The organism is Pandoraea morbifera, assembly GCF_902459575.1.
In the GTDB taxonomy this organism is placed as follows: domain Bacteria; phylum Pseudomonadota; class Gammaproteobacteria; order Burkholderiales; family Burkholderiaceae; genus Pandoraea; species Pandoraea morbifera.
In genome coordinates this window covers 1-55,993 of record NZ_CABPSD010000012.1, presented here as the reverse complement: position 1 = coordinate 55,993, position 55,993 = coordinate 1, and the positions used below count along the sequence as shown (strand labels likewise).

The 55,993-nt window shown below is 64.3% G+C and carries 57 protein-coding genes, 1 tRNA gene, 1 pseudogene and 1 riboswitch (1 of these 60 cut by a window edge); of the genes and pseudogenes, 50 read left to right on the top strand and 9 right to left on the bottom strand.

Annotation, left to right across the window (positions count from 1 at the left end; all coding sequences use genetic code 11):
• The 6 genes and pseudogenes from pilM to PMO31116_RS18400 all read left to right on the top strand — a co-directional run.
• On the top strand, positions 1–227 hold the 3' portion of the coding sequence (gene pilM, locus PMO31116_RS18425) for a type IV pilus biogenesis protein PilM (protein WP_150567985.1). Its footprint begins 823 nt before the window's first position; the window shows 227 of its 1,050 coding nt (coding positions 824–1,050); the start codon falls outside the window, past its left edge; the stop codon is at positions 225–227.
• On the top strand, positions 218–883 hold the full coding sequence (locus tag PMO31116_RS18420; RefSeq protein WP_150567984.1) for a hypothetical protein: 666 nt from the start codon (positions 218–220) through the stop codon (positions 881–883). Before pilM ends, PMO31116_RS18420 begins: the two co-directional genes overlap by 10 nt.
• A 28-nt stretch (positions 884–911) precedes the next feature.
• The gene (pilQ, locus tag PMO31116_RS18415) at positions 912–3,524 is read left to right on the top strand and encodes a type IV pilus secretin PilQ (RefSeq protein WP_174971462.1); all 2,613 of its coding nucleotides are present in this window, start codon (positions 912–914) and stop codon (positions 3,522–3,524) included.
• Positions 3,430–3,948 (top strand): annotated as a pseudogene (locus PMO31116_RS18410) (shikimate kinase); the annotation flags it as partial. The gene pilQ and the pseudogene PMO31116_RS18410, both read left to right, overlap by 95 nt.
• A 305-nt stretch (positions 3,949–4,253) precedes the next feature.
• Entirely contained in the window at positions 4,254–5,330 is a 1,077-nt protein-coding gene (aroB, locus tag PMO31116_RS18405) for a 3-dehydroquinate synthase (RefSeq protein WP_150567982.1), read from the top strand.
• A gap of 16 nt (positions 5,331–5,346) precedes the next feature.
• Positions 5,347–6,483: a deoxyguanosinetriphosphate triphosphohydrolase gene (locus PMO31116_RS18400; RefSeq protein ID WP_150567981.1), complete on the top strand. Its 1,137-nt coding sequence runs from the start codon at positions 5,347–5,349 to the stop codon at positions 6,481–6,483.
• 329 nt (positions 6,484–6,812) lie between these two features.
• Here PMO31116_RS18400 and PMO31116_RS18395 read toward each other — a convergent pair whose 3' ends face one another.
• The 3 genes from PMO31116_RS18395 to PMO31116_RS18385 form a co-directional block, all read right to left on the bottom strand.
• On the bottom strand, positions 6,813–7,190 hold the full coding sequence (locus PMO31116_RS18395) for an ElaB/YgaM/YqjD family protein (protein ID WP_023593857.1): 378 nt from the start codon (positions 7,188–7,190) through the stop codon (positions 6,813–6,815).
• 302 nt (positions 7,191–7,492) lie between these two features.
• The gene (locus PMO31116_RS18390) at positions 7,493–8,242 is read right to left on the bottom strand and encodes an OmpW/AlkL family protein (RefSeq protein ID WP_150567980.1); all 750 of its coding nucleotides are present in this window, start codon (positions 8,240–8,242) and stop codon (positions 7,493–7,495) included.
• A 267-nt stretch (positions 8,243–8,509) separates the two neighbouring features.
• Positions 8,510–9,358 carry an OmpW/AlkL family protein gene (locus PMO31116_RS18385; RefSeq protein ID WP_150567979.1) on the bottom strand — a complete coding sequence of 283 codons (849 nt, stop codon included), beginning with the start codon at positions 9,356–9,358 and terminating at the stop codon, positions 8,510–8,512.
• A gap of 198 nt (positions 9,359–9,556) precedes the next feature.
• Here PMO31116_RS18385 and PMO31116_RS18380 point away from each other — a divergent pair, with 198 nt between their 5' ends.
• From PMO31116_RS18380 to PMO31116_RS18355, 6 genes are all read left to right on the top strand, one after another.
• Positions 9,557–10,258, top strand: coding sequence for an REP-associated tyrosine transposase (locus PMO31116_RS18380; RefSeq protein ID WP_150567978.1), 702 nt, complete (start codon positions 9,557–9,559; stop codon positions 10,256–10,258).
• 379 nt (positions 10,259–10,637) lie between these two features.
• Complete coding sequence (locus PMO31116_RS18375) at positions 10,638–15,371, top strand: glutamate synthase-related protein (RefSeq protein WP_425494811.1); 4,734 nt, start codon at positions 10,638–10,640, stop codon at positions 15,369–15,371.
• A gap of 95 nt (positions 15,372–15,466) precedes the next feature.
• Positions 15,467–16,933, top strand: coding sequence for a glutamate synthase subunit beta (locus PMO31116_RS18370; protein ID WP_063598649.1), 1,467 nt, complete (start codon positions 15,467–15,469; stop codon positions 16,931–16,933).
• A gap of 423 nt (positions 16,934–17,356) precedes the next feature.
• On the top strand, positions 17,357–18,676 hold the full coding sequence (locus PMO31116_RS18365; protein ID WP_150567977.1) for an MFS transporter: 1,320 nt from the start codon (positions 17,357–17,359) through the stop codon (positions 18,674–18,676).
• A gap of 68 nt (positions 18,677–18,744) precedes the next feature.
• Positions 18,745–19,578 carry an NAD-dependent epimerase/dehydratase family protein gene (locus PMO31116_RS18360; RefSeq protein ID WP_150567976.1) on the top strand — a complete coding sequence of 278 codons (834 nt, stop codon included), beginning with the start codon at positions 18,745–18,747 and terminating at the stop codon, positions 19,576–19,578.
• Positions 19,575–20,495: an SMP-30/gluconolactonase/LRE family protein gene (locus tag PMO31116_RS18355; RefSeq protein WP_150567975.1), complete on the top strand. Its 921-nt coding sequence runs from the start codon at positions 19,575–19,577 to the stop codon at positions 20,493–20,495. The genes PMO31116_RS18360 and PMO31116_RS18355 overlap by 4 nt, the downstream gene beginning before the upstream one ends.
• A gap of 31 nt (positions 20,496–20,526) precedes the next feature.
• Here PMO31116_RS18355 and PMO31116_RS18350 read toward each other — a convergent pair whose 3' ends face one another.
• The 3 genes from PMO31116_RS18350 to PMO31116_RS18340 all read right to left on the bottom strand — a co-directional run bounded on the left by PMO31116_RS18350 (position 20,527) and on the right by PMO31116_RS18340 (position 24,650).
• Entirely contained in the window at positions 20,527–21,786 is a 1,260-nt protein-coding gene (locus PMO31116_RS18350; protein ID WP_150567974.1) for an MFS transporter, read from the bottom strand.
• A 208-nt stretch (positions 21,787–21,994) separates the two neighbouring features.
• Positions 21,995–22,786, bottom strand: a complete 792-nt coding sequence (locus PMO31116_RS18345) for an SDR family NAD(P)-dependent oxidoreductase (protein WP_150567973.1) — start codon at positions 22,784–22,786, stop codon at positions 21,995–21,997.
• Positions 22,787–22,880: 94 nt separating this feature from the next.
• The gene (locus PMO31116_RS18340; protein WP_246185370.1) at positions 22,881–24,650 is read right to left on the bottom strand and encodes an ABC transporter ATP-binding protein/permease; all 1,770 of its coding nucleotides are present in this window, start codon (positions 24,648–24,650) and stop codon (positions 22,881–22,883) included.
• Between the two features lie 252 nt (positions 24,651–24,902).
• Positions 24,903–25,045, top strand: a riboswitch (TPP riboswitch).
• A gap of 134 nt (positions 25,046–25,179) precedes the next feature.
• On the opposite strand from PMO31116_RS18340, the gene PMO31116_RS18335 reads away from it, so the two are divergent.
• From PMO31116_RS18335 to PMO31116_RS18320, 4 genes are read left to right on the top strand one after another with little or no spacing between them, the layout of a single operon-like run.
• Positions 25,180–26,304, top strand: a complete 1,125-nt coding sequence (locus tag PMO31116_RS18335) for an FAD-dependent oxidoreductase (protein WP_150567971.1) — start codon at positions 25,180–25,182, stop codon at positions 26,302–26,304.
• A gap of 16 nt (positions 26,305–26,320) precedes the next feature.
• Positions 26,321–26,518 (top strand): sulfur carrier protein ThiS, encoded by a 198-nt coding sequence (thiS, locus tag PMO31116_RS18330; protein WP_069342332.1) that lies wholly within the window; start codon positions 26,321–26,323, stop codon positions 26,516–26,518.
• Position 26,519: 1 nt separating this feature from the next.
• The gene (locus PMO31116_RS18325) at positions 26,520–27,365 is read left to right on the top strand and encodes a thiazole synthase (RefSeq protein WP_425494810.1); all 846 of its coding nucleotides are present in this window, start codon (positions 26,520–26,522) and stop codon (positions 27,363–27,365) included.
• 56 nt (positions 27,366–27,421) lie between these two features.
• Positions 27,422–28,633: a thiamine phosphate synthase gene (locus PMO31116_RS18320; RefSeq protein WP_246185369.1), complete on the top strand. Its 1,212-nt coding sequence runs from the start codon at positions 27,422–27,424 to the stop codon at positions 28,631–28,633.
• Between the two features lie 74 nt (positions 28,634–28,707).
• On the opposite strand, the gene PMO31116_RS18315 is transcribed toward PMO31116_RS18320, so the two are convergent.
• Positions 28,708–29,292 carry a GNAT family N-acetyltransferase gene (locus tag PMO31116_RS18315; RefSeq protein WP_246185368.1) on the bottom strand — a complete coding sequence of 195 codons (585 nt, stop codon included), beginning with the start codon at positions 29,290–29,292 and terminating at the stop codon, positions 28,708–28,710.
• 261 nt (positions 29,293–29,553) lie between these two features.
• On the opposite strand from PMO31116_RS18315, the gene PMO31116_RS18310 reads away from it, so the two are divergent.
• From PMO31116_RS18310 to tatC, 27 genes are all read left to right on the top strand, one after another.
• On the top strand, positions 29,554–30,372 hold the full coding sequence (locus tag PMO31116_RS18310) for an ABC transporter ATP-binding protein (protein ID WP_150567970.1): 819 nt from the start codon (positions 29,554–29,556) through the stop codon (positions 30,370–30,372).
• Entirely contained in the window at positions 30,369–31,136 is a 768-nt protein-coding gene (gene mlaE / locus PMO31116_RS18305; protein WP_023593876.1) for a lipid asymmetry maintenance ABC transporter permease subunit MlaE, read from the top strand. The genes PMO31116_RS18310 and mlaE overlap by 4 nt, the downstream gene beginning before the upstream one ends.
• 4 nt (positions 31,137–31,140) lie before the next feature.
• On the top strand, positions 31,141–31,680 hold the full coding sequence (mlaD, locus tag PMO31116_RS18300; protein WP_150567969.1) for an outer membrane lipid asymmetry maintenance protein MlaD: 540 nt from the start codon (positions 31,141–31,143) through the stop codon (positions 31,678–31,680).
• A gap of 5 nt (positions 31,681–31,685) precedes the next feature.
• Positions 31,686–32,588, top strand: coding sequence for an MlaA family lipoprotein (locus PMO31116_RS18295; protein ID WP_150567968.1), 903 nt, complete (start codon positions 31,686–31,688; stop codon positions 32,586–32,588).
• A gap of 190 nt (positions 32,589–32,778) precedes the next feature.
• Positions 32,779–33,399: an MlaC/ttg2D family ABC transporter substrate-binding protein gene (locus PMO31116_RS18290; protein ID WP_150567967.1), complete on the top strand. Its 621-nt coding sequence runs from the start codon at positions 32,779–32,781 to the stop codon at positions 33,397–33,399.
• Between the two features lie 4 nt (positions 33,400–33,403).
• The gene (locus PMO31116_RS18285) at positions 33,404–33,661 is read left to right on the top strand and encodes an STAS domain-containing protein (protein WP_150567966.1); all 258 of its coding nucleotides are present in this window, start codon (positions 33,404–33,406) and stop codon (positions 33,659–33,661) included.
• Positions 33,662–34,019: 358 nt separating this feature from the next.
• Positions 34,020–34,946, top strand: coding sequence for an ABC transporter ATP-binding protein (locus tag PMO31116_RS18280; protein ID WP_150568022.1), 927 nt, complete (start codon positions 34,020–34,022; stop codon positions 34,944–34,946).
• Positions 34,943–35,698 (top strand): ABC transporter permease, encoded by a 756-nt coding sequence (locus PMO31116_RS18275; RefSeq protein WP_150567965.1) that lies wholly within the window; start codon positions 34,943–34,945, stop codon positions 35,696–35,698. Before PMO31116_RS18280 ends, PMO31116_RS18275 begins: the two co-directional genes overlap by 4 nt.
• Positions 35,699–35,716: 18 nt before the next feature.
• Positions 35,717–35,956 (top strand): BolA family protein, encoded by a 240-nt coding sequence (locus tag PMO31116_RS18270; protein WP_023593882.1) that lies wholly within the window; start codon positions 35,717–35,719, stop codon positions 35,954–35,956.
• Entirely contained in the window at positions 35,953–37,293 is a 1,341-nt protein-coding gene (murA, locus tag PMO31116_RS18265) for a UDP-N-acetylglucosamine 1-carboxyvinyltransferase (protein WP_246185367.1), read from the top strand. The genes PMO31116_RS18270 and murA overlap by 4 nt, the downstream gene beginning before the upstream one ends.
• Positions 37,290–37,970 carry an ATP phosphoribosyltransferase gene (gene hisG, locus PMO31116_RS18260; protein ID WP_150567964.1) on the top strand — a complete coding sequence of 227 codons (681 nt, stop codon included), beginning with the start codon at positions 37,290–37,292 and terminating at the stop codon, positions 37,968–37,970. Before murA ends, hisG begins: the two co-directional genes overlap by 4 nt.
• The gene (gene hisD, locus PMO31116_RS18255) at positions 37,967–39,289 is read left to right on the top strand and encodes a histidinol dehydrogenase (protein WP_150567963.1); all 1,323 of its coding nucleotides are present in this window, start codon (positions 37,967–37,969) and stop codon (positions 39,287–39,289) included. Before hisG ends, hisD begins: the two co-directional genes overlap by 4 nt.
• 1 nt (position 39,290) lies before the next feature.
• Entirely contained in the window at positions 39,291–39,851 is a 561-nt protein-coding gene (locus PMO31116_RS18250; protein WP_150567962.1) for a hypothetical protein, read from the top strand.
• A gap of 28 nt (positions 39,852–39,879) precedes the next feature.
• Positions 39,880–40,944, top strand: a complete 1,065-nt coding sequence (hisC, locus tag PMO31116_RS18245) for a histidinol-phosphate transaminase (protein ID WP_150567961.1) — start codon at positions 39,880–39,882, stop codon at positions 40,942–40,944.
• 28 nt (positions 40,945–40,972) lie between these two features.
• Positions 40,973–41,560 carry an imidazoleglycerol-phosphate dehydratase HisB gene (gene hisB, locus PMO31116_RS18240; RefSeq protein ID WP_023593887.1) on the top strand — a complete coding sequence of 196 codons (588 nt, stop codon included), beginning with the start codon at positions 40,973–40,975 and terminating at the stop codon, positions 41,558–41,560.
• Positions 41,561–41,670: 110 nt separating this feature from the next.
• On the top strand, positions 41,671–42,297 hold the full coding sequence (locus PMO31116_RS18235; RefSeq protein ID WP_023593888.1) for a MarC family protein: 627 nt from the start codon (positions 41,671–41,673) through the stop codon (positions 42,295–42,297).
• Positions 42,294–42,932, top strand: a complete 639-nt coding sequence (hisH, locus tag PMO31116_RS18230; RefSeq protein ID WP_023593889.1) for an imidazole glycerol phosphate synthase subunit HisH — start codon at positions 42,294–42,296, stop codon at positions 42,930–42,932. The genes PMO31116_RS18235 and hisH overlap by 4 nt, the downstream gene beginning before the upstream one ends.
• Positions 42,920–43,078 (top strand): hypothetical protein, encoded by a 159-nt coding sequence (locus PMO31116_RS23770; protein WP_174971460.1) that lies wholly within the window; start codon positions 42,920–42,922, stop codon positions 43,076–43,078. Before hisH ends, PMO31116_RS23770 begins: the two co-directional genes overlap by 13 nt.
• A gap of 47 nt (positions 43,079–43,125) precedes the next feature.
• Entirely contained in the window at positions 43,126–43,875 is a 750-nt protein-coding gene (gene hisA, locus PMO31116_RS18225) for a 1-(5-phosphoribosyl)-5-[(5-phosphoribosylamino)methylideneamino]imidazole-4-carboxamide isomerase (RefSeq protein WP_023593891.1), read from the top strand.
• 38 nt (positions 43,876–43,913) lie between these two features.
• Positions 43,914–44,687 (top strand): imidazole glycerol phosphate synthase subunit HisF, encoded by a 774-nt coding sequence (gene hisF / locus PMO31116_RS18220; protein WP_023593892.1) that lies wholly within the window; start codon positions 43,914–43,916, stop codon positions 44,685–44,687.
• A 17-nt stretch (positions 44,688–44,704) separates the two neighbouring features.
• Entirely contained in the window at positions 44,705–45,103 is a 399-nt protein-coding gene (gene hisI, locus PMO31116_RS18215) for a phosphoribosyl-AMP cyclohydrolase (protein WP_150567960.1), read from the top strand.
• Positions 45,104–45,108: 5 nt separating this feature from the next.
• Positions 45,109–45,465: a phosphoribosyl-ATP diphosphatase gene (locus tag PMO31116_RS18210; protein ID WP_023593894.1), complete on the top strand. Its 357-nt coding sequence runs from the start codon at positions 45,109–45,111 to the stop codon at positions 45,463–45,465.
• Positions 45,466–45,544: 79 nt separating this feature from the next.
• On the top strand, positions 45,545–45,976 hold the full coding sequence (locus PMO31116_RS18205) for a DUF4870 family protein (RefSeq protein ID WP_246185366.1): 432 nt from the start codon (positions 45,545–45,547) through the stop codon (positions 45,974–45,976).
• Positions 45,977–46,029: 53 nt separating this feature from the next.
• The gene (locus PMO31116_RS18200) at positions 46,030–46,404 is read left to right on the top strand and encodes a histidine triad nucleotide-binding protein (protein WP_150567959.1); all 375 of its coding nucleotides are present in this window, start codon (positions 46,030–46,032) and stop codon (positions 46,402–46,404) included.
• Between the two features lie 307 nt (positions 46,405–46,711).
• Positions 46,712–46,957 carry a Sec-independent protein translocase subunit TatA gene (tatA, locus tag PMO31116_RS18195; protein WP_023593897.1) on the top strand — a complete coding sequence of 82 codons (246 nt, stop codon included), beginning with the start codon at positions 46,712–46,714 and terminating at the stop codon, positions 46,955–46,957.
• 12 nt (positions 46,958–46,969) lie between these two features.
• Complete coding sequence (tatB, locus tag PMO31116_RS18190; RefSeq protein WP_150567958.1) at positions 46,970–47,512, top strand: Sec-independent protein translocase protein TatB; 543 nt, start codon at positions 46,970–46,972, stop codon at positions 47,510–47,512.
• A gap of 65 nt (positions 47,513–47,577) precedes the next feature.
• Positions 47,578–48,363, top strand: a complete 786-nt coding sequence (tatC, locus tag PMO31116_RS18185; protein ID WP_150567957.1) for a twin-arginine translocase subunit TatC — start codon at positions 47,578–47,580, stop codon at positions 48,361–48,363.
• A 262-nt stretch (positions 48,364–48,625) separates the two neighbouring features.
• Here the strand turns inward: tatC and PMO31116_RS18180 are convergent, their stop codons facing one another.
• Positions 48,626–49,843 carry a Do family serine endopeptidase gene (locus PMO31116_RS18180; protein WP_150567956.1) on the bottom strand — a complete coding sequence of 406 codons (1,218 nt, stop codon included), beginning with the start codon at positions 49,841–49,843 and terminating at the stop codon, positions 48,626–48,628.
• Between the two features lie 18 nt (positions 49,844–49,861).
• Between PMO31116_RS18180 and PMO31116_RS18175 the strand changes: the two genes are divergently transcribed.
• Complete coding sequence (locus PMO31116_RS18175; protein ID WP_150567955.1) at positions 49,862–50,611, top strand: Nif3-like dinuclear metal center hexameric protein; 750 nt, start codon at positions 49,862–49,864, stop codon at positions 50,609–50,611.
• 43 nt (positions 50,612–50,654) lie between these two features.
• Here the strand turns inward: PMO31116_RS18175 and mscL are convergent, their stop codons facing one another.
• Positions 50,655–51,101, bottom strand: a complete 447-nt coding sequence (gene mscL, locus PMO31116_RS18170) for a large conductance mechanosensitive channel protein MscL (protein ID WP_150567954.1) — start codon at positions 51,099–51,101, stop codon at positions 50,655–50,657.
• Between the two features lie 414 nt (positions 51,102–51,515).
• Here mscL and petA point away from each other — a divergent pair, with 414 nt between their 5' ends.
• From petA to PMO31116_RS18140, 6 genes are all read left to right on the top strand, one after another.
• On the top strand, positions 51,516–52,130 hold the full coding sequence (gene petA / locus PMO31116_RS18165; protein WP_150567953.1) for a ubiquinol-cytochrome c reductase iron-sulfur subunit: 615 nt from the start codon (positions 51,516–51,518) through the stop codon (positions 52,128–52,130).
• A gap of 2 nt (positions 52,131–52,132) precedes the next feature.
• Positions 52,133–53,518: a cytochrome b gene (locus tag PMO31116_RS18160; RefSeq protein WP_023593904.1), complete on the top strand. Its 1,386-nt coding sequence runs from the start codon at positions 52,133–52,135 to the stop codon at positions 53,516–53,518.
• A 31-nt stretch (positions 53,519–53,549) separates the two neighbouring features.
• Positions 53,550–54,269: a cytochrome c1 gene (locus PMO31116_RS18155; RefSeq protein WP_023593905.1), complete on the top strand. Its 720-nt coding sequence runs from the start codon at positions 53,550–53,552 to the stop codon at positions 54,267–54,269.
• Between the two features lie 83 nt (positions 54,270–54,352).
• A complete protein-coding gene (locus PMO31116_RS18150) occupies positions 54,353–54,964 on the top strand; it encodes a glutathione S-transferase N-terminal domain-containing protein (protein WP_150567952.1) in 612 nt (203 codons plus the stop codon).
• 74 nt (positions 54,965–55,038) lie between these two features.
• On the top strand, positions 55,039–55,497 hold the full coding sequence (locus PMO31116_RS18145; protein WP_023593907.1) for a ClpXP protease specificity-enhancing factor: 459 nt from the start codon (positions 55,039–55,041) through the stop codon (positions 55,495–55,497).
• Between the two features lie 119 nt (positions 55,498–55,616).
• Positions 55,617–55,692, top strand: a tRNA-Thr gene (locus tag PMO31116_RS18140).
• Positions 55,693–55,993 lie beyond the last annotated feature (301 nt).

Here is a 55,993-nt window from a genome sequence, read left to right as displayed (position 1 = left end):
TGTATGTAACGACAAGCGGCGCCAGCCCGGCGGCGCTCGTGGCGATCTGCGATGCGCTTGCTGCGGCGTGCGGTGTGCCGGTGCGTCCTTTCGATCCGCTTCGACGATTCGGCGGCGCGGCGACGAGCGACGTCAGACGGCCGACGTTCGCTCAGCGCACCGCGCTCGCCGTGCCTTGTGGGCTGGCATTGCGAGCCATGACCATGCAGGGGGTGCCATGCGATTGAAGACGACACTGGTGCCGCTCGATTTCCTTCCTACCCTGGCGCAACGACGTCGCCGGGAATTTCGACGGCAATGGCGGTGCTGGGCCGGTGTGGCCGCGTGCGGCGCACTCACCGCCATGGCGCCGATCATGCACGACCGCTATCGGACGGCCGAGGCGCGGGCGCAGCTGATGGCGGTGCGATCGGCGTCTGAGGCGCTGCGCGGCGAGTCCGCGGCGTTCGACATGACCTCGCGAACACTGGCCGCGATAGAAGCGCATCGCCGCGCCGCGGTGGCTTTGATCGAGCGGCGCGAACCGGTGGCACGTCGATTGCTCGACGTGATGCTCGCCTGCGCCGACGGCGTGCGTCTGACGGTGGTGAAGACCGGAGATGGCCAACTGCGCGTCGAGGGATATGCGACCACGCAATCGCGCGTGCGCGAGACGCAGAAGCGACTGCGAACCCTGACATGGGTCCGCAAGGTCGTGGAGTTGGAATCGAGCGTTGTGCCTCACAGCGTGACGCGTCAGTGGTCGGGGGCGGCGAATGACGTGGTGATGCCGAATATTCGCCGGTTCGCGTTGCGGCTGGAACTGAAGCCGATGCCGACGACGGCCTCGTCGGCGATCGACATGGACGTGATCTCGCGCGAGGAGGTTCCGAATGCACGGTGATTCGAATCCGCCGGATGACGTGCGGGACATGCTCCATGAGGTAAAGGATCGATGGCGTGCGCACTGGCACGCCTGGATGTCGGTGCCGCCGGCCGAGTGGCCGCGCGCGGTGCGCTGGGGACTCGCCGGGGCGGCATGGGCCATCGGATTGGCGCTCGCGTGGTCGATCTGGTGGCTGGTCGGACTGCCCGCCCGTGCGACCTTGCAGAAGGAGCTGGCCGTCGCGCAACAAGTGCTCGATCGCGCCAACCATGCGGCACGCCGTTTGCCGACATTGATGCAGACGTTGCGCGACGCACAGGCGCAAGCCATGGCATGGAGACGTCTGCTGCCGGCGGCGGACGTCGGGCCGACATCCGGTGCGGTGGCGTCAACCGGCGACGATGATTCGTCTGGGCCGAGCGATGATCCACAGTCGGGATGGCGCACCGATCTCGAGAGGCTTCTCGCCCGTTCCGGGTTGACGCTGAGCTCGGCCAGGCCGGGCCCCTCCGCTTCGAAGGGCGAGATCGAACTGGAGCGAGCCGAAATGCGCGTTCAGGGCGAGGTGGCGCAACTGCTTCGCTGGCTGGCAGAGATTGATCAGACACCGCGCCACCTTGCCGTCGAGCGGTTCTCGTTGGAGGGGGCGGGCATGGGGGCGTTGAGCGAGGCGCCGTCGACGTTGACGATCACGGTGGCCGCCTACCGCTGGCGCCGGCCTGCCGATCTTGTTCCCCGATCCGGAGGGCAGCCGTTGCCCGCACTTCCCGAGCCGTCGCCGCCATGGCAGATGCCGCAGGACACGGTTGACGTCTTTCGCGCCCCGCTCACGCGTCGCCCCGCACAGGACGCGGTCACGATGGCGGCTTCCGGGCCGGCAGCCCCAGCCGCAACCCCCGTGGGCGCCATGCGCGCTGGATCGCGGCGTGTGGTCTTGCGGCAAACGTCTGCGGCGGGACTCGCGGCGACATGGAGCGACGTATTGCCACCGCGAGGCAACGGCGTGCGCGTGGAGGGGGGAGGGGTCACGCACGGCGAAGACGCCGGGGATGTCGACGTGACCCTCCACGGCGTGCCGGCGGCCGACGCATTGCGGGCGTTCGCGCGTCTGACCGGGCGCAGCATCGTGATCGGAGAGCACGTTGCGGGGCGTATCGACATGGAGGTGAAGGGCGTGACTGCGGCGACGGCTTTCGACGTGATGGTCCGCAGCGCAGGCCTGGGCGTGCAATCGGTGAACGGCGTGGACTGGGTCGCGCCACGTGCCGATCTGCTGGCCGACGAACAAACGCGACTGGAAGCGGCGTTCAAGCGCGAAGCGCTGCTCCCGCTGGCGAGCCGCCGCTTCGTCCTGAACTATCCGCGAGCGCTGGCACTTCGGGAAATCATCCTGGGAGAGAAGGACAGCAAGGGGCAACGTCTGCTGTCGCCACGAGGCAATCTGATTGCCGACCCACGGACCAACCAGTTGTTCGTGACCGACCTGCCGGAGAAACTCGAAGCGCTGGCGTCGTTCATCGCGCGGATCGATGTGCCTGTCAGGCAAGTGCTGATCGAAGCGCGAATCGTCGAGGCCGACGATCGGTTCAGCGAATCGCTCGGCGTCCGATTGGCCGCACGCGACGGAGGCGCTGTCGGTCAGGCTCGCGGCACGGGGGCGGGATCGGGCGGCGGATCGGGAACTTCGCGCGATGCCGCCGGCGGCCAGGGGGCGCGCGGCGAGTCTGGCGCAGACGACCGCTTAAGGGGCAGCGGCGTCGACATCGGACTGTCGGCGGCGGCGCTGGCGGGGGTCGTGCCGCCGAGCCTGGCGATCACGCTGTTCGGTCGGTCGGCGACGCGCTTTCTGCAACTGGAACTCTCGGCGCTGGAAACGTCGGGGCGTGGACGCGTCGTGTCGCGCCCGCGAATCGTGACGGCTGACAAGATTCAGGCGGTCATCGAGCAAGGCACGGAATTGCCCTATCAAACCCGCAGCGGTCGGCGCAGCGCCGCGTCGATTCAGTTCCGCAAGGCGACGCTGCGGCTGGAGGTCACGCCCCTGATTACGCCGGACGGTCAGGTGATTCTGGATGTCGACGTGCGCAAGGATAGTGTGGGTCAGCAGGTGGCCGAGGGATTCGCCGTGGACACCCGGCACGTCAAGACCCAGGTGCAGGTCGAAAACGGCGGTACCGTCGCGATCGGCGGCATCTATCAGGAGGAGCGCCGGGACCGTCGTGCCAGCGTGCCCTGGTTGGGCGATGTGCCGCTGCTCGGGGCGTTGTTCCGCAATCGATCCAACGAAGACCGGCGCACGGAATTGCTGGTGTTTCTCACGCCAAGCGTGGTGCCGGGCAGCGTGCCGGACGAGGCCGGGGCCATGCCTACGCCGTCACAGGTGCCACCCCGAGAGACGTCGGGCGCCGCGCCGGGGCCGACGACAACCCCGTCGTCCCCGTCGCAGGACGACCTGCCGACGGGACACCGTCGCCTTACCGGTGCGCTCTTCGAGGCGACGCGTTCCGCACGCCCGACGCATATCCCGGTATTATCGGGGGTTGGAACCCAAATATCAGCGATTTATGCTGGAAAACGTAATACTTGTCGGACTGATGGGGGCGGGCAAGACCACGGTTGGACGCGCGGTGGCACGACGTCTGGGACGGCAGTTCTATGACTCCGACCACGAGATCGAGGCGCGCACGGGCGTGCGCATTCCGGTCATCTTCGAGCACGAAGGCGAAGACGGTTTTCGTCAGCGCGAAGCCCAGACCATCGACGAACTCACCCAACGCAGCGGTATCGTGCTCGCCACTGGCGGGGGGGCGGTGCTGCGCGCGGAAAATCGCGAGCGCATCAAGACGCGCGGTACGGTCGTTTATTTGCGGGCGAATCCGCACGATCTCTGGCTGCGGACCCGCCGCGACAAAAACCGGCCGCTGTTGCAGACGGCCGATCCGCGCGCGCGCCTCGAGCGACTGTTCCAGGAGCGCGATGCGCTCTATCGCGAGTGCGCCACGTTCGTCATCGAAACCGGTCGGCCGAGCGTCAATGCGCTCGTCAATATGGTGTTGATGCAACTGGAGATGGCAGGGATCGTGCCGAATCTTCCGGAGCACTCGCAAACGGCGCACGAGGTGAACGAAGCGCAGGATGCGCAGCGCGCCGGGCAGGTCGCGGCGGCGGGCTCGGCAGATACGTCACATGTGGCGGACTTGGCGACAGAAGCCACGAACCCGGCGGGCGAAGTGCGCGATCCGATGCATCCCACCGGTCACGACGACATCGGGAATACGCCCGTGCCACCGTCCCGTGATACCTTCCCCCGCTAGGAAACGCCAATAGGCCAACAGTCGCGGCTCGACGTCGATGCCGCGCGGCAACGCTGAACATGACAACAAGCGGCATGATTACCCTCAAACTGGATCTGGGCGAGCGCGGTTACCCCATTCACATCGGTACCGACCTGCTCTCGCAGGACGCGCTGTTCGCGCCGCACGTGCGTGGCACGCACGCCGTGATCGTCACGAATACGACCGTGGCGCCGCTCTATGCCGAGCGCGTCGCGCAGACGTTGCAACGTCTGGGCAAGCGCGTGGTCACGGCGGTGCTCCCCGATGGCGAAAAGCACAAGAACTGGCAAACCCTCAACCTGATCTTTGACGAACTCCTCGGGGCCCAGGCGGATCGCAAGGCCACGCTGATCGCGCTGGGCGGTGGTGTCGTGGGCGACATGACCGGGTTTGCCGCCGCCTGCTATATGCGCGGGGTGCCATTCGTGCAGGTGCCGACCACGTTGCTGTCGCAGGTCGACTCCTCGGTTGGCGGCAAGACCGGCATCAACCATCCGCTCGGCAAGAACATGATCGGCGCCTTCTGGCAGCCCAGCGCCGTGCTGGCCGACATCGGCACGCTCTCCACGCTGCCCGATCGCGAACTCGCGGCCGGTATGGCGGAAGTGATCAAACACGGGGCGATTGCCGACGAAAAGTACTTCGACTGGATCGAAGCGAATATCGGCGCACTGAATGCTCGCGACACCGATGCACTCATTCACGCGGTGCAACGCTCCTGCGAGATCAAGGCCCAGGTGGTGGCGAGCGATGAGCGCGAGCAAGGACTGCGCGCCACGCTGAACTTCGGTCATACGTTCGGTCATGCCATCGAGGCAGGCCTTGGCTATGGGGAGTGGTTGCACGGTGAGGCCGTGGGTTGCGGCATGGTCATGGGGGCCGACCTGTCCGCCCGGCTGGGTTTCATCGACGACGCGCTCGTGGCCCGCATCAAGGCGCTGGTGGCCGCAGCCAAGTTGCCGGTCACCGGCCCGGACCTTGGTGAAGACCGCTATATCGAACTGATGCGCGTCGACAAGAAGGCTGAAGGCGGCGATATTCGATTCGTGTTGCTCAATCGGTTGGGGCAGGCGTTCATGACGACGGCGCCCGAGGCTGACCTGCGCGCGACGTTGCGCGCCAACGTCTGAGGAAGGAGGGCGGGCGATGATCGATTACGAAGCGTCGCTTGCCTCATACGCGGCGCGCTCGAGTGCGTCGCGCGGACGACGTTTCGCGGAACCGGCGCCGGCCACGCGCACCGAATTCCAGCGCGATCGGGATCGCATCATCCACTCGACGGCTTTCCGGCGCCTCGAATACAAGACGCAGGTATTCGTGAATCACGAAGGCGATCTGTTTCGCACGCGTCTCACCCATAGTCTCGAAGTCGCCCAGATCGGCCGGTCGATCGCAAGAAATCTGCGTGTCAATGAAGATCTGGTCGAGGCGATCGCGCTGGCCCACGATCTGGGTCATACCCCGTTCGGTCACGCCGGGCAGGATGCGCTCAATGCCTGCATGCACGAATTCGGCGGTTTCGAGCACAATCTGCAGAGTTTGATCGTCGTCGATGAACTCGAGGAGCATTACGGCGGCTTCAACGGGCTGAATCTTAGCTTCGAGACACGCGAGGGCATTCTGAAGCACTGTTCGCGAGCGAATGCCCGAAACCTCGGCGAGCTTGGCGAGCGCTTCCTCAAGGGCCGCCAGCCAGGCATCGAGGCGCAGATCGCTAATCTCGCGGACGAGATCGCCTACAACAACCACGATATCGACGATGGCGTACGCTCGGGCCTCATTTCGCTCGAGCAACTCGATGACGTCCCGCTCTGGGCCCGGTATTGCTCGGAGTCGCGACAAGCGTGGCCGGAAATTTCCGGCCGTCGCCTGGTACATGAGACAACGCGCCGGATCATCAACGCGTTGATTGTCGATTTGATCTCCACCACGCGCCAGCGCGTCGCGGACGCCTCGCCGTTTTCCATGGACGACGTGCGCGGCGCTGGGCCGTTGGTGGCATTCAGCGACACCATGCGCGAGCATGCCGGGCAGCTCAAACGGTTCCTGTTCGACAATCTTTACCGGCACTATCTCGTCATGCGCATGGCGGCGAAGGCGCAGCGCATCGTGCAGGAACTGTTCGATGCTTTCCTCAACGATCCGCGCCTGTTGCCGCCGGCGTACCGCACGGAAGACCCCAATGAGCAACCGCGCTGGATCGCGCACTACATCGCGGGAATGACGGACCGGTACGCGATCAAAGAGTACCGCCGGCTTTTCGCCATCGAGCCGACGCTTTGAGGATTCCCGGGGCGCATCCAGCCGGCATGTGATCGGCAGTGATTGGGGACGGTCGAAGGCGACGGCATTCGCGCTGTCGGCGCAGGTGCCTTTCGATGGAAGATGACAGGCAAGCCGACCGAGATTCGACGGCGCGTAGATGGCAGAGATTTGCCGCCAACCTGAACATTGACGTCCAGCGGATGGCGCGGCGCACCGTTCCAAAAAAGCAGCCGGCATTTGCCGGCTGCTTTCATTTTTGCACCCCCTCAGGCGCGGCCGCACCGGGCGCCGCGCGACCGAAGCGTTAGCCCAGGTCGGCCGGGAGAATGCACACATCCTGCGTCATGTCAGCTTCGTCCCGCGATGAAGCCGAGCACCAGCGCCACTGCGGCCACGGCACCCAGCGTCTGCCAGGGTCGCTCGTGGACATAACCGTCCGCTTCCTCCCAGACTTCGTTCGCACGAAGACGCAGGTTGGCGCGGGCATCGCCGAATTCGCTGCGTGCCTGACGCAGCTTGTCGCCAATTTCAGCGCGCAGCGCTTCGACGTCGGATGCCGATTTGGCGTTGGACAATGCGTGATCGAGATCGTCGAGCAGATCGCGCACTCGCGAGGAGACATCGCCGGTGGCCAGACGCGCCGCGCGAGCCGTCCGGCGTCCGGCAAATCGTGCGTCTTCCAGTCCGCTATTCAGTGCCGCTTCAGCTTTCGAGGCAATTCCCATTTTCACACTCCCAGTAGGTGGTATTGAAATGCGGTGCTCGGACGGCTCGGGGGAGAGATGTCGAGACCGGTGGAACCCTGAGGCGAGCGGCCATTATGGCGCGACCATTCGCCGACGTACATCATCACAGACCTGTCAGGAATGTCGAAGGTTGCGGCGTTTTGGCTGAAAATCGTGTGAGAAAGCGCCGACATCGGGCCAGAATGCGAAAACGCCGCACGGGGCGGCGTTTTCTGGGTCGCTCGGCGCGACTTTTGTCGTCTCGGAGCGGCTCGGATGCGAAAGGCGTATACCGGCGCGGCTTAGAAGCGGTAGCCCAGCGACAGGAAAGTCACCACCGGGTTCAGCTTGACCTTGGCTTCGCTGGTGGTCACGATCGGGCCACGCGTCGTGGTCAGCTTGGCCGTGGTGCTCACCGGGATGTACGACACGGAGAAAGCGAGGGTCCAGTGCTTGTCCATGTTGTAGTTGATACCGGCGTTGAACACGGGGGCCCACGAGTTCGTCAGCTTGGCCGTGGTGTTGCCACCGGGGCCGCCGGTCAGCGCGTTGCTTGCGAGCGACTGGAAGCCAGGTGTCAGCTCAATGTTCGAGTACCAGAAGTAGCTCGCACCGATACCGACGAACGGACGCCATTTGTCGTTGGCCTGGCCGAAATAGTATTTCAGCAACAGTGCCGGGCTCCACTGCTTGGCCGAGGCCAGCGAACCGCCACCCGGCAGGGCGAGGGCGCCTTGACCGTAAAGGCGGAACTTCGGCGGCAGACCCATCACGGCTTCGACGGCCACGTTGTCAGTGAAGAAGTGGGCGAACGTAAGGCCGACCGTATCGGCATCGTCGACCTGGGCGCCCGTGCTGCCCAGACGGCTGTTCACGAGAGCGGGCAGGCCCGGCACGTTCGACCCTGTGACATGCAGCGGATCACTGGAAACCTGGGGCGAGAGGTGGAACCAGCCAAGGTTGACAACGTTATCGCCGGCTTGCTGTGCGAACGCGGCCCCCGATGCCGTCAGCATGGCCACGGCAGCAATCGTCAAATGCTTCAACTTCATCGATTCGTCTCCTGCTCAAGATTCTTTATTGTCGAGAATTTCGTTAAATGAAATTCAGGGCCATTATGCCGACGGTGCATAGCCGCGGATAGCAAGAGTCTGGAGGCGGCGCTCTAAAGGTGTTGTATCCACGCATCGGCTCATGGAATGCCCCTAGGAAAAAGCGCTGGACGAAAGAAAAGCGTGCCCTTATATGTCAGGCACGCTTTTAGGAATTCACTGCGGAGTCCGATATGCTGGGCGCAACCCGCGTCCCGCACGCTGAGTTTAGAACTTGTAGCCGAGCGATACGAAGGTCACAATCGGATTCAGTTTGATCTCGGCGTCCGAAGAGGAAAGCACCGTGCCGTCCTGCGCCTTGATCTTGATGTTTGCCGTGGTCTTGAGCGGCACGTAGGAGACGGAGGCGCTCGCGACCCAGTGCTTGTCGAAGGCGTAGGAAAAGCCGGCATTGAAAACCGGTTGCCACGACGCCGACGACTTCGCTTCGACGCTCGTCGGTCCGTTGTGACCGGAAGTGAATGCGAGCACACTGCCGAAATTCTGATTCAGCGCCGCTTCAAAACTGGGATTGAGATTGACGTTCGTGAAGAACGTATAACTCACACCGATTCCGAGAAAGGGGCGCCACGCCGAATTGGCTTGTCCGAAGTAATACTGCAATACCAGCGCCGGACTCCATTGACGCACGCTTTGCACGATCGGGTTGTTTTGTGGCGCGCCCAGGTCGATACTCGTCAGCGCGCCGGCCAGCCCCGGCGGCGCGATGACGCCCTGGCCAGTGAGCTTGAACTTGGCGGGAATGCCGGCCACTGTCTGCAGGGCGATGTTGTCGGTGAAGAAGTGGGTGACCACGAGCCCGAGCGTATCGGCGTTGCTGACCTTGGCGCCGCTGCCGGGCGAGGTGAAGCTCGACGGCACGAGGCCCGGTGTGATGCCCTCCTGCGTGACGCTGGTCGTCATGGGTTTGCTGGAGTCTTGCGGGGCGATGTGAAACCATCCGAGGTTGACGACGTTGTCGCCGGCCTGCTGTGCACTGGCGTCGGGGGACGCCAGGGAAATGCCGAGTCCGAGCGCGCACAGGCACGCCGCGGACCGATAGGTCCGAATTGTCATTTGTCTATCCTCCCAAGATTATTTATTTATTTTTCGATGCATTATGCGCTTGGGATTTCGTCGCGCAATCGTCGGATCTAGAGTTTTTGTACGAATCAACGGGGTTTGGCGAGATATCAGTATTTAAAGAGTTTTTTCGAGTCGAAATTATCTTTTGAATCGTGATATCGAGCTTTAAAGCATTACATTTGAATCCGCATGGCCCGATTACCGCGACTATTTATTCCGCGCCAGCCGCAGCACGTGATTCTGCGCGGCAATAACCGGCAGTCGATCTTCGTCGACGACGAGGACCGGCGCGTCTTCCATGATCGATTGCGCGATGCCGCGCGCGCGCACGGTTTGGCGATCCATGCGTGGTGCATGATGCCGAACCACCTGCATCTGGTGGTCACGCCAGCCGACGAGCGCAGCCTGCCCGCGACATTGCAGGCCGTCGGCCGCTACTACGTGCTGTATTTCAACCGACGACACCAGCGCACCGGCACGTTGTGGGAAGGCCGGTATCGCGCCACCGTGATCGAAGCCGAGCATTACCTGCTGCTCGCGAGCCGGTACGTCGAGCTCAACCCGGTGCGTGCCGGACTCGTCGACTCGCCTGGCAGCTATGCGTGGTCCAGCTACAACCATCACGTCGGCGTAACCGTCGACAGCCTGGTCACCGACCACGCGCTTTACTGGGCGCTGGGCAATACGCCGTTCGAGCGTCAGCGCGCCTACGCAGAAGGGTTCTCGATCCCGTTGCCGGCGCACGAAGTCGACGCACTGCGTACAGCCACGCAAAAGGGCTGGCTGCTCGGCGGCCCCGAGTATCAGGCGCGCATGGCGCTCGCCGCCAACCGCCGTGTGAGTCCTCTCACGCGCGGCCGTCCTCGCAAGGTCGTGCCCGACGCCCGCTGAAGCCCTTTCCCGGCAGGTCGCCCCTGGCCTGCCGGGCTCCCCCAAGTTTTTGAAATCACGGAATTTTTTGGCGAGTCTCGTTCAGATGAACTTTATCTGACCCTATTAAAATAAAGCCTTCTTTTGGTGCGGTTTTTTAATGGAATCTGACCCTATTAAAATATTTTGTCATTGTGAATTTCATGGCGTATATTCCAACTTCGGCCGATTGGTGCGATGCGCAAAAGCGTGCGCGCTGAGTCGGTTTCCTGTGGTAACGCCCGAGAACGACCTTCGACGCGCGCGAATCCGCAGCCTGGCCCGCCCGGCCAACCCCACTTAACCCGGTCGACCGCGACGAGCATGCGCGCGGCGACCTCGCCAAGAGACGGTGTAACTCGTGGAAAAGAAACAGCAACCGATTGCGACGGCAGCAGCGCTGCCGGGTGAGGCGTACTTGGCGCCGGACGCACAGGGCATGTACGACCCGGCCAACGAACATGACGCCTGCGGCGTCGGCTTCGTGGCCCACATCAAGGGCGTGAAGAGCCATGCGATCGTCGAGCAGGGCCTGAAGATTCTCGAGAACCTCGACCACCGGGGCGCCGTGGGCGCCGACCCGCTGATGGGCGACGGTGCCGGGATTCTGCTGCAGATCCCCGATCAGTTCTTCCGCGAAGAGATGGCGAAGCAGGGTGTGACGCTGCCGCCCGCCGGCGAATACGGCGTCGGCATGATCTTCCTGCCGAAGGAACACGCTTCGCGCCTGGCCTGCGAACAGGAGCTCGAGCGCACCGTGAAGGCCGAAGGCCAGGTCGTACTCGGCTGGCGCGACGTGGCGATCGATCGCGACATGCCGATGTCGCCGAACGTGAAGGCCACCGAGCCGGTGATCCGCCAGATCTTCATCGGCCGCGGGCAGGACATCATGGTGACGGACGCGCTCGAGCGCAAGCTGTACGTCATCCGCAAGACCGCGAGCCATCGCATCCAGGCCCTCAAGCTCAAGCACGGCAAGGAATACTTCGTGCCGTCGATGTCGGCGCGTACGATCGTCTACAAGGGGCTGCTGCTCTGCGACCAGGTCGGCCGCTATTACCGCGACCTGGCCGATCCGCGCACCGTCTCGGCGCTCGCCCTCGTTCACCAGCGTTTCTCGACGAACACGTTCCCGGCCTGGGAGCTGGCCCACCCGTATCGCATGGTGGCGCACAACGGTGAAATCAACACCGTGAAGGGCAACGTCAACTGGATCAACGCCCGCACCGGCGCGATCTCGTCGGCCGTGCTCGGCGACGATCTGCAGAAGCTGTGGCCGTTGATCTACCCGGGCCAGTCGGACACCGCATCGTTCGACAACTGCCTCGAAATGCTCACGATGGCCGGCTATCCGCTCGCCCATGCCGTGATGATGATGATTCCGGAAGCGTGGGAGCAGCACACGCTGATGGACGAGAACCGCCGCGCGTTCTACGAGTACCACGCCGCGATGATGGAGCCGTGGGACGGTCCCGCCGCCATCGCGTTCACCGACGGTCGTCAGATCGGCGCCACGCTCGACCGCAACGGTCTGCGTCCCGCCCGCTATCTGATCACCGACGACGACATGGTCATCATGGCCTCGGAGTCGGGCGTGCTGCCGATTCCCGAATCGAAGATCGTGAAGAAGTGGCGCCTGCAGCCGGGCAAGATGTTCCTGATCGACATGCAGCAGGGCCGCATCATCGACGACAAGGAACTCAAGGACAACCTCGCCAACGCCAAGCCTTACAAGAGCTGGATCGACGCCGTGCGCATCAAGCTCGACGAGATCGATTCGAAGGTCGAGGAAGCCGGCGTGCACCACGACACGGCCACGCCGCTGCTCGATCTGCAGCAGGCGTTCGGCTACACCCAGGAAGAAGTGAAGCTGCTGATGACGCCGATGGCGATCAACGGTGAGGAAGCCGTGGGCTCGATGGGCAACGACAGCCCGCTCGCGGTCATGAGCAACAAGAACAAGACGCTCTATCACTACTTCCGCCAGCTGTTCGCGCAGGTGACGAACCCGCCGATCGACCCGATCCGCGAGAACATGGTGATGTCGCTGGTGTCGTTCATCGGCCCGAAGCCGAACCTGCTCGACACGAACAACATCAACCCGCCGATGCGTCTCGAAGTGTCGCAGCCGGTGCTGGACTTCAAGGAAATCTCGAAGATCCGTCACATCGACAAGTACACCGGCGGCAAATTCCGCTCGTACGAGTTGAACATCTGCTATCCGGTCGCCTGGGGCAAGGAAGGGATCGAAGCGCGCCTTGCGTCGCTGTGCGCCGAAGCGGTCGACGCCGTGAAGTCGGGCTACAACATCCTGATTGTGTCCGATCGCCTCACGAACCGCGAGCAGGTCGCGATTCCGGCGTTGCTCGCCACGTCGGCCGTGCACCAGCACCTGGTGGCACAGGGCCTGCGCACGAGCACGGGCCTCGTGGTGGAGACCGGCTCGGCCCGTGAAGTGCACCATTTCGCGCTGCTGGCCGGCTACGGCGCCGAAGCCGTTCACCCGTACCTCGCGATGGAAACGCTCGCACAGATCGCCCGCAAGCAAGGCGGCGACCTGACGCCGGAGAAGGCGATCAAGCACTTCGTCAAGGCGATCGGCAAGGGCCTGCACAAGGTCATGTCGAAGATGGGCATCTCGACGTACATGTCGTACACGGGCGCGCAGATCTTCGAAGCGATCGGCCTCTCGCGGGAACTGGTCAGCAAGTACTTCCAGGGCACGGCCTCGAACGTCGGTGGCATCGGCATCTTCGAAGTGGCGGAAGAAGCGGTGCGTCTGCATCGCGACGCCTTCGGCGACGATCCGGTGCTCGCGAACATGCTCGACGCCGGCGGCGAATACGCCTTCCGCATTCGTGGCGAAGACCACATGTGGACGCCGGACGCGATCGCCAAGCTCCAGCATTCGACGCGCGCCAACTCGTACCAGACGTACAAGGAATACGCGAACCTCATCAACGACCAGAGCAAGCGTCACATGACGCTGCGTGGTCTGTTCGAATTCCGCGTCGATCCGCAGCGCGCGATTCCGCTCGATCAGGTGGAGTCGGCCAAGGAAATCGTGAAGCGCTTCGCCACGGGTGCGATGTCGCTCGGCTCGATCTCGACCGAGGCGCACGCCACGCTGGCCGTCGCGATGAACCGCATCGGCGGCAAGTCGAACACGGGCGAGGGCGGCGAAGATCCGCGCCGCTATCGCAACGAACTCAAGGGTATTCCCATCAAGAAGGGCGAATCGCTCGCCTCGATCGTGGGCCGTGACGTCATCGAGACCGACATCGAACTGCAGGACGGCGACTCGCTGCGCTCGAAGATCAAACAGGTGGCCTCGGGCCGCTTCGGCGTGACCGCCGATTATCTGGTCTCGGCCGATCAGATCCAGATCAAGATGGCGCAGGGCGCCAAGCCGGGCGAGGGCGGTCAGCTGCCGGGTCACAAGGTGACGGAGTACATCGGCAAGTTGCGTTACTCGGTGCCTGGCGTTGGCCTGATTTCGCCGCCGCCGCACCACGACATTTATTCGATCGAAGATCTGGCGCAGCTCATTCACGACCTGAAGAACGTGAACGCGTCGTCGTCGATTTCGGTGAAGCTGGTGTCGGAAGTGGGCGTGGGCACGGTGGCCGCCGGTGTGGCGAAGGCCAAGGCCGATCACGTGGTGATCGCCGGTCATGACGGCGGCACGGGCGCCTCGCCGCTCTCGTCGGTCAAGTACGCCGGTACGCCGTGGGAGCTGGGCCTGGCCGAGACGCAGCAGACGCTGGTGCTCAACCGCCTGCGCGGCCGTATCCGCGTGCAGGCCGACGGCCAGATGAAGACCGGTCGCGACGTGGTCATCGGCGCGCTGCTCGGCGCCGATGAGTTCGGCTTCGCGACGGCGCCGCTCGTCGTCGAAGGCTGCATCATGATGCGCAAGTGCCATCTGAACACCTGCCCGGTGGGCGTGGCCACGCAGGATCCGGTGCTGCGCAAGAAGTTCCAGGGCAAGCCGGAGCATGTCGTCAACTATTTCTTCTTCGTCGCCGAGGAAGTGCGCGAGATCATGGCGCAACTCGGTATCGCGAAGTTCGACGACCTGATCGGTCGCGCCGACCTGCTCAACACCAAGGCAGGCGTGGAGCACTGGAAGGCGAAGGGTCTCGATTTCTCGCGCATCTTCCACCTGCCGGAGATCGAAGCCGAAGTGCCGCGTTTGCATGTCGAGACGCAGGACCACGGTCTGGCCGGCGCGCTCGATCACGCACTCATCGAGAAGGCAATGCCTGCGCTCGAAAAGGGCGAGCACGTGTCGTTCATCCAGCCGGTGCGCAACCGCAATCGGACGGTCGGCGCGATGCTTTCGGGTGAAGTGGCCAAGCGCTACGGCCACGACGGTCTGCCTGACGACACGATCCACGTGCAGCTCAAGGGCACGGCGGGCCAGAGCTTCGGGGCGTTCCTCGCCCGCGGCATCACGCTCGATCTGGTGGGCGACGGCAACGACTATGTCGGCAAGGGGCTGTCGGGCGGTCGCATCATCGTGCGTCCGACCAACGACTTCCGTGGCAACGCCGAAGACAACATTATCGTGGGCAACACCGTGATGATCGGCGCGATCGAGGGCGAGGCCTTCTTCAACGGGGTGGCCGGCGAGCGCTTCTGTGTGCGCAATTCGGGCGCCACCGCGGTGGTGGAAGGCACGGGCGATCACGGCTGCGAGTACATGACCGGCGGTACGGTGGTCGTGCTGGGCGAGACCGGCCGCAACTTCGCGGCGGGTATGTCGGGTGGTGTGGCTTACGTGTACGACGCTGACGGCACGTTCGCCGCCAAGTGCAACACGGCAATGGTCGCGCTCGATCCGGTGTTGCCGCACGGCGAGCAGGAGCGCACGGTGACCCAGGGGCTGTGGCATCGCGGCCAGACGGACGAGGCGCAACTGCGCGAGCTCATCGAGCGTCACTTCCAGTACACGGGTTCGACGCGCGCCAAGGCGTTGCTCGAGGATTGGGACGGCGCACGTCGCAAGTTCGTGAAGGTGTTCCCGAACGAGTACAAGCGCGCCTTGGGCGACATGGCCAAGGCAGCCGAAAAACAAGCACTGGCGGCCTGAGACCGCTCGCGCGGCGGCGCCACGGAGTGAGGGCTCCGGGGCGCGCCGCGCGCGGGTGAGGCACGGTAACCACAAAACTTTCCGACTGAAGAAACATGGGCAAGGTCACAGGTTTTCTCGAATTCGAGCGCCAGAGCGAGTCGTACGAAGCACCGCTGGCACGCGTGAAGCACTACAAGGAGTTCGTGCTCGCGCTCTCCGACGAACAGGCAAAGGTGCAGGGCGCACGCTGCATGGACTGCGGCATTCCGTTCTGCAACAACGGATGCCCGGTCAACAACATCATTCCCGACTTCAACGATCTGGTGTATCGCCAGGACTGGAAGGCGGCCATCGGCGTGCTGCACTCGACGAACAACTTCCCGGAGTTCACGGGTCGCATTTGTCCGGCGCCGTGTGAGGCGGCCTGCACGCTGAACATCAACAACGACCCCGTGGGCATCAAGTCGATCGAGCACGCGATCATCGACAAGGCTTGGAGCGAAGGCTGGGTCGAGCCGCAACCCGCGAAGCACAAGACCGGCAAGACGGTCGCCGTCGTCGGCTCCGGCCCGGCGGGCCTGGCCGCGGCGCAGCAACTCGCGCGCGCCGGTCACGACGTGACCGTGTTCGAGAAGAACGATCGCGTGGGCGGCCTGCTGCGCTACGGCATTCCCGACTTCAAGCTGGAAAAGTGGCTGATCGATCGTCGCATGCGCCAGATGGAAGCCGAAGGTGTGACGTTCCGCACCGGCGTCTACGTGGGCAAGGACGCCCCCGACGCGCATATCAACAACTTCTCCAGGGAAACGATTTCGCCGGAGCAGTTGCAGGCGCAGTTCGACGCCGTGGTAATCGCCGGCGGCGCCGAGCAACCGCGCGACCTGCCGGTGCCGGGGCGCGAACTCGACGGCATTCACTTCGCGATGGAATTCCTGCCGCAGCAAAACAAGGTCAACGCGGGCGACAAGCTGGCGAACCAGCTGCTGGCGACCGGCAAGAACGTGATCGTGATCGGCGGCGGCGATACCGGCTCGGATTGCGTGGGCACGTCGAATCGTCATGGCGCGAAGCACGTGACGCAATTCGAACTGCTGCCGCAGCCGCCCGAGCAGGAGAACAAGCCGATGGTGTGGCCCTACTGGCCGACCAAGCTGCGCACGTCGTCGAGCCACGAAGAAGGCTGCGAGCGCGACTGGTCCGTTGCGACGAAGCGCTTCGAGGGCAAGAACGGGAAGGTCGAGAAGCTGATCGCCGTGCGCCTTGAGTGGAAGGACGGCAAGATGCAGGAAGTCGCGGGCTCGGAATTCGAGCTTAAGGCCGACCTGGTGCTGCTTGCCATGGGTTTTGTCTCGCCCTTGCAGACGGTGCTCGACGCGTTTGGCGTGGACAAGGACGCACGCGGCAACGTGCGTGCCGCTACCGAGGGCGAGCGCGCGTATACGACGAACCTGCCGAAGGTGTTCGCGGCGGGCGACGTGCGGCGCGGCCAGTCGCTCGTGGTCTGGGCGATTCGCGAGGGCCGTCAGTGCGCCCGGGCCGTCGATGAGTTCCTGATGGGGCATTCTGTGCTGCCGCGCTGAGAGCGAACGGATTCGCCTGCCAAAACCACGAATACGGGGAAGTTGAGAGGAGGGGCGCGGAGGTAGGCATCTGCGTCACCGTGAAGAAACCGTCCGGGCGGAAACGTCCGGGCGGTTTTTTCTTGTCCGATGGCGTTCCTCGGGGGGGCGGGGTACTGTCGGGATGCCGAAAAATAACAAAAATATGACGTCATACAACAATGCATTTTCGATCGATGTTCACATCTGGGGTGACCCTCCCAATATGTGCGAATGCTATTGTCATTAAGGCTGTAATGGTCGAGGTCAGCCAACATTCGAAACCCTAGGGATTATCCGTAAACGATGCAATTCTTGATTGTCATCGTACATCGTCTCACGTAGGATGCCTCTCCATGCGAGCCATGCACTCGCAACAGAAGACTCATGGAGAGAGACAACATCATGGCCCTCAGGATCAAAGGCCTGCGCTGGTGGATGATCGGCTTGCTCACGCTCGGCACGGTCATGAACTACCTCGCGCGCAGCTCGCTTGCCGTTGCCGCCCCCACGGTAATGAAGGACCTCCACATTACCACCCAGCAATATGGGTGGATCACCGGCGCCTTCCTCGTTCTGTATCCGATCGGCGCACCCGTCACCGGTTATCTGATGGACCGCATCGGGCTTCGTCTTGGCTTCCTGCTGTGCGGGGTCATGTGGTCGGTCGTGTGCATGCTGCATGGGCTGGCCGACGGCTGGGTCGGCCTGTTCGTGCTGCGCGGGTTGCTCGGGCTCGCTGAAGCGTCGTTCATTCCGGCGGGCATGCGTGCGGCGGCGTTCTGGTTTCCGACGAAAGAGCGCGCGCTCGCGGCCGGAATCTTCAACATCGGCACGTCGGTCGGGGCGATCCTCGCGCCGCCGCTGATCGCGTGGTCGATCATGCGTTACAACTGGGAGACGGCGTTCGTGATCGCGGGTGGGCTCGGGCTTGTGTGGGGTGTCCTGTGGTACGCCTTCTATCGTCACCCGACCGATCATCCCGCGCTCACGCAAGCCGAGTCCGACTACATCAACGAAGGCCGCGCCGTCGACGCGGCGGCCGATGCACGCAAGCCCGACCTGCTCACCATCGTGCGCCAGCGCAACTTCTGGGGGATCGCGCTGCCGCGCTTTTTCGCCGATCCGGTGTGGGGCACGATCGTATTCTGGATGCCGTTGTACCTCAACCAGGCGCGCGGCTTCGATCTGAAGACGATCGCGGCCACGGCGTGGCTGCCATTCGTGGCGGCGGATTTCGGCTGCCTGATGGGCGGCACGATATCGGTGTGGCTGAACAAGCACTTCCGGATGACCATCTTCAACGGCAAGCGCGTGGTGTTCACGATCGGTGCGATCATCATGACGGCGATGTGCGGCGTGGGTTTCGTCAAGGACCCGATGATGGCGATCTTCCTGCTGTGCCTGGGCGGATTCGCGCACCAGACGCTCTCGATCAGCGTGATCTCGATGTCGGCGGATCTGTTCCCGCGCAACGAGGTCGCCACGGTCACCGGTCTCGCGGGGTTGTCCGCGGGCATCGGCAACCTGCTGTTCACGCTGGTGATCGGCACGTTCGTGACCGCCGTGGGCTACGCCCCGTTCTTTGTGGCCCTGGGGCTTGGCGACCTGATTGGCGCCGTGATCCTGTGGACTCTCGTCAAGCCGCACATCACCGGCACCGCAACGCCGGTAACGCGGGCGCGCACCGGCAGTGTCGATGCCGCGCGCGCGGCAAACGCCTGAGCCGCGAGTTCGCGAATTCTCGAATTCGTGCATGCTCGCGGTCGAATTACCGATGAACAAGGAATGATATGAGCCAGACTTCCGGCAACCCCTCCAAGCCGTTTCGTCGCCTGCTGCTGACCGGCGCCGCGGGCAATCTGGGCAAACAACTGCGCGGCAAGCTCGCCGAGTGGGCGGACATCGTGCGCGTGAGCGACATCGTGCCGATCACGGCGGACGCGCCTCACGAAGAGGCGATGCAGGTCGATCTCGCCGATCGTGCGGCAGTGCATGCGTTGCTCGCGGACGTCGATGCCCTGGTGCATCTGGGCGGCATTTCGGTCGAGGCGCCGTTCGACGATATTCTGCAAGCCAACATTCTCGGCCTCTACAACGTCTACAGCGCGGCGCAGAAGCGGGGCGTGAAGCGCATCATCTACGCAAGCTCGAACCACGCGGTGGGCTTCCATCCCGTGACGCAAGTGCTCGACACCGACGTCCCGCATCGACCCGACGGCATGTACGGTCTGTCCAAGTGCTTCGGCGAAGACCTGTCGCGCTACTACTACGATCGCTTCGGCCTAGAGACGGTCTGCCTGCGCATCGGTTCGTCATTCGAACAACCGAAGAACCCGCGCATGATGGTGACGTATCTTAGCTATCGCGATTTCGCCGAGCTCGTGCGATGCTCGCTGTTCACGAATCGCGTGGGGCACGCCATCGTCTACGGTGTATCGGACAACCCGACACTCTGGGTCGACAACACGAAGGCGGCTTTTCTTGGCTATCGTCCTCAGGACAGCTCGGCCGAGTTCGCCGGACTGTTCCCGGCGAAGGCGCCCGACACGCAGATGGACGACTGGGCGCAGCGCTTTCAGGGTGGCCCGTTCGTGCTGATGGGGCCGATGGAGCCCAAGGCATGAGCGTATCGATCGAGCGGCTCGAGCCGTCGCGTGCAACGCCCCATGCCGTCGGCGAGAGCCCGCTGTGGCGGGCCGACGAACAGGCCCTGTACTGGGTCGACATCCCGGCGCGACAGTTGCATCGCGTTACCCCGGCCGACGGCAATCACCGCCAATGGACGTTCCCCGAGCAGATCGCCTGCTTCACGTTCGACGCCGCCGGCACGCTGCTGGCGGGTTGCGAGAGCGGACTGTTCGCCGTGCGACTGGGGGGGCAGGACACCGTGACCGAATCGCAATGGCAACGACTCGCGGCGCCGGCGTTTCCGGCGCCGGGCATGCGCTTCAACGATGGCCGATGCGACCGGCAGGGGCGCTTCTGGGCGGGCACGATGGTGCAGGACATGTCGCTCGTGAGCGACGTTGGCGCGCTCTTCCGCTATGACGCCGAGGGACGGCTGTCCGCGCCGCTGGTCGACCGTCTGGTCACGCAGAACGGCCTCGGCTTCTCGCCCGACAGTCGCACGATGTACCTGAGCGACTCGCATCCGGCGCGTCGGCGCGTATGGGCGTTCGACTTCGATGCCGAGCGCGGCGCCATCGGCGCGCAGCGTCTGTTTGTCGACATGAACGACTACCCGGGGCGGCCGGACGGCGCCGCGGTCGACGCCGACGGCGCCTACTGGACCTGCGCCAACGACGGAAGTCGCCTGCTGCGCTTCACGCCGGCGGGTGTGCTGGATCGGGAAATCGTGTTGCCCGTGTCGAAGCCGTCGATGTGCGCGTTCGGTGGACGCGATTTCGACACGCTGTTTGTCACGTCGATTCGGCCGGGCGTGGGAGCCAACGAGCACGACGGGCATGTGTTCGCCGTGCGTTGCGGGGTGCAGGGGTTGCCGGAAGCGCCCTATGCCGGCGCGCTTCCGGTGGCGGGCTGAAGCCGGGCGCTTCAGCCGCGGCGTGCCGCGATCAGTGCGTGAAGTCAGGCGTGGCGAGCGACTTGCCGCGTGTCTCGGGCAGCAGCAGGGCGCACAGCACCACGAGCAGATAGCCGCCGCCGGCCACCATGCCGATCGCCTTCACGAGCGAACCCGTCTGCGCGAGGGTGCCCACGGCAATGGGGAAGAACGACCCGATGCCGCGCCCCAGGTTGTAACAGAAGCCCTGCCCCGAACCCCGAATGTGGTTCGGGTAGAGCTCGGTCAGATACGCGCCGATACCCGCGAAGATGCCTTGCACGACGATGCCCAGCGGAAAGCCGAGCAGCAGCATGGCGCTGTCGGTGATCGGCAGCATGGTGTAGGCCATGCCCAGCAGGAAGGACGCGACGGCGAAGAAGATGAAGGTGCCGCGCCGGCCGAGCTTGTCCGAGAGAATCGCGCCGACAATGTAGCCCACGAACGAGCCGACGATCAGCACGATCAGATAGGCGCTGGTGTTGAATACCGACAGGCCGCGCACCGTCTTCAGGTAAGTCGGCAGCCACGTGGTGATCGCGTAGTAGCCGCCGAGCATGCCGGAGCACAGCAGGCTGCCGAGGATCGTCGTCTTCAGATGCTCGGGCGAGAATATCTGCATGAAGTTGCTTTGCAGTTGCCCGTCGGCAACCTTGCGGCGCGTTTGGGTGAAGATCTCGGGATCCGACACGTTACGACGCACGTAGGTGATCCACAGCGCCGGCACGATACCAATCCAGAAACACGCGCGCCATGCCGTGCCTTCGTCGAGCACCGCGAAGAAGAACCAGTACAGCAGCGCGGCGGCGGCCCAGCCCACGGACCAACTGCTCTGGACCGTGCCGACCGCTTTTGCGCGATGCTGCGGCGATCGGATCATCTCGCCCATCATCATCGTCACCACCGTCCATTCGCCGCCGAAGCCGATGCCCTGCAAGGTGCGCGTGACGAGCAACTGCCAGAACGAGTTCGTGAAGCCCGAGAGGAAGGTGAACAGGCAGAACGTGGCAATCGTCCACTGCAGCACGCGCACCCGACCGAATCGGTCGGCGAGAATGCCCGCCAGCCACCCGCCGACCGCCGAAGAGATCAGCGAGCTGGTGGCGATCATCCCTGCCTCGCTCTTCGACATGCCCCAGGCGGCAATGAGCGTGGGAATCAGAAACGAATAAATCATGAAGTCGAACGCGTCGACGGCGTAGCCGCCAAAGCCCGCATAAAGGGCCTTGCGTTCCTTCGTGTTGAGTTCGTTGAACCAGGAAAAAAATGCCATGGAAACTCCTCGGTGGATCCTGTGCCTGTCGTTATGTGTGCCGCTTGTGTGTCGCTTGTGTGCAGCGTGAGTGCGGATAATCGGTGGCGCTCGTCGGCGCCTCGCCCTTGCATGCGTTTGCGCGTCGGCCCCGGCTTCCCCGAAAACGCGTCCCTGCTAGTGCGATGCCCGCCTTGACGCAGCGCATCGACGTGCCGGCCCGTCAGCGTCAGAGGGTGAGGCCGCCGTCGACGTGGATGACCTGCCCGGTGATCTGCCGCGCGTGCGGGCCGAGCAGGAAGACGGCCAGTGCGGCGACGTCGTCGGGCTCGCACAGGCGTGCGGTCGGTGTGGCGTCGGCCGCGCGCTGCCATGCGGTGGGGTCGATGGCCGAGTGACCGCCGTCTTTGCGCGTGTAGCCGGGGGCCACGCAGTTGACCGTTACGCCAGCGCGTGCGTACTCGGCGGCGGCGCTTTTGGCGAGCGCTTCGATGGCGGCCTTGGCGGCCGCCGTGGCTGGAAAGCCCGCCTGGTTCGGCGCGAACCGATGCGCGACGAACGAACTGACGGCGACCACGCTGGCCTGCGACGAACGTTGCAGATCGGGCAGGGCGCTGCGCAGCAGCGCGGCGAAGGCGCCGGGCATGGCGGCGAGCGTACGGGCAAAAGCGTCGTCGTCGATGTCGGCGAGGCTTTGCCGCGTGGCGAATCCGGCGTTGCTCACGACCTGATCGACCGGACCGAAGGCGTCATGCGCGGCGTCGATCAGGCGCGCGCCTGCCGACGGGTCCGTCAGGTCGCCGAACCAAACGGCGCACTGGGCGCCGAATCCCTCGCAGGCGTGACGAACGTCCGCCAGCCGCGCCTGACTCGCGTCGGAGGCGCCTCGGGTATGCAGGAGCAGGCGGGTATCCGGTGAGGCAAGCCGGCGCGCGATGGCGGCGCCGATGCCCGATGCCGCGCCGGTCACGACAATGGTGCGCGCGGCGCGCGGGCCGGACGGGAAAGCGGGGGTAGTCACGATGTGCCCGAAGCAAGCCAGAGGTGCTCGTGATTATGCCAAACCCCCTGCTCGCCGGAACAGGCGCGTCAATAATATTTATGAAGTGAACGAATCAGGCCGCGCCGACCACCCGTGACCTTTCGACGTCCGCCGTCGCGGGTAGCGTGAGGGTGTGCTGATGGAAGCGTCCAAGCGTATCGCGATGCGCCACGCTCACGAGGGTCGTGGCCGGCAGGCTGGCGTGCAGCGCTTCGTACACCGCTTCTTCCGTCTGGACGTCGAGCGCGCTGGTGGCCTCGTCGAGGAACAGGTAGTCGGGCTTTTGCAGCAGCGCGCGCGCCGCGGCGAGCCGTTGCTGCTCGCCGCCGGACAGCCGCCGCGCCCAGTGCGCGACGCTCAGGAGTTCGTCGCCGTACTGATCGAGCTTCACGGCGTCGAGCGCGGCGCGACATTCGGCGTCGGTGAAGGCGTCGGGCGCCGAAGGAAAGGCGAGGGCGGCCTTGAGGGTGTCGATCGGCAGGTAGCTTTGCTGCGAGAGAAAGAGTACGCGGGCGCTCGCGGGCACCTCGATGCGCCCGCTGCCGAACGGCCACAGGCCGGCGAGCGCGCGCAGCATGGTGCTCTTGCCGCAACCCGAGCGCCCGCGAACGAGCCAGCGCGAGCCGGGCGCGAAGGTGAACGACCCGGCGTCCACGAGCGGGGCGCCGTTGGGCAGCGTGAGCGTGAGGTCGGTTGCCGCGAAGGCGGGCGCCTGGTCGGCCGTCTGCACGTCGATGCCCCCCGCGCGTGGCGCGGCGTCGATCACGCGCATGAATTCGCGCAGACGGTTGATCGTCGCCTTCCAGTCCGCCAGCGTCGAGAAGCTGTTCACGAACCATGAGAAGCCGTCGCTGACCTGCCCGAACGCGTCGATGATGCGCATGAGCACGCCGAGCGTGAAGGCGCCCGCGAAGTAGCGCGGTGCGGCCGCCATGATCGGGAACACGATGGCGATCTGCGCATAGATCGAGTTCGCGAAAATCAGTCGCTTGGTCACGACCATGATTTGCCACCAGTTGTCGCGCACGGCGCCGAACGCCGCTTTCAGGCGTGACAGCTCGGCACCCTCGCCGCGGTAGAGCGCCACCTGCTCGGCCGATTCGCGCAAACGCACCAGCAGGAAACGAAAGTCGGCTTCGACCTGCTGCTGGCGATAGCTCAGGCCCACCAGCGGGCGGCCGACCTTGAAGATGAAGAACGAGCCCACGAGCGCATACAGTGCCGCGACCCACACCATGTAGCCGGGAATCGTCACGTTCATGCCGCCCAGCGCGAATGACACCGCGCCCGAGATCGTCCAGAGGATCGTCACGAACGAAAACAGCGAGACGAGCGTGGTGAGCAGGTCGAGCGACAGCGCGAGCGAGGAACTCACCAGCGTGCGAATGTCTTCCGATACGCGCTGATCGGGGTTGTCGGTCAGGTGATCGCGCTCGATCCGGTAGTACGCCTGATGCGCGAACCACTTCGTGAGCGTGGCATCGGTGACCCACTGCCGCCAGCGGATCTCGAGCATCTGGCGGAAGTAGGTGCGGAAGGTCGCGATGATGATGAAGCTGAAGGCGAGGATCGCGAATTCGACGAGCGACGACTTGAAGACGGGCCAGTTGCGCTTGTCCAGCGCGTCGTAAAAGCTCGCGTTCCATGCGTTCAGCCGCACGTTGATGAACACCACGGCCAGATTGAGCACGACCACCAGCGCCAGGAGCCGGCGGCCTTCCCAGCGCTTTTCCGACACCCAGTAGGGGCGGATGAGTTGCCAGGCGCTCGGGTGTTTCGGCGGGATGGGGGCGGGCGTGGCCGGATCGTCCGGCGGCGGGACGTCGGGCGACGCAGAGGACATCGGCGTGTGGACCATGATCGTCGGGCGGCATTGCCGCGAGGAGGCAACCTGTTATGGGGAAAACGGTTCGTTTGACCGTTGTTCAGGATGCTGCGTTGCACGATTTGCGGCCCGAAACGCGCGTCACATCGAAATTCAGTTTACGCGTTGTTACAAGGCCTGGGGGATTCGTCAAAAAACGAGACGCGACGAGCGTGCAATCGCCCGGGAGGCCAGCTTGCACGGGCGTCGGCATCTATGTTGTAATGGCTGCGGGCGAAACAGGGGTGCTCCGTGTCGGACGCGGGGGTTAACGGTCAGCGTTAACCATGCGTCACAAAGGAACGCGGGGCTGAGAGAGACCCTTTGCACCCGACCCGGGTAATACCGGCGTGGGAAGTTTCCGACTCCTCCAGTGGGGTAAGGTGTCCAGACACCGTTTCGTCCTTTTGCTTTCATGAGGAAAGGACCCCATGCGTTACCTTCCACACACATCTTCGCGGCTTCCCGAGTGCCTGCGCGCCGTTACGGCCTGCGCGGCATTGCGCGTATGAGCGCCCCGATTTCGCATCCCGACATCGCCGTTCTGGGCGGCGGCCTGTCCGGCCGCCTGCTCGCCTGGCAGTTGATTCGGGCGGGCGCGCGCGTCGCGCTGTACGAACGCGGCGACGCCGAGGGTTCGAGCGCGGCGGGTTGGGTGGCCGCCGCCATGCTCGCCCCGCTGGCCGAAGCTGCCGTGGCCGAGCCGAGCATCGTCGAGATGGGGGCGGTTGGCCTGGAGCGCTGGCCGGGGCTCATCGACGGCCTGCCCGAGCCGGTGTTCTTCCAGCGTAACGGCACACTGGTCGTGTGGCATCAGCCCGATCGTGCCGAATCCGTGATGTTCGACCGCCGCATGCGCGCGAACGCACCGCCGGCCTTGCTGCGTGGCGGGGTGGAGCGGTTGGCCGGGCCGCAGTTGGGTGAGGTCGAGCCGGCGCTGGCCGGTCGCTTTCACGAGGGATGGCTGTTGCCCAACGAAGGGCAGCTCGACAACCGTCAATTGCTGCGTGCGCTGGCGGCCGGCCTGGCGAAGGCCGGCGCGGAACTGCACTGGCATACCGAGATCGCCGAAGGCGCGTATCCGCAGGCAGGGCTCGTCATCGATTGCCGTGGGCTCGGTGCGCGCACGGCGTTGACGCAACTGCGCGGCGTTCGCGGTGAAGTGGCGCGCATTCACGCGCCGGGCATCGGGCTGCGGCGGCCGGTACGCCTGCTGCACCCGCGCTACCCGATCTATATCGCGCCGAAGGAAAACGATCTGTACGTGATTGGCGCGACCGAGCTGGAATCGGAGGATATGTCGCCGATGACCGTGCGCTCGGCGCTCGAACTGCTGTCGGCGGCGCATTCGCTGAATCCGGCATTCGGCGAGGCGCGCATCGTGGAACTGAATGTGAACTGCCGCCCGGCGCTGCCGGACCACCTGCCTCGCGTGCAGTGGGATGGCGCCCGGGTGATGCGCGTGAACGGTCTTTATCGTCACGGCTACCTGATCGCTCCGGCGGTGACGGGAGAAGCGTGCGCGTTGGCGCAGGCATTGATGCAGACAACGGGCGCGCCGTCGGGGCAGGCGTTCGACTGGGAGACGTGGCGAGCCAGCCGGCCGTGGCCGGACCTGTTCCGCCAGGCATGAGAGGGAGCCGTACGAGATGGATATCCATATCAATCAACAGACACTGAGCGTGGCCGAGACCGCGACGCTGGCCGAGGCGCTGGCCGCCTATGGCGCGAAGCCGCCGTTTGCGGCGGCCATCAACGGCCAATTCGTGCCCAAGACCCAGTACGCCGCGCGCGCGCTCGCGCAGGGTGACAAGATCGACGTTGTGCAACCGGTCGCCGGAGGCTGACATGAACGCATTCACCGAATCCGCCAGCGTGGCCGCCGGCAGCGCGCGCGACGCGCTCACGCTCTACGACACCCGTTTCGGCAGCCGTTTCCTGCTGGGCACGGCCCGTTATCCGTCGCTGCAGGCGCTCAACGACTCGATCGACGCCGCGCGGCCGGGCATGGTCACGGTGGCATTGCGTCGCCAGTTGTCGGGCACGGGCGCGCAGGCGTCGGAAGGGCATTTCTGGGAGACGCTGCGCCGCCTCGCGGTGCCGGTGCTGCCCAACACCGCCGGCTGCCATTCGGTACAGGAAGCGGTGACGACGGCGCAAATGGCGCGCGAGGTCTTCGAGACCGACTGGATCAAGCTCGAACTCATCGGCGACGACTACACGCTCCAGCCCGATCCGTTCGGTCTGGTGACGGCCGCCGAGCAACTGATTCGCGACGGCTTCAAGGTGCTGCCCTACTGCACTGAGGATCTGGTGCTCTGCCGCCGTTTGCTCGACGTGGGCTGTCAGGCGCTCATGCCTTGGGGCGCGCCGATCGGCACGGGCAAGGGCGTGATCAATCCGTACGGCCTGCGCCTGCTGCGCGACCGCTTGCCGGACACGCCGCTCATCGTCGACGCCGGCCTCGGCCTGCCGTCGCACGCATGCCAGGTGATGGAGTGGGGCTTCGACGGCGTATTGCTCAACACGGCCGTGGCGCTGGCTGCGCAGCCCGTGGAGATGGCCGGCGCGTTCGCCGCCGCGATCCGGGCAGGCCGCGCCGCGTGGCTCGCCGGACCGATGGCCGAGCGCGAGAGTGCGCAGGCCAGCACGCCGGTCGTGGGCGTGCCGTTCTGGCATCAGACGGGCGCCTGAGCATCCGCGCGCCTCACCGCCATCGGCGCGCATCGATCGACATTCAAGGAATTTCCATGACGACGCACCCCGGCGCCGCCGCACCTTCGCACGACTTGCACCTCTCGAACGTGCGATGCCTGCCCGACGATGCGCCGCTAGCCATGGCCTGGCAGCAGGCCGCCGCGCAAATTCGCGCGCGGCTCGCGCCATGGCCCGACGACGCCTCGGCGCCCCGCTGGCGCCTGCATGCGCAAACGCCGGCAAGTGCGGGCAAGGGCGATGTGATCTGGTGGCCGATGTCGTCGGCGCAAACGCCGGGCACGGCGGCGCTGATGCAACGGGATGCCTGGCGCGCGGCGGGCGCCGTGGTGCTCGACTCACGGGCGTCGGCCGCAGGTCGTGTCGAGGATACTTTGTATACGTCCGATACGATCTATCGGGTGGCCGGCGTGGATGATCCGGCCTTCTTCCCGGCGTTTGCGGCGTTTCTCGACTGTGGTTTCATGCCGCAGGACGCGCTCGTGCTCGCGCGTGCCTGGCGTACCGACGGCAGCCACGCCCGTGCGGAGGATGCCGGCACGCTGGGCGCGTGGCCGACCCGTCTCGAGACGTTCCCGGAAGTCCTCGGGCAGGTGCCGTCGGCGGGCCGCTTCCCGGCCTGCCCGAGGCGACTGGGGCTATATCCCGTGTTGCCAGACGCCGAATGGTGCGAGCGCATGGCCGATCTTCAGGTGGGCACCGTGCAATTGCGCATCAAGGATCCGGCGCACCCCGCGTTGCGCTCGGAGATCGAGCGTACGGTCGCCGCTGCCCGACGGGTGACGCAAGACAGCGCGTGGTTCATCAACGACCATTGGCGCGAAGCCGCCCGCGCGCAGGCGTACGGGGTGCATCTCGGCCAGGAGGACATGGCGGCGCTGTCGGCCGGCGAAGTGGCGGAACTGCACGCCAGCGGCATGCGGCTGGGCATCAGCACGCATGGCTATTACGAGATCCTCGCGGCGCATCATTTCCAGCCGAGCTATCTCGCCGTGGGTGCCGTATTTCCCACCACGACGAAGGTGATCGCGACGGCGCCCCAGGGGCTCGCGAAACTGGCCCGCTACGTGAAACTGATCGCGCCGCATTACCCGCTTGTCGCCATCGGTGGCATCGACGCCACGAATCTCGCTCAGGTGCTCGACACGGGGGTGGGGTCCACTGCGGTGGTGCGCGCCGTGACGCAAGCCGCGGATGTGGCGGCGGCCGTCATGGAAATGCAGGCCGAGTTCGCCCGACGCGTCTGACTCACGCGTGCTCGGGGACTTCAGGGGGCTCAGACGGTCGGACGAGTGCTAAAGGTGCCAAGGGGGCGAATCCCTCAGTGCGGAAGGGGGCGTGTCATGAACACGGCGCCATCGCCGTACCCGGCCAGTTTGGCGGCGATCGACGACGAGACGTCCGAAGTCGCGACATAGCCGAAGCGCGCCCAGAAGGTTTGCGACTGTTGCACCGCCACCAGCGCCGACGACCGCAGGCCCAGCGTCTGCGCGACCGCGAGGGCTGCGGCGTATAGCTGGCGGGCCACGCCCGCGCCGCGTGTGCGGGGCGCCAGGGCCATGTCATGGACGTACCAGCAGTCGGGCGCGTCGGGCAGCGCGTCGAGAACGGTGTCGAGCGGCGCAGGCGCCGCCATGCACCACGGGTGCGTGAACAGGTAGCCGGCCACTCGCTCGCGCCCACCGCCCGACGTCTCGCCGTCCGGCGCATGGTCCACGGCAACCCAGCAGGTCGTGGGCGAGAGCGCCAGCCGTGATGCCAACGTCGCCTCCGACTCGTGCATCGCGTCCGCATACGCCTGGGCTTGCACGGCCAGCACCTGCGCCATGTCGGCCGGTCGCATCGGACGAATCTGGAACGTGCTGGGGGCAAGGGCTTGGAAAGATGTGGGCAGTTGGGAGGGCATCGAGACAAAAGTGCATTGCGCAAAACGGGGTTATTGTAGCAACGGCGCAACACCTGCACCCGGCGGCGCAAGGTAAGTCGTTGGCACGGTTACGTTTTTCCCCGTTGCGATTGGCGCCACCCGATCGGGCGCGGACACGAAGGCCCTGTAAAATGCCGCGGGACAGCGCCGGGCATCGTTTCGGTGGCCCGCCCTTGAACGGCATCGAATGGCATTCGCCCCTATAATTGGCGTTTTGCACCGCACTATAAGACTCGAAACGTGCCTACCCCGAATCCGGAAAATCTGCTCGAATTGCGCGACGTCAGCTTCGGTTATGGCGAGCGTCTGGTGCTTTCCGGGCTGAATATGCGGTTTGCCCGCGGCAAGGTCATCGGCGTGATGGGGGGCTCCGGCTGCGGGAAAACGACGGTGCTGCGCCTGATCGGCGGCCTCGTGCATGCGAGCCGCGGCGCCATCGACTTCGACGGCACCGACGTGTCCACGCTCGATCGCGACGGCTGGTACCGGCTGCGCCGGCGCATGGGCATGCTGTTTCAGTTCGGCGCACTCTTTACCGACATGACGGTGTTCGAGAACGTGGCCTTCCCGCTGCGCGAACATACGAAGCTCGACGAAGCCCTGATTCGCGACCTCGTGCTCATGAAGCTCAATGCGGTGGGCCTGCGCGGCGCGCGCGACATGAAGCCGGCCCAGATTTCGGGCGGCATGGCGCGCCGCGTTGCGCTGGCGCGGACGATTGCGCTGGACCCGGATCTCGTCATGTACGACGAGCCGTTCACCGGGCTCGATCCGATTTCGATGGGCATCACCGCGAACCTGATTCGCAAGCTCAACGACGCGTTGGGGGCCACCTCGATCATCGTGTCGCACGATGTCTCGGAGACGTTCGCCATCGCCGACTACATCTATTTCATCAGCGAGGGCCGCATCGGCGCCGAGGGCACGCCCGACGCACTGCGTGCCTCGAACGACCCGACGGTGCGACAGTTCATCGACGCGCAACCGGACGGCCCCGTGAAGTTCCAGTATCCCGCGCCGCCGCTCGCGGAAGATTTCGGTATCGGAGCGCGAGCATGATCACCACCATTGGCAGTTTCGTCCGCGGCCACGTCGAACGGCTGGGCTACGGTGCCCGAATGTTCCTGCGCATGCTGGCGTCGAGCGGTCCGCTGCTGCGTCGGCCGCGCCTGGTGACCGACCAGATTCATTTCGTCGGCAACTATTCGTTCGTCATCATCGCCGTGTCGGGCCTGTTCGTCGGCTTCGTGCTCGGCCTCCAGGGCTACTACACGCTCAACAAGTACGGTTCGGAGCAGGCGCTGGGCCTGCTCGTCGCGCTCTCGCTGGTGCGTGAGCTAGGACCGGTAGTCACGGCGTTGCTGTTCGCGGGACGCGCGGGCACGTCGCTCACCGCTGAAATCGGCCTGATGAAAGCGGGCGAGCAACTCACCGCCATGGAGATGATGGCAATCGATCCGATCGCTCGCGTGGTGGCACCGCGCTTCTGGGCGGGCGTGATCGCCATGCCGATCCTCGCGGCGATCTTTTCGGCCGTCGGCGTGTTCGGCGGCTACCTCGTCGGCGTGAAGTTGATCGGCGTGGACACCGGTGCGTTCTGGTCGCAGATGCAGGGCGGCGTGGACGTGTGGTCCGATGTCGCCAACGGCGTCATCAAGAGCATCGTTTTCGGTATCGCGGTGACGTTCATCGCGCTATATCAGGGTTTCGAAGCAAAGCCGACGCCGGAAGGCGTGTCGCGTGCGACGACGCGCACGGTGGTGCAAGCATCGCTCGCCGTGCTCGGTCTCGACTTTCTGCTCACCGCCCTTATGTTCAGCTAACACAATGAAAAAACACCCCCTCGACTTCTGGGTAGGCCTGTTCGTCGTTCTCGGCTTCGCCGCGCTGCTGTTCCTCGCGCTCAAGGCAGGCAACATGAGTTCGCTGTCATTCTCGAGTTCGTACCCGATCACGGTGCGCTTCGACAATATCGGCGGGCTCAAGCCGCGCGCGCCGGTCAAGAGCGCGGGTGTGGTGGTGGGCCGCGTGGCGTCGATCCGTTTCGACGACAAACGCTATCTGGCCGACGTGACGCTCAACATCGAGTCGCAGTACCAGTTCCCGAAGGACTCGTCGGCGAAGATCCTGACATCGGGTCTGCTCGGCGAGCAGTACATCGGGCTGGAGCCCGGCGGCGACGATCAGATGCTCAAGAGCGGTGATACGATCACGCTCACGCAATCCGCGATCGTGCTGGAAAACCTGATCGGTCAGTTCCTGTACAACAAGGCGGCGGACGCCGGTGGCGCCCAGGCGGGCGGCCCATCGGCCGCTTCGGCACCGGCCGCCCCCGCGGCTGCAGCACCGGTAACCCAAGGAAAATAAGAGAAATGACCAGCTTCCGAACTTCGGCCGTGCTGGCCGCCGGCGCCATGGCGCTGGCAGGTTGCGCCACTGTCACGAATCCGAACCCCGCCGATCCCATCGAAGGCTTCAACCGTTCGATGTACTCGTTCAACGACACGCTCGACAAGACCGTCATGACCCCGGTGGCCAAGGGCTACCGCTTCGTGGTGCCGGAACCGGCCCGCGACATGGTCACGAACTTCTTCTCGAACATCGGCGACGTCTACAACTTCGCCAACAACCTGTTGCAGTTGCAGGTCACGGCAGCCGTGCAGGATCTGATGCGTCTGACGATCAACACGGTGTTCGGCGTGGGCGGTCTGATCGACTTCGCCTCGCCGGCCGGGTTGCCCAAGCACAGTCAGGATTTCGGCGTCACGCTCGGCAAGTGGGGCGTGCCCGCGGGCCCGTACCTCGTGCTGCCGCTGCTCGGGCCGAGCACGGTGCGTGATACGGCAGGCATGGCGGGCAACATGTTCATCGACCCGACCTCGTACATCAAGCCGGACTGGGTCAGCTACACCATCTACGGCGTGCGTCTCGTGAACACGCGCGCGAACCTGCTCGACGCCTCGAACCTGCTCGAGGCGGCCGCGCTCGATCCGTATTCGTTCACGCGCGACGCCTATCTGGCGCGTCGCAAATATCTGATCAACGGCGGCGCCTCGGGCAACGCCGCGCTGCCGAACTACGACGAAGAGGAAGGCGGTGCCGGTGCCGCCGTCCCGGGCGCGGCAAGTGCGGCGGGGGCGGCGGGCGCCGGCGCTCAGCCGATGCCGGCCGCGGCACCCAATCCGGCGTCGGACGTGAAGGCCGAGCCGGAGAGCCCGCAAGGCTCGCCCGTGCCGGGGAGGATGGTGCCGGGCGGTCTGCCGTTCCGTCGCTGATCGACGTCGACCGCATCGCGTTCGGCGCGGTTCGGTGTCGTTTGGCGTCGAACCTGGCCGATCGTGTGCGCAACGTAGCGCCCCGCCGGGCAACAGTTTGTTACACGACGCTGCGGGCGATTCGAGAACTCAACACACGAAGCGGGTATCCAAACCCGCAACACTCGTCACTCGAAAGAGGAAGTCCACAATGAAGAAGTTCTGGCTCATTCCCGTCATGGCATTCATGACGTATACCGCCGCGGGTTCGGCGATGGCACAGGCGCAAGCTCCGGATGCGCTGGTCAAGCAGACGGTCACCGAAGTGATGACCGCCGCCAAAAGCGATCCGAATATCCAGAAGGGCGATCTGAACAGCATCACGCGCCTGGTCGAGCAGAAGATCATGCCGCACGCCGACTTCACGCGCACCACGCAACTGGCCACCGGCAAGGCATGGCGCGACGCGACGCCGCAACAGCGCCAGCAACTCACCGAGCAGTTCAAGCAATTGCTGTTGCGCACGTACGCCGGCGCCATCGCCCAGATCCGCGACCAGCAGGTCAACTACAAGCCGTTCCGCGCCCAGCCGGGCGATACCGACGTGGTCGTGTACACGGACGTGGTGAACAACGGTCAGCCCATCGAACTCGACTACCGTCTCTACAAGACGGCCAGCGGCGAGTGGAAGCTGTATGACCTGAACGTGCTGGGCGCATGGCTGGTGCAGACGTATCGCAACCAGTTCGCGGAAAAGGTCAACGCGTCGGGTATCGACGGTCTGATCAAGTTCCTGACCGAGCGCAACCAGCAACTCGCAGGCGGCAAGTAAGCGCATGCTCGCGTTGCAGACCGATCTCACTCACGACACCGCCGGCGACGTCCTCGCGCAGGCCATCGATCGCATCGACGCTGGCGAAACCCAGATCGATTGCGCGGGGCTCAAGCACTTCGACTCGTCGGCGCTCGCCGTGCTGCTGGCCCTGCGCCGCCACGCGAGCCGGCGTGGTGCGACGTTGGCGTTCACTAACTTGCCGACGGGGCTCGCCAGCCTTGCGCTGGTGTACGGCGTCGACCATCTGCTCTCGAGTTGATGCGTCGGGCCGGGTAGCGGTCCCGACAAGAAGCGCCGTCTCACGACGGCGCTTTTTTTATGGTGCGCGTCCGGACTGCCATCCACGGCCGCCAATGATGTGGCCCGCGGCGCGCCCATTGCCGATGTTGCCGTTACCGGGGCTACGAGCGTTGTCTGGCCGCTTCGGGCGCCATCCCCACGGTCGCCATCGGCTTCCTTTATAATCAGGGGTTTTCTGCCGATTTTTAGGCAAATATCCCTTTCCGGGCACCCACCTGCCGACCTTGCCCTGGCCGTCACGCCAGCGGGCGACGCGCGGGGCCGGCAGTGACCGGAATACAAACATGGCGCATCCGCCAGGGCGGGTGCGTGCAGTCATGGCCGCCATCGAAATCCGTAACGTCAAAAAACGCTATCAGGCGTTGCAGGCGCTCAAGGGCGTCAGCTTTTCGATCGAAGAAGGTGAATTCTTCGGTCTGCTCGGTCCCAACGGCGCCGGCAAGACCACGCTGATCAGCATTCTCGCGGGCCTCGCCCGCGCGGATTCCGGCAATATCAGCGTGCTCGGCCACGACGTGGTGCGCGACTACCGCAACGCCCGTCGCAAGCTCGGCGTGGTACCGCAGGAGCTCGTCTTCGATCCGTTTTTCTCCGTGCGCGAGACGCTGCGTATCCAGTCCGGCTACTTCGGGCTCAAGCGCAACGACGACTGGATCGACGAAGTGATGGCCAACCTCGATCTGACCGACAAGGCCGACGCGAACATGCGCCAGCTCTCGGGCGGCATGAAGCGTCGCGTGCTGGTGGCGCAGGCGCTCGTGCATCGTCCGCCGGTGATCGTGCTCGACGAGCCGACCGCCGGGGTCGACGTCGAGTTGCGCCAGACGCTCTGGAAGTTCATCTCGCGCCTGAACCGCGAAGGGCACACCATCGTGCTTACCACGCACTATCTCGAAGAAGCGGAAACGCTATGCGATCGCATCGCCATGCTCAAGCGCGGCGAGGTGGTGGCGCTCGAGCGCACGGCGTCGTTGCTGCAGCGCTTCGCTGGCACGCGCCTAGTGCTGCGCTTCAAGCAGGGCACGCTGCCGGACGAACTGCGCCCGCTGCTGGTGGACGGGCAGGACACCGGCGGGCACCAGTTCGCGCTGCGCCTGTCCGGCTGCGACGAAGTGGAATCCATTCTCGCCACCTGCCGGGCGGCGGGCGGCATCGTCGAGGACATCGACATCCAGAAGGCCGATCTCGAGGACGTATTCGTGCAGATCATGTCGGGCTCGCGTGCGCAGGAGGTGGCAGCATGATCGGGTTTCGCACGCTGTTGTACAAGGAAGTGCTTCGGTTCTGGAAGGTGAGCTTCCAGACCGTGGCCGCGCCGGTGCTCACCGCGCTGCTTTACCTGATGATCTTCGGCCATGTGCTCGAAGACCGGGTGAAGGTCTACGATCAGATCACGTACACGTCCTTCCTCGTGCCGGGCCTGGTGATGATGAGCGTGTTGCAGAACGCTTTCGCGAACAGTTCCTCGTCGCTGATCCAGTCGAAGATCACGGGCAATCTCGTGTTCGTGCTGCTGCCGCCGCTCTCGCACTGGGAGATGTATGGGGCGTACGTGCTGGCCGCGGTGGTCCGCGGCCTGTGCGTGGGGCTCGGCGTGTTCCTCGTGACGGTGGCCTTCACGCATCTGTCGTTTGCCGCACCGCTGTGGATCATCGGATTCGCATTCCTCGGCGCGGCCATTCTCGGCACGCTGGGCCTGATCGCGGGCATCTGGGCGGAGAAATTCGACCAGCTCGCGGCATTCCAGAACTTCCTCATCATGCCGGCGACGTTCCTCGCGGGCGTGTTTTATTCGATTCACTCGCTGCCGCCGGTGTGGCAGGCTGTGTCGCATTTCAATCCGTTTTTCTACATGATCGACGGATTCCGCTACGGCTTCTTCGGCGTGTCGGACGTGGCGCCGCAGACCAGCCTCGCCGTCGTTGGCGCGACGTTCCTGATACTCGCAACCGTGGCGCTGAGTCTGCTGCGCCGCGGCTACAAACTGCGTCACTGAACTTCTCCAGGATCAGCAATGCTGCCTACCCCAGAACAAATCAAACAGTACATCGAAGCCGGCCTGGCTTGCGATCACGTGGCCGTCGAAGGTGACGGCCAGCACTTCTTCGCCACCATCGTAAGCGCGCAGTTCGAAGGCAAGCGCCTCATTGCGCGCCATCAGCTCGTGTACGCCGCGCTGGGCGACCGCATGAAGGCGGAAATCCACGCATTGTCGATGAAGACCCTCACGCCGGCGGAGTATCAGGCGCAATGAGGATTACGCAAGAGAGCACCGGCGCCGCCGGCAATGGCGAGGCGGCCGCCGGCGAGCGTGTGGCCGCGGACCACCTGGAAATCGAAGGTGGCGAGCGGCTGGCGGGAGAGATTACCGTCTCGGGCGCGAAGAACGCCGCCCTGCCCATTCTGTGTGCGAGTCTGCTGACCGCCGAGCCGCTCGTGCTCGGCAACGTGCCGGATCTGCACGACGTGCGCACCATGCTCACATTGCTCGCGCGCATGGGCGTGAAGGTCGAGCGCAAAGGCGAATCGGTGACGCTCGACGCGTCGTGCATCGCGGCGCCCGCCGCACCGTACGAGCTGGTCAAGACCATGCGGGCATCGATTCTCGTGCTCGGCCCGCTGTTGGCGCGCTGCGGCGAGGCGCGCGTGTCGTTGCCCGGCGGCTGCGCGATCGGGGCGCGGCCTGTCGATCAGCACATCAAGGGCCTGCAAAAGATGGGCGCCGAGATCACCCTCGCGCACGGCGACATCGTGGCTCGCGCCACGCGACTGCGCGGCGAAACGCTGGTGACGGACATGATCACCGTGACGGGCACCGAGAACCTGCTCATGGCGGCCGTGCTCGCCGACGGTGTGACCGTGCTGGCCAACGCCGCGCGCGAGCCGGAGGTGACCGACCTGGCGAACCTGCTGGTCAAGATGGGGGCGAAGATCGAGGGCATCGGCTCGGAACGACTGGTCGTGACCGGGGTGGAGCGCCTGCACGGGGCCACGCACGACGTGGTGCCCGACCGAATCGAGGCCGGTACGTTCTTGTGCGCGGCCGTGGCAACGCGCGGCGACCTCACGCTGCGTCGCGTAGTGCCGGGCACGCTCGACGCCGTGATCGAAAAACTGCGTGAAACCGGCGCCGCCGTGAGCGCCGGTGCGGATTGGTTGCGTGTGACGATGGATCGGCGTGCGCGGGCGGTGAGTTTCCGGACGTCCGAGTATCCTGCTTTCCCGACCGACATGCAGGCCCAGTTCATGGCGCTGAACTGCATCGCCGACGGTGCGTCGCAGGTCGTCGAAACGATCTTCGAGAACCGTTTCATGCATGTGCAGGAGTTGATGCGCCTGGGCGCGAATATCGGCGTCGACGGCAACACCGCGCGCATTTCGGGCGTGGAGCGCCTGTCGGGTGCGCACGTGATGGCGACCGATCTGCGCGCTTCCGCCAGTCTGATCGTCGCGGGGCTGGCGGCCGAGGGACGCACGCTCGTCGACCGTATTCATCACCTCGATCGCGGCTATCATCGTATCGAGGCCAAGTTGTGCGCCGTGGGCGCGCGAATCCGGCGTGTCGAAGCACGCCAGGGAGAAATTGCATGAGTTCCGCCAAGTCGGCCCAGCCGCTCGCTCAACCGCTGACGCTGGCCCTCTCGAAAGGGCGTATCTTTACGGAAACGCTGCCGTTGCTCGCCGCTGCCGGTATCGAAGTCACGGAAGACCCGGAGACCTCGCGCAAGCTGATTCTGCCGACCACGGACCCGAACCTGCGCGTGATCATCGTGCGCGCGACCGATGTGCCGACGTATGTGCAATACGGGGCCGCCGACTTCGGCGTGGCCGGCAAGGATGTGCTCATCGAGCACGGCGGCGGTGGACTGTATCAGCCGATCGATTTGAACATTGCCCGCTGCCGCATGTCTGTGGCTGTACCGAAGGGCTTCGATTACGCGAATGCGGTCCGTCAGGGTGCGCGCCTGCGGGTGGCGACCAAGTACGTGCAGACCGCGCGCGAGCACTTCGCGGCCAAGGGCGTGCACGTCGACCTGATCAAGCTGTACGGCTCGATGGAGCTGGGCCCGCTCGTGGGTCTGGCCGACGCGATTGTCGATCTGGTGAGTACCGGCGGCACGCTTCGGGCCAACAATCTGGTGGAAGTGGAGGAGATCATGGATATCTCCTCCCGCCTCGTGATCAACCAGGCTGCGCTCAAGCTCAAGCGCGAGTCGTTGCAGCCCATTCTGGACGCCTTCGAGCAGGCGTCCCGGCAAACAGCATGAAACTCGAAATCCGCAAACTCGACTCCGGTGCCGAAGGCTTCACGACCCAGCTTCGCGACGTGCTGGCATTCGAAGCGAGTGAAGACGCCGCCATCGACCGTGCGGCCGCCGAGATCCTCGCCGACGTGAAGACGCGCGGCGATGCGGCCGTCATCGAGTACACGAACCGTTTCGATCGTCTGAACGCGCCGAACATGGCCGCGCTTGAGCTGTCGGCCGACGTGCTGGCCGAAGCGCTCGAGAGTCTCGAGCCGAAGCGCCGCGCCGCGCTGGAGGCCGCCGCCGCACGCGTGCGCGCCTATCACGAGAAGCAGCGTATCGAGTGTGGCACCCATAGCTGGCAGTACACCGAGTCGGATGGCACGGTGCTCGGCCAGAAGGTCACGCCGCTCGATCGCGTGGGCATTTACGTGCCGGGCGGCAAAGCCGCGTATCCGTCGTCGGTGTTGATGAATGCCATTCCGGCACGCGTGGCCGGTGTGAAGGACATCATCATGGTGGTGCCCACGCCGGACGGCGTGCAGAACCCCCTGGTGCTCGCCGCCGCGCACATCGCCGGTGTGGATCGTGTGTTCACCATCGGCGGCGCGCAGGCTGTCGGCGCGTTGGCGTACGGCACCGAGACCGTGCCGGCCGTCGACAAGATCGTCGGTCCGGGCAACGCCTTCGTGGCGGCGGCCAAGCGCCGCGTGTTCGGCACCGTCGGCATCGACATGATCGCCGGCCCGTCGGAGATTCTCGTGATTTGCGACGGATCGACCGACCCCGACTGGGTGGCGATGGACCTGTTCTCGCAGGCCGAGCATGACGAGCTTGCCCAGTCGATCCTGCTGTGCCCGGACGCCGAGTACATCGCGCGCGTGCACGCGTCGCTGGAGCGCCAGATCGACGACATGCCGCGCCGCGACGTGATCGCCGCCTCGCTGCAGGGGCGCGGTGCGCTGGTCAAGGTACGCGACATGGCCGAAGCGTGCGAGATCGCCAACGTGATCGCACCCGAGCACCTCGAAATCTCGGCCGAGACGCCGCAACAGTGGAGCGACAGGATCCGCCACGCCGGTGCGATCTTCCTCGGCAAGTTCACCAGCGAAAGCCTGGGCGACTATTGCGCCGGGCCGAACCACGTGCTGCCGACTTCGCGCACCGCGCGTTTCTCGTCGCCGCTTGGCGTGTACGACTTCATCAAGCGTTCGAGCCTGATCGAAGTGAGCGAGGGCGGCGCCCGCATGCTGGGCGAGATCGCCGCCGAGCTGGCATACGGCGAAGGCCTGCAAGCTCACGCGCGCAGCGCCGAGTATCGTCTGCATCGCGAGTCCTGACATGCGCGACGACGCCCTGCGGCCCGCGCCTTGTTCCACGACGCCGGAGACCGCCTGGCGTCGGATTCGCGCAATCGTGGCCTGCGATGTCCCCGGGCTTTCGCCGTCGACCCGCGCCACGCGGGCCATGTTGCGGGCCGTCGCCCTGGCGGCGCTCGGCATGACCGCCGGCACGGCCGCGCAAGCCGCGGGAAGCGATTGCCAGCACGCCACGTTCGAGGGCGCCTCGGTCGAGCGCATGACGGTCTGTGTGCGTCGGCAAGCGTTCGACAACGATGTCTATGTCCTGCGCCTTGACGGCAAGCCCGCGTTGCGCGGCACCGACGAGGAAGTGGGCCATGGCGTGTTCGGGCGCGTGGGCAACCGGCTGGTGGCCATGCGCTGCGAGGCCGAGGCATCGCCCGCCCGGGTGAGTCCGGGCGTCGCGCAGGCGCTCTCGTGGCAAACGGGCGTGCGCCTTCAGCGCATCACCGCGGCGCTCGGCAGCGTGGAAACCGGCCGCCGATGCACCGTCAAGATCGACGGTGCGGACGCCGGTCTGCTCACCTTCGCCTTCAACTGATTCGATTCGCCCGATCCTTCCTTTCGCCATGTCCGTCGACCAAGTGATTCGCCCCGACGTGCTCGCCATGAGCACTTACCCCGTGCCCGATGCCACCGGCTTCCTCAAGCTCGACGCGATGGAGAATCCGTATGGCTTGCCGCAGGGGTTGCGCACCGAACTGGGGCGACGCCTGGCCGACGTGGCGCTCAACCGCTATCCGGCACCGCGTCCGCAGGCGCTGCTGGAGAAACTCGCGCGCGCGATGGGGGTGCCGGCCGGGGCAAAGTTGCTGCTGGGCAACGGCTCCGACGAGATCATCAACATGATCGCGATGGCCACGGCCCGTCCGGGGGCCGCAGTGATTGCGCCGATGCCGGGCTTCGTCATGTACGAGATGTCGTCGCGCTTCGCCGGCATCGAGTTCGTGGGCGTGCCGCTGCGCTCCGATTTTTCGCTCGACGTGCCGGCGATGCTCGACGCCATCGCGGGGCATCCGGGCGCGGTGGTGTATCTGGCCTATCCGAACAACCCGACCGGCAACCTGTTCGCCGACCACGACATCGAGACCCTGGTGCGCGCGGCCGACCGTGGGCTGGTGGTGATCGACGAGGCCTATCAGCCTTTCGCGGGCAAGACGTGGATGCCGCGCCTGCCCGAATTCCCCAACCTGCTGGTCATGCGCACCGTCTCGAAGCTGGGCCTGGCCGGGATCCGGCTCGGCTACGTGGCGGGCGGCGCGCACTGGTTGGACCAGCTCGACAAGGTGAGGCCGCCCTACAACGTGAACGTGCTGACGCAGGCGTGTGCCGAATTCATGCTCGATCACCTCGACGTGCTCGACGCGCAGGCGGCTGAATTGCGTGCGCAGCGCGAGCGGCTGTCGGCCGCGGTGGCGGCGCTGCCCGGGGTGCACGTGTTCCCGAGCGACGCCAATTTCCTGCTGGTGCGTGTGCCGGATGCCGACAAAACGCACGCGGGGCTGCTGGCACACAAGGTGTTGATCAAAAACGTGGGTAAAATGCACGTATTGCTGGCCAATTGCCTCAGATTGACGGTCGGCACCCCCACGGAGAATACGGCCATGGTGCAAGCCCTGGCCGCATCGCTCTAATAAAGCCATACGACGAGAACTCACCATCATGCGCATTGCGGAAGTCGTTCGCGATACCAGCGAAACGCAAATACGCGTCAAGATCGATCTGGACGGCACCGGCCGCAAGACGCTCGATACCGGCGTGCCGTTCCTGGACCACATGCTCGACCAGATCGCGCGCCACGGCCTCATCGACATGGAAGTCGAGGCCAAGGGCGACACGTTCATCGACGATCACCATACGGTGGAAGACGTCGGCATCACGCTGGGCATGGCCGTTGCCAAGGCCATTGGCGACAAGAAGGGCATCGTGCGCTACGGCCACAGCTATGTGCCGCTCGACGAGGCGCTCTCGCGCGTGGTGATCGACTTCTCGGGCCGCCCCGGCCTGGAATTTCACGTGCCGTTCACACGCGCCCGCGTGGGCAACTTCGACGTCGACCTGACCATTGAATTCTTCCGCGGTTTCGTGAACCACGCCGGGGTGACGCTGCATATCGATAATCTGCGCGGCATCAACGCCCACCACCAGTGCGAAACGGTGTTCAAGGCGTTCGGTCGTGCCCTGCGCATGGCGGTCGAGATCGACCCGCGTGCGGCGGGCGTCGTGCCGTCGACCAAGGGAAGCCTGTAGACGTGAGACTCGCCGGCTGGCGCACAGCGCCGGCCGGATAGCCCGCCGGCCCGTGCCGGCGCCACTGCGACGCTTCACCGCCCGGCCGGAAGCCGGCGCCGTGTGCCCCAATGACGCTCGACGCCTTCAAGTTCTTCATTTCGCTGCTGGCCCTGATCAACCCGCTCGGGGCGATCCCGCTGTTCATCAGCCTGACGTCGTCGCAGACGCGCGAAGAGAAGCGTCATACGATCAGGATTGCGGCGATCGCCGTGGCGTTGGTCGTGGCGGGCTCGGGGCTGTTCGGCGAGGCGATCATCCGCTTTTTCGGCATTTCGATCGCGTCGCTCGAAGTCGGCGGCGGGATCATCATGCTGCTCATGGCGGTCAACATGATCAACGCGCAGACGGGGAACACCCGGGCCACGCCGGAAGAGCGTCATGAAGCCGAGGAGCGGCCGAACATCGCCGTGGTACCGCTGGCGATCCCGCTGCTCACCGGTCCGGGCACGATCAGTACCGTGATCATCTACTCGGGCCGTGCGCACGGCTGGGCCCAGGTGCTGGCGCTGGTGGCGATCGGCGTGGGGGTCGGCGCGGTTTGCTGGGTGGCGCTGCGCAGCGCCTCGCGCATCGAAGGCTGGCTCGGACGCACGGGCATCAACATCGGCACGCGTTTGATGGGGTTGATCCTCTCGGCGCTGGCCGTTGAATTCATTATGGATGGTTTGAAAATACTGCTGCCGGGTTTGAGATGAATAAGATTGCGATTGTCGACTACGGAATGGGCAACCTGCGCTCGGTCTACCAGGCACTGCGTGCGGCGGCACCCGAGGCCGACGTGAGCATCAGCAGCGACGCCGCCGAGATTCGGGCCGCCGACCGCGTGGTGCTGCCGGGGCAGGGCGCCATGCGCGACTGCATGGGCTGCCTGAACGAATCGGGGCTGCGAGAAGCGGTCGTCGAGGCTGCCGCCAGCAAGCCGATGTTCGGCGTGTGCGTGGGCGAGCAGATGCTCTTCGACATCTCGGACGAGGGCAACACGCCCGCGCTTGGCCTGTTGCCAGGCCGCGTGGTGCGCTTCGAGCTCGAGGGACAGTTGCAGGACGACGGCTCGCGCTTCAAGATCCCGCAAATGGGCTGGAACCGCGTTCGTCAAACGCGCAGCCACCCGATCTGGGCGGGCGTGCCCGACAACAGCTATTTCTACTTCGTGCACAGCTATTACGCCGTGCCCGCGAAGCCCGAACTGACGGTCGGCGAGACGGTCTATGGGGTGCCCTTTACCTGTGCGGTGGCCCAAGATAATATCTTCGCCACCCAGTTCCACCCGGAAAAGAGCGCCCAGGCCGGCCTGGCCCTGTATCGAAACTTTGCCCAGTGGAAGCCCTGATCGCGACGCGGGCGGCGCAATTGCGCTTCCCTGCCTTTCAGGGCGTGTCCTCTGTCACCGCTTATACTGTGTGTCATGTTGATGAATCCGAAGCCGATGTGCCGATGTCCGGCAAGGCGGGCGTCGGATTCGCGTTGTGCGCGTAAATCGCGAATTTCTTTTACTTCCCACTAGCGACGTTTCACGATTGCCTATGCTGCTCATTCCGGCCATCGACCTTAAAGACGGTCAATGTGTTCGCCTTAAACAAGGCGACATGGATCAAGCCACCGTATTCTCGGAGGACCCCGCTGCCATGGCCCGGCATTGGGTCGAGCAAGGCGCGCGGCGTCTGCACCTGGTGGACCTGAACGGCGCATTCGCTGGCAAGCCGCGCAACGAGGCGGCCATTCGGGCCATCATCCAGGAAGTGGGCGAGGACATCCCCGTGCAACTGGGCGGCGGCATTCGCGATCTCGGCACCATCGAGCGCTACCTCGACGACGGCCTGTCGTACGTCATCATCGGCACGGCGGCGGTGAAGAACCCCGGCTTCCTGCGCGATGCCTGCAGTGCGTTCGGCGGCCACATCATCGTGGGCCTGGACGCCAAGGACGGCAAGGTCGCGACCGACGGCTGGAGCAAGCTCACGGGCCACGAAGTGGTCGATCTGGCGCGCAAGTTCGAGGATTACGGCGTGGAGTCGATCATCTACACGGATATCGGCCGCGACGGCATGCTGCAGGGCATCAACATTGAAGCGACCGTGCGTCTCGCGCAGGCCGTGACGGTGCCGGTGATTGCCAGCGGCGGCCTGTCGAACCTGAACGACATCGACGCGCTGTGCAAGGTGCAGGATGAAGGCGTCGAAGGCGTCATCTGCGGCCGTGCGATTTACTCGGGCGATCTGAATTTCTCCTCGGCGCAAAAGCGCGCCGACGAGCTTACCGAAGGAGCGGCATAAGCGAGCCCGCGGCTGCGGCCGCCTCGCTTGCCAACATCATGGCTCTCCCCAAACGCATCATCCCGTGCCTGGACGTGACAGCCGGCCGCGTGGTCAAGGGCGTCAATTTCGTCGAACTCCGCGATGCGGGCGACCCCGTCGAAATCGCCCGCCGCTACGACGAGCAGGGCGCCGACGAACTCACGTTCCTCGACATCACGGCGACCTCCGACGGACGCGATCTCATCCTGCCGATCATCGAGGCGGTGGCCGCACAGGTCTTCATTCCGCTGACCGTGGGCGGCGGCGTGCGCGAGGTGGCCGACGTGCGCCGGCTGCTCAACGCCGGTGCCGACAAGATCAGCATGAATTCGTCGGCCGTGGCCAACCCGCAACTGGTCGCCGACGCCGCCGACAAGTACGGCTCGCAGTGCATCGTCGTGGCGATCGACGCCAAGCGCGTCTCGGCCGACGGCGAACCGCCGCGCTGGGAAGTCTTCACACATGGCGGGCGCAAGGGGACCGGGTTGGATGCAGTGGCCTGGGCCAAGCGGGTCGAGGCGCTTGGCGCCGGTGAAATCCTGCTGACCAGCATGGATCGCGACGGCACCAAGAGCGGCTTCGACCTGGCGCTCACGCGCGCGGTCTCCGACGCCGTCAACATCCCGGTGATCGCCTCGGGCGGCGTGGGGTCGCTGGCCGACCTGGCCAACGGCGTGACCGAGGGCCATGCCGACGCCGTGCTCGCCGCCAGCATCTTCCACTACGGCGAGCACACCGTGGGCGAAGCCAAGCGCTTCATGGCCGACAAGGGCATCTCGGTGCGGCTCTGAACGGGAATCGACGGATCATGACGCAAGACTGGCTGGACAAGGTAAGTTGGGACGCGCAGGGCCTCGTGCCCGTGATCGCGCAGGAGGTCGGCAGCAACGACGTGCTGATGTTTGCGTGGATGAACCGGGAGGCGCTCGTGCGCACGGTCGAGACCGGCGAGGCCGTCTACTACTCGCGCTCGCGCAAACGCCTGTGGCACAAGGGCGAGGAGTCGGGGCACGTGCAGAAGGTGCACGAGATCCGTCTCGATTGCGACGAGGATGTCGTGCTGCTCAAGGTCGAGCAGATCGACGGCATCGCCTGCCATACCGGCCGCCATTCCTGCTTCTTCCAGAAGTTCGAGGGCGGTGTCGACGACGGCCGCTGGGCCACGGTCGAGCCGGTGCTCAAAGACCCGCACAAGATCTACAAGTGACTGCCATGAACGATACGCTCGAGCGTGTTGCCGAAGTCATCGCCTCGCGTAAAGGGGGCGATCCCGACAAATCGTACGTTGCCCGCCTGTTCCACAAGGGCGACGACGCCATCTGCAAGAAGATCGGCGAAGAAGCGACCGAAGTCGTGCTCGCGGCCAAGGACATCCGAATTGGCGGCGCCGACAACCTGCGTCAGAAGCTCGTCAACGAAACGGCCGACCTGTGGTTCCATTGCATGGTGCTGCTGGCCCATCACGATCTGAGCCCGCAGGAAGTGCTCGCCGAACTGGCGCGCCGCGAGGGTCTGTCGGGCCTGGTCGAGAAGGCGCAACGCGGCACGCGCGGCGAACACGCCGACTGACCGACGTCCCCGGCCGCCGCACCGGCCAGCCCCGGCCGGCCAGGAGCGCCCCGCACAGGCTCACGCAAGGAGACGCCTCATGAACGATTCGCAATACCCGGGTTCGTCGGGCTCGCCCGGCAGCACGGACCATCCTTACGTGGTGAATACCACGCCGATCCAGAGCGCTCCGAGCGCCGAGCAGGAACGCGCGCTGCGCAAGCTCACGCATGTGCTCTACGCGCTCTATGCGCTGTTCTGGCTCACCGGTGGCGTGACTGCCATCGTGGCGATCATCATCAATTACATCAAGCGCGACGACGCCGCCGGCACGCTCTACGCGTCGCACTTCACCTGGCAGATCCGCACCTTCTGGTGGTCGGTTGTCTGGGGTGTGCTCGGCGTTGCGCTGGCTGTGGTGATGGTCGGTTTCGCGATTCTCTGGGTGCTTGGCATCTGGACGCTGTACCGAATCGTCAAGGGCTGGCTCTATCTGAACGACAACAAGCCCATGTACGCGGCGCGGCCCTGAGTGTCGGCGGCCACGCTTCGATCCATTCGAGAATGCGAGAGGAAGACACACGCATGACGCACGATAACTGCATCTTCTGCAAGATCGTTGCCGGGCAGATCCCGAGCACGCAGGTGTACGCCGACGACGACGTCGTGGTGTTCAAGGACATCAACCCGGCGGCCGACCTGCACCTGCTGATGGTGCCGCGCAAGCACATCGCCACGCTGCAGGACTGTCAGCCCGAAGACCAGGCGCTGGTGGGCAAGATGATGCTGCTTGCGCCGAAGCTCGCGGGCGAGCACGGCTACCGCTTCGACGGCGATGTGTCGAACGTCGACAGCAATGGGTTTCGCGTGGTGACGAACGTCGGGCCGGGAGGCGGGCAGGAGGTTTATCATCTCCACATGCACATTCTGGCCGGGCCTCGGCCGTGGAAGCGCATGTAAGCGAAGGAGGCCTGGACGGCTTCGGGCGGAAGCGGCCAGCGTAGACGGCAAATCGCCGCGCGATGCCACACGAATGTGCAGGTATGCCGCATTGGGCAATGTTTCAACAAACATTTATTTCTACCCGGTGCCCGGCCCGGTTACGATGCAGGACGTGACGCGCGATGTGCCACAATGGGGCACGTGGCTGCGGGCACGGGGGCAAGCACAGGGCGCCTGCCCGACGGCCGGGCGGTCGTCAGGCAACGCGGCTCGACAAGACCCCGTCGCGAGGCGGCAGGGGTAGGGAAACGCAAGGAGAGTGGTCATGGGTTCGTTGAGTATTTGGCACTGGCTGATCGTGCTGGTGATCGTGATGATGGTGTTTGGCACCAAGAAGCTGCGTAACATCGGCAGCGATCTGGGCGGTGCGGTCAAGGGCTTCAAGGACGGCATGAAAGAGGGCGAAGGCAATGCCCCGGCCAAGGAAGACCCGGCGGCTGCCAAGGAACTGCGCGATTCGACCACCATCGACGTGCAGGCCAAGGACGCGAGCAATCACAAGCAAGGCTAAGCCGGCGTCGACATGATCGATCTCGGCCTTTCCAAACTGATGCTGATCGGCGTGGTTGCGCTGGTCGTGATCGGTCCGGAGCGCTTGCCGAAGGTGGCCCGCACGGCGGGCGCCCTTTTTGGCCGCGCGCAGCGCTATATCAACGATGTGAAGGCGGAGGTGAGCCGCGAGATGGAACTCGACGAGCTGCGCAACATGCGCACGCAATTCGAGGACGCGGCCCGCAGCGCTCAGAACACGATTCAGAAGCAGTTGCATGAGCAGGAGGCGTCGCTCAACGACGCCTGGGCAAGTGCTACCGGGACTTCGACGGGCGAGGCGGCCGGCGGTGCTACGGACGCGGCGACCGGGTATTCGGACAGCTATCTCGGCGAGCCGGTGGTGACGTCGGGTGTGCGTGGGTCGACAAAGCGTCGCAACTGGCGCGTGCGCCGGGCTGCCACGCCGATGTGGTTCAAGCAGGCCAGCGCCACGCGTACCCGGGTCCAGTCGGGAGCGGCGCGCGTGGCGCGTCACACGCCGGCCAAACTGCGCCGACCCGTCAAGTTCTTCTGAGGCGCGGGCGCCACGAACTTCCTGTCATCTGGCACTGTGCCGGCTTCATTCCTGGATAAGTCGACGTGAGCGACGACAAGCAAATCCCCGAAGGGGGTACCGAAGAGACCTTCATCTCGCATCTGATCGAGCTGCGCAATCGCATCATTCGCGCGGGCGTTGCCGTGATCGTGGTGTTCCTGTCCCTGGTCTACTGGGCGCCGGACATCTTCCGCCTGTTCGCCCGTCCGTTGATGCAGTCGCTGCCCGCCGGCGGCAAGATGATCGTGACCGACATCACCGGCTCGTTCTTCGTGCCGATGAAGGTCACGATGATGGTCGCGTTCGTCATCGCACTGCCCGTGGTGCTGTACCAGATCTGGGCCTTCGTGGCGCCGGGGCTGTACCAGCACGAGAAGAAGCTGGTGATGCCGCTGGTAGTGAGCAGTTACCTGCTCTTCCTGCTCGGCATGGCGTTCGCCTACTTCCTGGTGTTCCCGACTGTGTTCCATTTCATGGCACACTACAACGCGCCGCTGGGCGCGGAGATGAACACCGATATCGACAATTACCTGAGTTTTGTGCTCACGATGTTCCTGTGCTTCGGGGTGACGTTCGAAGTGCCGGTCGTGGTGGTGGTGCTCGCGCGCATGGGCGTGGTGAGTATCGACAAGCTCAAGCAGATTCGTCCGTACGTGGTGGTGGGCGCATTTGTGCTGGCGGCCGTGGTGACGCCGCCGGACATCCTCTCTCAACTGATGCTGGCCGTGCCGCTTTGCATTCTTTACGAACTGGGTCTGGTGGCGGCGCGTCTGTTCGTCAAACAAGGCCAGCAGGCCGAAGAGAGCAGCGAAGGCAACGCGACCCGCTGAACGGGCGGGGCGCCGGGCCAAGGCAGGTTTGCCGCCGGGGCACCGGAGGCGATAAAAGCACGGGTTTCGCCCCGTGCTTTTTTGTTGCCCGTCGATGGTCCGGCTCGCGCGGCTGGGCAATCCGATGGCGCGGACGGCTCACGGCATATTCGAGGTACGCGCACGTGCACGCGATCGGGGCGTTCGCCGGTGCACAAACGAAAACGGCCGCGCCGAAGCGCAGCCGTTTGTCCTGCTGTGCGTTCGACGCCGCGGCGCGACGTCAATCGCTGCTGTTGTCGCCGGTGCCGTCATCCTCTTCCTGCGCCGGCCGCTTGGGCGGCGGCGGACGCTTGCCGATGACCACGCTCAGATCCAGTTCCTTCTTCTTGCGGGTAACGTGAATCTTGGCCTGCGCGCCCGGTTTGATCTGGGCGATGACGTTGAGCAGTTCGGTGGTGTCGCGAATCGACTCGTCGTTCACCTTGGTCAGGATATCGCCGGGTTGCACGCCGGCCTTGTCGGCCGGGCCGCCTTGCACCACCCCTGCGATGATGACCCCCGAGTCCTGCTGCAAGCCAAACGACTCGGCAATGTCGGACGTGATGTCCTGCGGCTCGACACCCACCCAGCCGCGCGTGACCGTGCCGGTCGTGATGATGCTCTCGAGCACCGAGCGCGCCGTCGACACCGGAATCGCGAAGCCGATCCCCATGTTCCCGCCGCTGCGCGAATAGATCGCCGTATTGATGCCCAGCAGATTGCCGTTCACGTCGACCAGCGCGCCGCCCGAGTTGCCCGGGTTGATGGCGGCATCCGTCTGGATGAAGTTTTCGAACGTGCTGATGTCGAGGTGGTTCCGGCCCAGGGCGCTGATGATACCCATCGTCACCGTCTGGCCCACGCCGAAAGGATTGCCGATGGCGAGCACCACGTCGCCCACGCGCACCTGGTCCATCCGACCGAGCGTGATGGCCGGCAGGTTGTCGAGCGTGATCTTGAGCACGGCCAGATCGGTTTCGGGGTCGCTGCCGACCAGCTTGGCGCGGGCCTTGCGGCCGTCCGCGAGGGCGACCTCGATCTCGTCGGCGCCGTCCACCACGTGATGATTCGTGAGAATATAGCCTTCGCTGCTCACGATCACGCCCGAGCCGAGGCTCGAGACCGGGTCTTGCCGCACCGTGCCGCCGCCGTCGCCGAAGAAGTACCGGAACAGCGGGTCATCGAGACGCGGGTCGCGGTTCTGCTTTTGCTCCTTGCTGGAAAAGATGCTGACGACCGCGGGCATGGCCTTCTGCGCGCCGTCGGCGTACGAGCCTGCGGAAGGCTTCTCGGACAGGCTTGGCCCGACCTCCTGCAAGGCGATGATCGGATTGGCCAGTTGCTTGCCGAACGAACCCTGGCGTTGCAGCCACTGCGGCTTGAGTGTGGCGATGATGAAGAGCAACGCAAGCAGCACGGTGACCGCTTGCGCGAACAGTAGCCAGAAGCGTCTGAGCATGAAAGAGCGAGACCTTATATGAATCGTGTAGAACTCGAATTGTATCTGAACGATACCCTGCAAATCGCGCAATTTCGCGATTACTGCCCGAACGGCCTACAGGTCGAGGGGCGCAGCGATATTCGCAGAATCGCCAGCGGCGTGACCGCCAGCCTGGCGTTCCTCGAGGCGGCCCGGGATTGGGGCGCGGATGCCGTTCTCGTCCATCACGGCTATTTCTGGAAGAACGAAGATGCCCGCATTACCGGGATGAAACGCAGGCGTCTCGGGGTGCTGATCGGCAACGACATCAATCTGTTTGCCTTTCACCTACCTCTCGACGCGCACCCGGAACTCGGCAATAACGCCCAACTCGGCAAGTTGCTCGGTTTCGCCGACGATGGCGGTCGTTTCGGTCCGGATCAGCTCGGATGGCTTGGCGCGCCGTCGCAGCCGACCACGCTCGCGGCACTGGCCGCCCACGTCGAGGCGAAACTGGGGCGCGTACCGCTGATGCTCGGAGCGCCGAACCGCGAAGTGCGCCGTGTGGCGTGGTGCACCGGCGGCGCGCAAGGCTTTTTCGAGGCGGCCATCGCGGCCGGCGCCGACGTGTACATCAGTGGCGAAGTGTCCGAGCCGACCCAGCATCTCGCGCTCGAGAGCGGGGTGGGGTACCTGGCGGCGGGCCATCACGCCACCGAACGCGGCGGCGCGAGGGCACTGGGCGAGCATCTCGCCAGCCGGTTCGGGCTCGAGCACAAGTTCTTCGACATGCCGAACCCGGCCTGAGCGGCGCCCGGCCGGCCCGACGACGTCCGGCGCGGTGCGCGCCTTAGCCGTTCTGCTTCTTGAGGCTGTCGCGGATTTCGCGCAGCAGGACGATGTCTTCCGGCGTGGGCGCCGGTGCGGCCGGGGCTTCCGGGGCGGGGCGCTTGAGTCGGTTGATCTGCTTGACCATCAGGAAAATGATGAAAGCGAGAATCAGGAAGTTGAGGGCGACGGTAATGAAATTACCGTACCCGAACACCGCCACGCCGGCCTTGGTGAGGTCGGCATAGGAGGTCGGGTTGCCCTTGAAGTCGGGGGGGATCGAGCCGAGCAGAATGAACTTGCTCGAGAAGTCCAGGCCACCGAAGATGGCGCCGACCAACGGCATGATGAGGTCCTTGACGACCGAATCGACGATCTTGCCGAAGGCGCCGCCGATGATCACACCGACGGCCAGATCGATCACGTTGCCCTTGACGGCAAATTCCTTGAATTCCGACATGAAGCTCATGCCATTCCTCCGCTGTTGTGATGAGTGTCCGGTGGATATCGCTTCGCCGGCACTCACGAATTGGCATTGATTGACCGGTGAAGTCTTGCGGGCTGTCAGGCGGCGGCCGGTTCGCGTCGGTCATTGTCACGCGATTGCCTCAGGCCCGCAGGCCCGATGTTATCAGGGCGCGACAATGAAAATGTTACTAATTGCGTGCGCACATCGGCGAAAGCGGCGATCATAGCGGTTCTCGTGCAGCATCCCAGAAGCGAAACCCCGGGTGTGCATCAGCCGCCCGCAGGGTACGTTAATCCTTTGAAAATACGCGAAAACCACTAGGAGACTGGGGCGTTTTGCCGTTGTTTCAGGCATTTACGCTCGCGTATGATTTAAGGTTGACGGAAATACCAAATCAACCGTGTGGGGCTTGTGATGAGTGACAATCAAGAAAAGGCCGTCGACAGTAGCCGCCGGAATCTGCTGATTGCAACGTCCGTAGCTGGAGGCGTGGGCGGCGTTGCAACGTTAGTTCCTTTCGTCAGTTCCCTTCAACCCTCGGAGCGCGCCAAGGCTGGCGGAGCGCCCGTCGAGGCCGATATCAGCGGCCTCCAGCCAGGCCAGATGATGACGGTGTCCTGGCGTGGTTTGCCGGTGTGGATTGTCAATCGCACCCCGGAGCAAATGGCTTCGCTATCCAAAGTGACTGCGGAACTGGCCGATCCGGACTCCAAGCAAACGTTTTCCTTCCCGATGCCCGACTATTGCAAGAATGCGTTCCGGGCGCGCGAATCGCGTAAGGAAATGCTTGTCGTGGTCGGCGTTTGCACCCATCTCGGTTGCATCCCTTCCGGGCCGTTTGGGGCCGACACCAATGCTGCGCTGGGCCATGACCCCGGTTTCCTTTGTCCGTGCCACGGCTCGACATACGACATGGCGGGTCGCGTGTTCAAGAACAAGCCGGCGCCAAAGAATCTCGACGTTCCTCGTTTCATGTTCGTGAACGACACCAAGATCGTGATCGGTAAAGACGAAAAAGGAGAAGCGTAATCATGGCCGCCGACAAACAGGTCGACACGACGGGCTTGCTGGGCTGGATCGATCGCCGGTTCCCGCTCACGCAGCTCTGGAGAGAGCACGCCTCCGAGTATTACGCACCCAAGAATTTCAATTTCTGGTACTTCTTCGGGTCGCTGGCCATGCTGGTGCTGGTGATCCAGATTCTCACCGGCATTTTCCTGGTGATGAACTACAAGCCCGACGCCAACCTCGCGTTCGCTTCGGTCGAGTACATCATGCGCGAGGTGCCTTGGGGCTGGCTCATCCGTTACATGCACTCGACGGGCGCCTCGATGTTCTTCGTGGTGGTGTATCTGCACATGTTCCGGGGGTTGCTGTACGGTTCGTACCGCAAGCCGCGCGAGCTGGTGTGGGTGTTCGGGTGCCTGATCTTCCTGTGCCTGATGGCCGAGGCGTTCATGGGCTATCTGCTGCCGTGGGGGCAGATGTCGTACTGGGGCGCGCAGGTGATCGTGAACCTGTTCTCGGCGATCCCTTTCATCGGTCCGGATCTGTCGCTGTGGATTCGCGGCGACTACGTCGTGTCCGACGCCACGCTCAACCGCTTCTTCGCGTTCCATGTGATCGCGATTCCGTTGGTGCTCATCGGTCTGATCGTGGCGCACATCATTGCGCTGCACGAAGTCGGCTCGAACAACCCTGACGGTGTGGAGATCAAGGACAAGAAGGACGCCAATGGCCGGCCGCTCGACGGCATTCCGTTCCATCCGTACTACACGGTCCACGACATCATGGGCGTGGGCGTGTTCCTGATGGTGTTCTCGGCGATCGTGTTCTTCGCGCCGACGATGGGCGGCTATTTCCTTGAAGCGAACAACTTCATTCCGTCCGATCCGCTCAAGACGCCGCCGCACATTGCGCCGGTGTGGTATTTCACGCCGTTTTATTCGATGCTGCGTGCCACCACGGACGACTTCAAGTACGTGTTGATGGGGCTGGCGGTGCTGGTGACGGCGGTCTGGTGGATCAAGGGCAAGGCGGCGGCGACCACGAAGGTGGCGGCGTCCGGCGGCGTGGTGTTGCTGCTGCTGGCCATGTACCTGACTGAGGCCAAGTTCTGGGGGGTGGTGGTGATGGGGGGCGCGGTGGTCACGCTGTTCTTCCTGCCGTGGCTGGATCACAGTCCGGTCAAGTCGATTCGTTACCGTCCGGGATTCCACAAGGTGCTTTTGGGTATTCTCGTCGTTGTTTTTGCGGTGCTGGGGTATCTGGGGATCCAGGAGCCGACGCCCGTGAAGACCGCCATTTCGCAGGTTGGCGCGCTGTATTACTTCGGATTCTTCTGGCTGATGCCGCTGTGGAGCAAGCGCGGCACCTTCAAGCCGGTGCCGGAGCGCGTGACCTTCGCGGCGCATTGAGCGCAAGTCAACGACGACTAGGGATATCAAGATGAGAAAACTGATGCTTATCCTGGCGCTCCTGAGTGGTTTCGCCGCGCCGGCCATGGCAGAAGAGGGGGCGAAGCTCGACACGGCGCCGAACCGGATCGACGATCTGGCGTCGCTGCAGCGCGGGGCGAAGCTGTTCGTGAACTATTGCCTGAACTGCCATTCGGCGGCGTCGATGCGTTATTCGCGCCTGAAGGATCTGGGGCTTTCCGAGGCGGAGATCAAGAATAATCTGCTGTTCACGACGGACAAGATTGGCGAGACGATGACCGTGGCGATGCGGACGGCGGATGCCAAGGCGTGGTTCGGCGTGGCCCCGCCGGACTTGTCGGTTGAGGCGCGGGCACGCGGGACGGACTGGCTGTATACCTACTTGCGGACGTTTTACCGTGACGACACGCGTCCGACGGGGTGGAACAACCTGGCGTATCCGAATGTGGGTATGCCCAACCCGTTCTGGCAGATGCAGGGTCAGCGGAGTTTGAAGCATGTGGAGGGGGCGGAGCATGGTCCGGCGCAGTTCGTGCAGATCACGCAGGGGACGATGAAACCGGTGGAATTTGATTCTGCCATGGCGGATTTGGTATCTTATCTGGATTGGATGTCGGAACCGGCGCAGCGAACGCGCCGGCAGTTGGGTGTCTGGGTTCTGTTGTTCCTGGGACTCTTTACGGTACTTGCCTGGCGCCTGAATGCGGCCTATTGGAAGGACGTGAAGTAAAATAACGTCTGTACGACGGGGCCAGGGTTTGGGAAGCGCCGATTTCCCGCCCCGGCCCCGTTGGTTTTTAAGGAAGACGCGCTATGATGGTTTTGTACTCGGGCACGACGTGCCCCTTCTCCCAGCGTTGCCGGCTGGTCCTGTTCGAAAAGGGCATGGATTTTGAAATCCGTGACGTCGATCTGTTCAACAAGCCGGAAGACATTGCGGTGATGAATCCGTACGGTCAGGTGCCGATTCTTGTTGAGCGCGATCTGATTCTGTACGAATCGAACATCATCAATGAGTACATTGACGAGTGCTTCCCGCATCCGCAGTTGATGCCGGCGGATCCGGTGCAGCGTGCCCGTGCGCGGTTGTTCCTGTTCAATTTCGAGAAAGAGCTGTTTGTGCATGTAAGTGCACTCGAGAACGAGAAGGGCAAGGCGGCCGAGAAGACGCATGAAAAGGCCCGCGCTTCGATTCGTGATCGTCTGACGCAGCTTGCGCCGATTTTCGTGAAGAACAAGTACATGTTGGGCGAGGAGTTTTCGATGCTCGACGTGGCGATAGCGCCGTTGCTGTGGCGTTTGGATCATTACGGCATTGAGTTGTCGAAGAATGCTGCGCCGTTGATGAAGTATGCCGAGCGGATTTTCAGCCGTCCGGCGTACATTGAAGCGCTGACGCCGTCCGAAAAGGTCATGCGTCGCTGATGCGTTGATATGCCCGCTGGCGAGGCGGCCCTGGAAGGATTTGGGTGGGCTTCGCGGCGGGAAGAGTTGGTTATATGCCGGAAACATCTACCAAGCCTTATCTTTTGCGCGCGCTGTACGAGTGGTGTACCGACAATGGGTACACGCCGTATTTGGCCGTGCATGTCGATGCCAGAACGCGAGTCCCGCGCGAGTTTGTGAAAGATGGCGAGATCGTGCTGAACATCAGCTTCGATGCCACGAGCGGACTGCAGATGGGCAACGACTTGATTGAATTCAGCGCCCGTTTCGGCGGCATTTCACAGAAGGTGGAAGTGCAGGTGTCGAACGTGCTGGCGATATATGCCCGGGAGAATGGACAGGGGATGGCGTTCCCGGTCGACAAGCAGGCAACTGCCGAAGAGGGGATCGAGTTGGAAGCTGTGCCGTCGGTGCAGGAGTCGGTCGACGAGGATCCGGATCCGACGCGTCCTGGCGGGAATGGTGCGACTGGCGGCAACGCCGGACGCGCACATCTGAAGGTGGTGAAGTAATTCGAGACGGCGGGCGCGAAGTTGGGCGATACACTGCGCACCAACGCTTGCCGTAGCGAGCGAATTTGCACCGACAGATAGCCGCAGTGACCGACGAATCGGTTACAATACACGACTTCGCCGGCTTAGCTCATCTGGTAGAGCAGTTGATTTGTAATCATCAGGTGGCGGGTTCGAGTCCTGCAGCCGGCACCAATTAAATCAAGGGGTTACAAGAGGAATCTTGTAACCCCTTGATCATTTCTATTCCCTGTGTAAGCGCTATGTAACCGATTTGCACCCTCATGGATCAATGAGTTTCCATGTGAAGTGTCGCAATGGAGGGCCAGGCGCGTGACAAACGCGGCAGCGCACGCCCAACGTTTAAAAGTGCACCGCAGGCCCCAATGACGCATAGCCCAAATCCTGGGGCATAAATCTGTAATGACCCAGCAGAACCTGCTCAGGTCAGGCGGCTAAAGCAAAAGCCTCGGCCGGGGTCATCATCTTCAGCGCT

Bases quoted from the DNA above. Each gene is read 5' to 3' on its own strand.
- PMO31116_RS18420 (WP_150567984.1), top strand. From the start codon at position 218: ATGCGATTGAAGACGACACTGGTGCCGCTCGATTTCCTTCCTACCCTG.
- pilQ (WP_174971462.1), top strand. From the start codon at position 912: ATGCTCCATGAGGTAAAGGATCGATGGCGTGCGCACTGGCACGCCTGG.
- aroB (WP_150567982.1), top strand. From the start codon at position 4,254: ATGATTACCCTCAAACTGGATCTGGGCGAGCGCGGTTACCCCATTCAC.
- PMO31116_RS18400 (WP_150567981.1), top strand. From the start codon at position 5,347: ATGATCGATTACGAAGCGTCGCTTGCCTCATACGCGGCGCGCTCGAGT.
- PMO31116_RS18395 (WP_023593857.1), bottom strand. From the start codon at position 7,190: ATGGGAATTGCCTCGAAAGCTGAAGCGGCACTGAATAGCGGACTGGAA.
- PMO31116_RS18390 (WP_150567980.1), bottom strand. From the start codon at position 8,242: ATGAAGTTGAAGCATTTGACGATTGCTGCCGTGGCCATGCTGACGGCA.
- PMO31116_RS18385 (WP_150567979.1), bottom strand. From the start codon at position 9,358: ATGACAATTCGGACCTATCGGTCCGCGGCGTGCCTGTGCGCGCTCGGA.
- PMO31116_RS18380 (WP_150567978.1), top strand. From the start codon at position 9,557: ATGGCCCGATTACCGCGACTATTTATTCCGCGCCAGCCGCAGCACGTG.
- PMO31116_RS18370 (WP_063598649.1), top strand. From the start codon at position 15,467: ATGGGCAAGGTCACAGGTTTTCTCGAATTCGAGCGCCAGAGCGAGTCG.
- PMO31116_RS18365 (WP_150567977.1), top strand. From the start codon at position 17,357: ATGGCCCTCAGGATCAAAGGCCTGCGCTGGTGGATGATCGGCTTGCTC.
- PMO31116_RS18360 (WP_150567976.1), top strand. From the start codon at position 18,745: ATGAGCCAGACTTCCGGCAACCCCTCCAAGCCGTTTCGTCGCCTGCTG.
- PMO31116_RS18355 (WP_150567975.1), top strand. From the start codon at position 19,575: ATGAGCGTATCGATCGAGCGGCTCGAGCCGTCGCGTGCAACGCCCCAT.
- PMO31116_RS18350 (WP_150567974.1), bottom strand. From the start codon at position 21,786: ATGGCATTTTTTTCCTGGTTCAACGAACTCAACACGAAGGAACGCAAG.
- PMO31116_RS18340 (WP_246185370.1), bottom strand. From the start codon at position 24,650: ATGTCCTCTGCGTCGCCCGACGTCCCGCCGCCGGACGATCCGGCCACG.
- PMO31116_RS18335 (WP_150567971.1), top strand. From the start codon at position 25,180: ATGAGCGCCCCGATTTCGCATCCCGACATCGCCGTTCTGGGCGGCGGC.
- thiS (WP_069342332.1), top strand. From the start codon at position 26,321: ATGGATATCCATATCAATCAACAGACACTGAGCGTGGCCGAGACCGCG.
- PMO31116_RS18325 (WP_425494810.1), top strand. From the start codon at position 26,520: ATGAACGCATTCACCGAATCCGCCAGCGTGGCCGCCGGCAGCGCGCGC.
- PMO31116_RS18320 (WP_246185369.1), top strand. From the start codon at position 27,422: ATGACGACGCACCCCGGCGCCGCCGCACCTTCGCACGACTTGCACCTC.
- PMO31116_RS18315 (WP_246185368.1), bottom strand. From the start codon at position 29,292: ATGCCCTCCCAACTGCCCACATCTTTCCAAGCCCTTGCCCCCAGCACG.
- mlaE (WP_023593876.1), top strand. From the start codon at position 30,369: ATGATCACCACCATTGGCAGTTTCGTCCGCGGCCACGTCGAACGGCTG.
- mlaD (WP_150567969.1), top strand. From the start codon at position 31,141: ATGAAAAAACACCCCCTCGACTTCTGGGTAGGCCTGTTCGTCGTTCTC.
- PMO31116_RS18295 (WP_150567968.1), top strand. From the start codon at position 31,686: ATGACCAGCTTCCGAACTTCGGCCGTGCTGGCCGCCGGCGCCATGGCG.
- PMO31116_RS18290 (WP_150567967.1), top strand. From the start codon at position 32,779: ATGAAGAAGTTCTGGCTCATTCCCGTCATGGCATTCATGACGTATACC.
- PMO31116_RS18285 (WP_150567966.1), top strand. From the start codon at position 33,404: ATGCTCGCGTTGCAGACCGATCTCACTCACGACACCGCCGGCGACGTC.
- PMO31116_RS18280 (WP_150568022.1), top strand. From the start codon at position 34,020: ATGGCCGCCATCGAAATCCGTAACGTCAAAAAACGCTATCAGGCGTTG.
- PMO31116_RS18275 (WP_150567965.1), top strand. From the start codon at position 34,943: ATGATCGGGTTTCGCACGCTGTTGTACAAGGAAGTGCTTCGGTTCTGG.
- PMO31116_RS18270 (WP_023593882.1), top strand. From the start codon at position 35,717: ATGCTGCCTACCCCAGAACAAATCAAACAGTACATCGAAGCCGGCCTG.
- murA (WP_246185367.1), top strand. From the start codon at position 35,953: ATGAGGATTACGCAAGAGAGCACCGGCGCCGCCGGCAATGGCGAGGCG.
- hisG (WP_150567964.1), top strand. From the start codon at position 37,290: ATGAGTTCCGCCAAGTCGGCCCAGCCGCTCGCTCAACCGCTGACGCTG.
- hisD (WP_150567963.1), top strand. From the start codon at position 37,967: ATGAAACTCGAAATCCGCAAACTCGACTCCGGTGCCGAAGGCTTCACG.
- PMO31116_RS18250 (WP_150567962.1), top strand. From the start codon at position 39,291: ATGCGCGACGACGCCCTGCGGCCCGCGCCTTGTTCCACGACGCCGGAG.
- hisC (WP_150567961.1), top strand. From the start codon at position 39,880: ATGTCCGTCGACCAAGTGATTCGCCCCGACGTGCTCGCCATGAGCACT.
- hisB (WP_023593887.1), top strand. From the start codon at position 40,973: ATGCGCATTGCGGAAGTCGTTCGCGATACCAGCGAAACGCAAATACGC.
- PMO31116_RS18235 (WP_023593888.1), top strand. From the start codon at position 41,671: ATGACGCTCGACGCCTTCAAGTTCTTCATTTCGCTGCTGGCCCTGATC.
- hisH (WP_023593889.1), top strand. From the start codon at position 42,294: ATGAATAAGATTGCGATTGTCGACTACGGAATGGGCAACCTGCGCTCG.
- hisA (WP_023593891.1), top strand. From the start codon at position 43,126: ATGCTGCTCATTCCGGCCATCGACCTTAAAGACGGTCAATGTGTTCGC.
- hisF (WP_023593892.1), top strand. From the start codon at position 43,914: ATGGCTCTCCCCAAACGCATCATCCCGTGCCTGGACGTGACAGCCGGC.
- hisI (WP_150567960.1), top strand. From the start codon at position 44,705: ATGACGCAAGACTGGCTGGACAAGGTAAGTTGGGACGCGCAGGGCCTC.
- PMO31116_RS18210 (WP_023593894.1), top strand. From the start codon at position 45,109: ATGAACGATACGCTCGAGCGTGTTGCCGAAGTCATCGCCTCGCGTAAA.
- PMO31116_RS18205 (WP_246185366.1), top strand. From the start codon at position 45,545: ATGAACGATTCGCAATACCCGGGTTCGTCGGGCTCGCCCGGCAGCACG.
- PMO31116_RS18200 (WP_150567959.1), top strand. From the start codon at position 46,030: ATGACGCACGATAACTGCATCTTCTGCAAGATCGTTGCCGGGCAGATC.
- tatA (WP_023593897.1), top strand. From the start codon at position 46,712: ATGGGTTCGTTGAGTATTTGGCACTGGCTGATCGTGCTGGTGATCGTG.
- tatB (WP_150567958.1), top strand. From the start codon at position 46,970: ATGATCGATCTCGGCCTTTCCAAACTGATGCTGATCGGCGTGGTTGCG.
- PMO31116_RS18180 (WP_150567956.1), bottom strand. From the start codon at position 49,843: ATGCTCAGACGCTTCTGGCTACTGTTCGCGCAAGCGGTCACCGTGCTG.
- PMO31116_RS18175 (WP_150567955.1), top strand. From the start codon at position 49,862: ATGAATCGTGTAGAACTCGAATTGTATCTGAACGATACCCTGCAAATC.
- mscL (WP_150567954.1), bottom strand. From the start codon at position 51,101: ATGAGCTTCATGTCGGAATTCAAGGAATTTGCCGTCAAGGGCAACGTG.
- petA (WP_150567953.1), top strand. From the start codon at position 51,516: ATGAGTGACAATCAAGAAAAGGCCGTCGACAGTAGCCGCCGGAATCTG.
- PMO31116_RS18160 (WP_023593904.1), top strand. From the start codon at position 52,133: ATGGCCGCCGACAAACAGGTCGACACGACGGGCTTGCTGGGCTGGATC.
- PMO31116_RS18155 (WP_023593905.1), top strand. From the start codon at position 53,550: ATGAGAAAACTGATGCTTATCCTGGCGCTCCTGAGTGGTTTCGCCGCG.
- PMO31116_RS18150 (WP_150567952.1), top strand. From the start codon at position 54,353: ATGATGGTTTTGTACTCGGGCACGACGTGCCCCTTCTCCCAGCGTTGC.
- PMO31116_RS18145 (WP_023593907.1), top strand. From the start codon at position 55,039: ATGCCGGAAACATCTACCAAGCCTTATCTTTTGCGCGCGCTGTACGAG.